The sequence below is a fragment of the Micromonospora marincola genome (genome assembly GCF_056150385.1).
The window spans coordinates 1-57,671 of the sequence record NZ_JAXCFT010000023.1; the positions used below are offsets into that span (position 1 = coordinate 1).

Annotated in this window: 26 protein-coding genes and 1 pseudogene (1 of these 27 running past the window's edge); 15 read left to right on the forward strand and 12 right to left on the reverse strand. The window is 74.4% G+C overall.

Going from position 1 to position 57,671, the window contains the following annotated elements:
- The 4 genes and pseudogenes from SM450_RS28365 to SM450_RS28380 all read right to left on the reverse strand — a co-directional run.
- The coding region (locus SM450_RS28365; RefSeq protein ID WP_474622844.1) for an SDR family NAD(P)-dependent oxidoreductase at positions 1-6,456 on the reverse strand (6,456 nt) is incomplete at its 3' end.
- Positions 6,457-6,499: 43 nt separating this feature from the next.
- Positions 6,500-22,057 (reverse strand): annotated as a pseudogene (locus tag SM450_RS28370) (SDR family NAD(P)-dependent oxidoreductase); the annotation flags it as partial.
- 67 nt (positions 22,058-22,124) lie between these two features.
- A complete protein-coding gene (locus SM450_RS28375) occupies positions 22,125-31,523 on the reverse strand; it encodes a type I polyketide synthase (protein ID WP_474622845.1) in 9,399 nt (3,132 codons plus the stop codon).
- A 209-nt stretch (positions 31,524-31,732) separates the two neighbouring features.
- Positions 31,733-34,600 carry a helix-turn-helix transcriptional regulator gene (locus SM450_RS28380; protein ID WP_474622846.1) on the reverse strand — a complete coding sequence of 956 codons (2,868 nt, stop codon included), beginning with the start codon at positions 34,598-34,600 and terminating at the stop codon, positions 31,733-31,735.
- Between the two features lie 516 nt (positions 34,601-35,116).
- On the opposite strand from SM450_RS28380, the gene SM450_RS28385 reads away from it, so the two are divergent.
- Together SM450_RS28385 and SM450_RS28390 are read left to right on the forward strand one after the other, a co-directional pair.
- Complete coding sequence (locus SM450_RS28385) at positions 35,117-35,323, forward strand: DUF5988 family protein (RefSeq protein ID WP_474622847.1); 207 nt, start codon at positions 35,117-35,119, stop codon at positions 35,321-35,323.
- Positions 35,324-35,737: 414 nt separating this feature from the next.
- Positions 35,738-35,887, forward strand: a complete 150-nt coding sequence (locus SM450_RS28390) for a hypothetical protein (RefSeq protein WP_474622848.1) — start codon at positions 35,738-35,740, stop codon at positions 35,885-35,887.
- A 56-nt stretch (positions 35,888-35,943) separates the two neighbouring features.
- On the opposite strand, the gene SM450_RS28395 is transcribed toward SM450_RS28390, so the two are convergent.
- The gene (locus SM450_RS28395; protein ID WP_474622849.1) at positions 35,944-36,384 is read right to left on the reverse strand and encodes an OsmC family protein; all 441 of its coding nucleotides are present in this window, start codon (positions 36,382-36,384) and stop codon (positions 35,944-35,946) included.
- Positions 36,385-36,638: 254 nt separating this feature from the next.
- Here SM450_RS28395 and abc-f point away from each other — a divergent pair, with 254 nt between their 5' ends.
- The gene (gene abc-f, locus SM450_RS28400; RefSeq protein WP_474622850.1) at positions 36,639-38,270 is read left to right on the forward strand and encodes a ribosomal protection-like ABC-F family protein; all 1,632 of its coding nucleotides are present in this window, start codon (positions 36,639-36,641) and stop codon (positions 38,268-38,270) included.
- A gap of 16 nt (positions 38,271-38,286) precedes the next feature.
- On the opposite strand, the gene SM450_RS28405 is transcribed toward abc-f, so the two are convergent.
- Positions 38,287-39,576 carry an alpha/beta hydrolase gene (locus SM450_RS28405; protein WP_474622851.1) on the reverse strand — a complete coding sequence of 430 codons (1,290 nt, stop codon included), beginning with the start codon at positions 39,574-39,576 and terminating at the stop codon, positions 38,287-38,289.
- A gap of 145 nt (positions 39,577-39,721) precedes the next feature.
- On the opposite strand from SM450_RS28405, the gene SM450_RS28410 reads away from it, so the two are divergent.
- Positions 39,722-40,567 (forward strand): hypothetical protein, encoded by an 846-nt coding sequence (locus tag SM450_RS28410; RefSeq protein ID WP_474622852.1) that lies wholly within the window; start codon positions 39,722-39,724, stop codon positions 40,565-40,567.
- Positions 40,568-40,573: 6 nt separating this feature from the next.
- Here the strand turns inward: SM450_RS28410 and SM450_RS28415 are convergent, their stop codons facing one another.
- Both SM450_RS28415 and SM450_RS28420 read right to left on the reverse strand, forming a co-directional pair.
- Positions 40,574-42,571, reverse strand: a complete 1,998-nt coding sequence (locus tag SM450_RS28415; RefSeq protein ID WP_474622853.1) for an acyl-CoA dehydrogenase family protein — start codon at positions 42,569-42,571, stop codon at positions 40,574-40,576.
- 143 nt (positions 42,572-42,714) lie between these two features.
- On the reverse strand, positions 42,715-44,121 hold the full coding sequence (locus SM450_RS28420) for an alpha/beta hydrolase (protein ID WP_474622854.1): 1,407 nt from the start codon (positions 44,119-44,121) through the stop codon (positions 42,715-42,717).
- A gap of 450 nt (positions 44,122-44,571) precedes the next feature.
- Here SM450_RS28420 and SM450_RS28425 point away from each other — a divergent pair, with 450 nt between their 5' ends.
- The 6 genes from SM450_RS28425 to mnhG are packed head-to-tail and all read left to right on the forward strand — an operon-like array spanning position 44,572 to position 50,662.
- Positions 44,572-47,406: a Na+/H+ antiporter subunit A gene (locus SM450_RS28425; RefSeq protein ID WP_474622855.1), complete on the forward strand. Its 2,835-nt coding sequence runs from the start codon at positions 44,572-44,574 to the stop codon at positions 47,404-47,406.
- The gene (locus SM450_RS28430; protein WP_474622856.1) at positions 47,403-47,867 is read left to right on the forward strand and encodes a Na(+)/H(+) antiporter subunit C; all 465 of its coding nucleotides are present in this window, start codon (positions 47,403-47,405) and stop codon (positions 47,865-47,867) included. Before SM450_RS28425 ends, SM450_RS28430 begins: the two co-directional genes overlap by 4 nt.
- Positions 47,864-49,435, forward strand: coding sequence for a Na+/H+ antiporter subunit D (locus tag SM450_RS28435; protein ID WP_474622857.1), 1,572 nt, complete (start codon positions 47,864-47,866; stop codon positions 49,433-49,435). Before SM450_RS28430 ends, SM450_RS28435 begins: the two co-directional genes overlap by 4 nt.
- A complete protein-coding gene (locus SM450_RS28440; RefSeq protein WP_474622858.1) occupies positions 49,432-50,037 on the forward strand; it encodes a Na+/H+ antiporter subunit E in 606 nt (201 codons plus the stop codon). The genes SM450_RS28435 and SM450_RS28440 overlap by 4 nt, the downstream gene beginning before the upstream one ends.
- Positions 50,034-50,297, forward strand: coding sequence for an MrpF/PhaF family protein (locus SM450_RS28445; RefSeq protein WP_474622859.1), 264 nt, complete (start codon positions 50,034-50,036; stop codon positions 50,295-50,297). Before SM450_RS28440 ends, SM450_RS28445 begins: the two co-directional genes overlap by 4 nt.
- Positions 50,294-50,662: a monovalent cation/H(+) antiporter subunit G gene (gene mnhG, locus SM450_RS28450; RefSeq protein ID WP_474622860.1), complete on the forward strand. Its 369-nt coding sequence runs from the start codon at positions 50,294-50,296 to the stop codon at positions 50,660-50,662. The genes SM450_RS28445 and mnhG overlap by 4 nt, the downstream gene beginning before the upstream one ends.
- Positions 50,663-50,720: 58 nt before the next feature.
- Here the strand turns inward: mnhG and SM450_RS28455 are convergent, their stop codons facing one another.
- Positions 50,721-51,035 (reverse strand): TraR/DksA family transcriptional regulator, encoded by a 315-nt coding sequence (locus tag SM450_RS28455; protein ID WP_474622861.1) that lies wholly within the window; start codon positions 51,033-51,035, stop codon positions 50,721-50,723.
- A 323-nt stretch (positions 51,036-51,358) separates the two neighbouring features.
- Between SM450_RS28455 and SM450_RS28460 the strand changes: the two genes are divergently transcribed.
- Positions 51,359-51,589, forward strand: a complete 231-nt coding sequence (locus SM450_RS28460) for a cation:proton antiporter regulatory subunit (protein WP_474622862.1) — start codon at positions 51,359-51,361, stop codon at positions 51,587-51,589.
- A 6-nt stretch (positions 51,590-51,595) separates the two neighbouring features.
- Here the strand turns inward: SM450_RS28460 and SM450_RS28465 are convergent, their stop codons facing one another.
- The 3 genes from SM450_RS28465 to SM450_RS28475 form a co-directional block, all read right to left on the reverse strand.
- On the reverse strand, positions 51,596-52,825 hold the full coding sequence (locus SM450_RS28465) for a PucR family transcriptional regulator (RefSeq protein ID WP_474622863.1): 1,230 nt from the start codon (positions 52,823-52,825) through the stop codon (positions 51,596-51,598).
- Between the two features lie 78 nt (positions 52,826-52,903).
- Positions 52,904-53,947: a polyprenyl synthetase family protein gene (locus SM450_RS28470; RefSeq protein WP_474622864.1), complete on the reverse strand. Its 1,044-nt coding sequence runs from the start codon at positions 53,945-53,947 to the stop codon at positions 52,904-52,906.
- A 7-nt stretch (positions 53,948-53,954) separates the two neighbouring features.
- A complete protein-coding gene (locus SM450_RS28475) occupies positions 53,955-54,371 on the reverse strand; it encodes a hypothetical protein (protein ID WP_474622865.1) in 417 nt (138 codons plus the stop codon).
- A gap of 141 nt (positions 54,372-54,512) precedes the next feature.
- Between SM450_RS28475 and SM450_RS28480 the strand changes: the two genes are divergently transcribed.
- The 4 genes from SM450_RS28480 to SM450_RS28495 all read left to right on the forward strand — a co-directional run.
- Positions 54,513-55,469 (forward strand): DUF3800 domain-containing protein, encoded by a 957-nt coding sequence (locus SM450_RS28480; RefSeq protein WP_474622866.1) that lies wholly within the window; start codon positions 54,513-54,515, stop codon positions 55,467-55,469.
- 192 nt (positions 55,470-55,661) lie between these two features.
- Positions 55,662-57,215: a phenylacetate--CoA ligase family protein gene (locus SM450_RS28485; RefSeq protein ID WP_474622867.1), complete on the forward strand. Its 1,554-nt coding sequence runs from the start codon at positions 55,662-55,664 to the stop codon at positions 57,213-57,215.
- A gap of 2 nt (positions 57,216-57,217) precedes the next feature.
- The gene (locus SM450_RS28490; RefSeq protein ID WP_474622868.1) at positions 57,218-57,658 is read left to right on the forward strand and encodes a DUF4188 domain-containing protein; all 441 of its coding nucleotides are present in this window, start codon (positions 57,218-57,220) and stop codon (positions 57,656-57,658) included.
- A protein-coding gene (locus SM450_RS28495; protein WP_474622869.1) for a hypothetical protein crosses the window boundary here: on the forward strand, positions 57,655-57,671 show its 5' portion. It continues 1,066 nt past the right edge of the window; 17 of the gene's 1,083 nt are visible here — the first part of the coding sequence; it begins with the start codon at positions 57,655-57,657; the stop codon falls past the right edge of the window. Before SM450_RS28490 ends, SM450_RS28495 begins: the two co-directional genes overlap by 4 nt.

The window sequence follows — 57,671 nt, forward strand, 5'->3', positions numbered from 1 at the left end:
CCGTCGCGGGTGACCGTTGCGCTCCCACGGCTCGGCCTCGGTGAGCAGCGCGACGTTCCCGGCGTCCCAGTCGACGTGCGGGGACGCCTCGTCGACGTGAAGCGTCTGCGGCAACAGGTCGTTGCGCAGCGCCTGCACCATCTTGATCACGCCGCCGACGCCGGCGGCGGCCTGGGCGTGGCCGATGTTCGACTTGATCGACCCCAGCCACAGCGGCCGGTCGGCGGGTCGGTCCTGGCCGTAGGTGGCGAGTAGCGCCTGGGCCTCGATGGGGTCGCCGAGGGTGGTGCCGGTGCCGTGGGCTTCGACGGCGTCGACGTCGGCGGGGGACAGCCGGGCGTTGGCGAGGGCCTGCCGGATGACGCGCTGCTGGGACGGGCCGTTGGGGGCGGTGAGGCCGTTGCTGGCGCCGTCCTGGTTGACCGCCGACCCACGGATGACGGCCAGGACCGGGTGCCCGTTGCGCTTGGCGTCGGAGAGCCGTTCGAGCAGCACGATCCCGGCGCCCTCGGCGAATCCGGCGCCGTCGGCGGTCGCGGCGAAGGACTTGCACCGCCCGTCCGGGGCCAGCCCGCGCTGCCGGCTGAACTCGGTGAACAGGCCGGGCGTCGCCATCACCGTCACGCCGCCGGCCAAGGCCAGATCGCACTCGCCGCCGCGCAACGCGTGCGCGGCCAGATGCATGGCGACGAGCGACGACGAGCAGGCCGTGTCGACGGTGACCGCCGGACCCTCCAGGCCGAACGTGTACGCCACCCGGCCGGACGCCACGCTGCCCGCGCTGCCGTTGCCGACGTAGCCCTCGACCTCTTCCGGCACCTGGTTGATCAGCCGTCCGCCGTAGTCGCCGTACATCACGCCGGCGAAGACGCCGGTGGCGGAGCCGCGCAGCCCGGCCGGGTCGATCCCGGCCGCCTCGAACGCCTCCCACGACGCCTCCAGCAGCAGCCGCTGCTGCGGGTCGATGGCAAGCGCCTCGCGTGGCGTGATGCCGAAGAAGTCGGCGTCGAAGCGGTCCGCGTCGTAGAGGAAACCGCCGTGCCGGGCGTAGGACTTGCCTGGTGCGTCCGGGTCCGCGTCGTAGAGGTCGTCGAGGTCCCAGCCGCGCCCGGTCGGGAAGTCACCGATCGCGTCGACGCCGTCGGCGAGCAGCCGCCACAGCTCCCCGGGGGAGCTGACGCCGCCCGGATAGCGGCAGCTCATCGCCACGATCGCGATCGGCTCGCCGGACGAGTGGCCGGCGCCGGCCGCCACACCGGCCGCCGGGCCGGTCCCGAGCAGCTCCGCGCCGAGGTACGCCGCGAGCGCCGCAGGCGTCGGATAGTCGAAGACGAGCGTGGCGGGCAGTCGCAGCCCGGTGGCGATGGTCAGCCGGTTGCGCAGCTCGACCGCGGTAAGCGAGTCGAAGCCGAGTTCGGCGAAGGCCAGGTCGGTGGCGACCGCGTCGGCCGCGCCGTAGGCGAGGACCCCGGCGACGTGCCCGCGTACCAGGTCGAGCAGCAGCCGGTCGCGTGCCTCGGGGGCGAGGCCGGCGAGTCGCCCGGCCAGCCCGTCGGTGTCGGGCGCGGTCTGGGCGGCCTGCCGGGCGGGCGTCCGGACCAGGCCGCGCAGCATCGCGGGCAGGCGTCCGGCGCCGGCCAGGGTCCGCAGGGCCGGCAGGTCCAGCCGGACCGGGGCGACCGCCGGACGGTCGCCGGCGAGCGCGGCGTCGAACAGCGCAAGCGCGTCCGGCGCGTCGAGCGGCAGCACGCCGCCACGGGCCAGCCGGGAACGATCGCCGTCGGCCAGCTCACCTGTCATGCCGCTGGTGTCCGCCCACAGCCCCCAGGCGAGGGAGACGGCGGGCAGGCCGCACGCGTGCCGGTGGGCGGCGAGCGCGTCGAGGTAGGCGTTCCCGGCGGCGTAGTTCGCCTGCCCGGGGCTGCCCAGGGTGCCGGCCGCCGAGGAGTAGAGCACGAAGGCGGCCGGGCCGGCGTCGGCGGTCAGCTCGTGCAGGTGCCAGGCGCCGTCCATCTTCGGCCGCAGGACGGCGTCCAGCCGGTCCTCGGTGAGCGCGGTGACGATCCCGTCGTCGAGCAGCCCGGCGGCGTGCACGACGGCGGTCAGCGGATGCGCGTCCGGGACGGCGTCGAGCAGCGCGGCGACGGCGTCGCGGTCCGCCAGGTCGCAGGCGGCGATGGTGACCTCGGCGCCGCGCGCGGCGAGTTCGTCGCGGAGTTCGGCGCTGCCCGGGGCGTCGGCGCCGCGGCGGCTGGTGAGCAGCAGCCGGGTGACGCCGTAGCGGGCGACGAGGTGACCGGCGAGGAGCCGGCCGAGGGTGCCGGTCCCGCCGGTGATCAGCACGGTGCCGTCCGGGTCGAGGGCGGGCGGCGTCGGATCGTACCCGGTCAGGGCGGTGGCGCGGGGTGCCAGCAGCCGGCCGTCGCGGACCGCGACCTGCGGTTCGTCCCCGGCGGCGATCCGGGCGAGGAGGTCCGGGCCGGGCTCGTCGTGGGCGTCGACCAGGACGATCCGGCCGGGGTGCTCGGCCTGGGCGCTGCGGGCCAGGCCCCAGACCGCCGCCGCCGCGAGGTCGAGAACATCCTCCCCGGTACGGGTGGCGACCGCGCCCCGGCTCAGCAGCACGATCCGTGCCTCGGTGTCGAGCCACCGGCGGAGAACCCGCAGGGCCTGCCGGACCGGCTCGTGGTCGGCCGGGTGGGCGCCCGCGGACAGGCGCACCGCTACCACCTCGGCGTCCGCCGGCTCGTCGCCGTCAAGCACCGTCACCGCCGGTGCGTCCGCCACCTCGCGCGGCTCGCTCGGCACCCAGTCCACCGCGTAGAGCGGCTGCCGGCCCGCCGGCCGCGCGGCGACCAGCTGAGCGGCCGACACCGGCCGGGTGACAAGCGAGTCGATCGTGGCGACCGGCGCGCCGTCGGGGTCGAAGACGGCCACCGTCACGGTGTCGTCCCCGGCCGGGGTGATCCGGACCCGGGCGGTGCGGGCGCCGGTGGCGTGCAGCCGCATGCCGGCGAACGAGAACGGCAGCCGGACGGCCTCCCGGTCGTGACCGAGGGCGATCGGGTGCAGGGCGGCGTCGAGCAGCGCCGGGTGGATGCCGTACCCGTCGGTCTCGGTCTCCGCCGGCAGCGCCACCTCGGCCCAGACCGCGTCGTCGTCGCGCCACACGGCCCGGACGCCCTGGAAGACCGGCCCGTATCCGAGCCCGGTCTCGGCCAGTGACGGATAGAAGTCGGCCAGGTCGACCGGCTCGCCGGCCGGCGGCCACGCCGTCAGCCCGGCCGGCTCCGCGCCGCCCGCGCCGCCCGCGCTGGCGGTGCCGGTGACGTGGCGGATCCAGGTCGGGTCCGCGTCGTCGTCGGCCGGCCGGGAGTGGATCGACAGCGCGCGGCTGCCGTCCGGCCCCGGCGCGTCGACCCGCAGTTGGACGTGGACGGCCCCGGACGCCGGCAGCATCAGCGGCGCGTGCAGGACCAGTTCCTCGATCCGGTCCGCGCCGGCCTGGCCGGCCGCGTGCAGCGCCAGGTCGGCGAGGGCGGCGCCGGGCAGCAGCGGGTCGCCGAGCACCGCGTGGTCGGCCAGCCACGGGTGCGCGTGCAGGGACAATCGGCCGGTGAACAGGTGCCCGTCGGTGTCGGCGAGCGTCACCGTCGCGCCCAGCAGCGGATGCCCCGACGGCCGCAGGCCCAGGTCGGCGACGTTCCCGTCGCCGGGCGGCACGTCCAGCCAGTACCGCTGCCGGACGAACCCGTAGGTGGGCAGGTCCCCGGCGTCGACCGGGGCGGCGCCGTGGAAGACGGACCAGTCCACCTCGGTGCCGGCGGCGTGCGCCTGCCCGAGCGAGGTGTGGAACCGGCGCAGGCCGCCGTCGTCGCGACGCAACGAACCGGTCGCGGTCGCCCCCGCGGTGGCCGCGTCAAGTGTCTCCTGGGTGGCGACGGTAAGCACCGGGTGCGGGCTGGCCTCGATGAAGACCCGGAAACCGGCCGCCTGGAGCGCGTGCACGGTCTCCTCGTAGCGGACGGTCCGGCGCAGGTTGGTGTACCAGTAGCGGGCGTCCAGGCCGGTGGTGTCGAACTGCCCGGCGGTGACTGTGGAGTAGAAGGGGATGGCGGACGCCGCCGGACGGATTCCGGCCAGCAGGCCGAGCAGCTCCTCCTCGATCGCCTCCACGTGCGCGCCGTGCGAGGCGTAGTCGACCGGGATGCGGCGGGCCCGGACGCCGTCCGCCTCACAGCGCGCGATCAGCGCGGCCAGCGGCTCGGCGTCGCCGGAGACGACAGTGGACGCGGGACCGTTGACGGCGGCGATGCCGAGCCGGTCGCCCGCGTCGGCGAGCAGCGCGGTGACCTCGGCCGCGGGGAGCGGGATCGAGGCCATGCCACCCCGGCCGCCGATCGCGGCTAGCGCCCGGCTGCGCAACGCCACCACCAGGGCGGCGTCCTCCAGGCTGAGCGCGCCGGCGACGCACGCCGCGGCGATCTCACCCTGCGAGTGACCCACGACCGCGTCCGGGCGTACGCCGGAGGAGCGCCACAGCTCGGCAAGCGACACCATCACCGCGAACAGGGCCGGCTGCACCACGTCGGCCCGTTCCAGCGGCGGCGCGTCGGGGTGCCCGGCGAGTACGTCGAGCACGTCCCAGCCGGTGTGCGGGCGCAGCGCCGCCGCGCACTCCCGGAGGCGGTCCCGGAACACCGGGGCGGTCTCCAGCAGCTCGGTGGCCATCCCGGCCCACTGCGAGCCCTGGCCGGGGAAGACCATGACGGTCCGGGCGGGTCCGGCGGCGGTGCCGGTCACCACGGCGGCGGACGGCTCACCGGCGGCGAGCGCGTCGAGTGCCTGGCGGAACTCGTCCGGGCCGTCCGCCACGATCGCGGCCCGGTGGTGGAACCGGGCCCGGGTGCTCGCCAGCGCGGCGCCGATGGTGGCCGGGTCGGCCCCGGGGTGGGTGTCCAGGTGGTCGCGGAGCCGGGCGGCCTGGACCCGCAGCGCCGGCTCGGTCTTCGCGGACAGGATCCACGGTCCGGGCGTCGGGCGGGCCGGCTCGGTGGCGGGCTCCTCGGCCGGCGGCTCCTCCAGGATCAGGTGCGCGTTGGTGCCGCTGATGCCGAACGACGAGACCGCGGCCCGGCGCGGACGCCCGGTCACCGGCCACGGCTTGGCCTCGGTGAGCAGGTCCACCGCGCCCTCGGTCCAGTCCACGTGCGACGACGGCGCGTCGATGTGCAGGCTCTTCGGCAGGACGCCGTGCGCCATCGCCTGAACGATCTTGATGACGCTCGCCGCGCCGGCCGCCGCCTGGGTGTGCCCGATGTTCGACTTCACCGACCCCAGCAGCAGCGGCCGGTCCGCCGGCCGTTCCCGGCCGTACGTGGCCAGCAGCGCCTGCGCCTCGATCGGGTCGCCGAGGGTCGTGCCGGTCCCGTGCGCCTCCACCACGTCGATCTGGTCGGAGGTCAGCCGCGCGCTCGCCAGCGCCTGCCGGATCACCCGCTGCTGGGAGGGCCCGTTCGGGGCGGTGAGCTGGCTGCTCGTGCCGTCCTGGTTGAGCGCGCTGCCGGTGATCACGGCGAGCACCCGGTGCCCGTTGCGGCGGGCGTCGGAGAGTCGTTCCAGCAGCAGCACGCCCGCGCCCTCCGCCCAGGCCACCCCGTCGGCGGCCTCCGCGAACGACTTGCACCGCCCGTCCGGCGCCAGCCCGCGCTGCCGGCTGAAGTCGATGAACGTGCTCGGCGTCGCCATCACCGCGACGCCGCCGGCAAGCGCCAGCCCGCACTCCTCGTTGCGCAGCGCCTGGCAGGCCACGTGCATGGCGACGAGCGAGGACGAGCAGGCGGTGTCCACGGTGACCGCCGGGCCCTCGAACCCGAACGTGTAGGCGACCCGGCCGGAGGCGATGCTGCCCGCGTTGCCGGTGCCGATGAACCCCTCGAAGCCGGCCGGTGTGCGCTCCTGCAACCGGGAGCCGTAGTCGTTGTACATCACACCGGCGAAGACACCGGTGTCCGAGCCGCGCAGGGTGTCCGGGGTGATGCCGGCCCGCTCCATCGCCTCCCACGACGTCTCCAGCAGCAGCCGGTGCTGCGGGTCGACGGAGAGCGCCTCCCGGGGGCTGATGCCGAAGAAACCGGGGTCGAACAGGTCCGCGTCGTGCAGGAACCCGCCCTCCCGGGCGTAGCTGGTGCCGGTGTGCTCCGGGTCCGGGTGGTAGAGCGCGGTGGTGTCCCAGCCCCGGTTCTCCGGGAACGGCGTGATCGCGTCCACCTCACCGGCGACCAGGTCCCAAAGCTGTTCCGGAGTGCTCACCCCGCCCGGGTACCGGCAGGCCATGCCGATGATCGCGATCGGCTCGCGGCTCGCGGACTCCGCCTCGACCAGACGCTGCCGCGTCTGGTGCAGCTCGGCGGTGACCCGCTTCAGATAATCGCGGAGCCTGTCCTCATTCACCATGAACCTTCATTCCTCCGGATCCGGCGTGCTGAGCGGTGTCACGTCAGGAGATGCCGAGCTCTTTGTCGATCAGGTCGAACATCTCGTCGTCGCTTGCGGTGTCGATGCGGTCGGCCACCGAGGCGCCGTCGCTCCGAGCGGCGTGCACCCGGGCGAGCAGGGTCTGCAGGCGGGTGGCGAGCGGGCCGAGCGCGTCCGGACCCAGGCCGGGCATCCGCGCCTCCAGCCGGTCCAGGTCGGTCAGCACGGAACCGTCCGCCGGCGCTCCGGCCGGACCGGTGGCGGCCGGCGCCGGGACGATCCGGCCCAGCAGGTGCCCGGCCAGCGCGGTGGGCGTCGGGTAGTCGAACAGGATGGTGGCCGGCAGCCGTACCCCCACCGCCCCGGCCAGCCGGTTGCGGAACTGCACCGCGGTAAGCGAGTCGAAGCCCATGTCGAGGAAGCCGCGCTCCGCCTCGATGCTCTCCGGCCGGTCGTGCCCGAGCGCGGCGGCCATCGTGCCGCGGACCAGGTCCAGCAGGACCCGGCGCCGGTCGTCGTCGGCGAGCGTCGCCAGCCGCCGGGCCAGCGCCTCGGCGTCCGCCGCGGCCGTCTGCGCGGTCCGCCGTGCCGGCGCCCGGACCAGGCCCCGCAGCAGCGGCGGCACCGTTCCCGCCGAGGCCCGGGCGCGCAGCCGGGCCAGGTCGAGCCGGACCGGGACCAGGGCGGGCCGTTCCGGCAGCCGCATCGCGGCGTCGAAGAACGCCAGCCCCTGCGCGGCGGTCAGCGGCACCACGCCGGACGCCGCGATCCGGGCCGCTCCGGCCGGGTCGAGCGTCTCGCCCATACCCGCCGCCCACAGGCCCCACGCCAGCGAGCTGGCGGGCAGCCCACGGGCGTGCCGGTGCGCGGCGAGGCCGTCCAGCCAGGCGTTGGCAGCCGCGTAGTTCGCCTGCCCCGGACCGCCGAGCGTGCCCGAGACCGACGAGTACATGACGAACGCCGCCAGGTCGTGCCCCTGGGACAGCTCGTGCAGGTGCCACGCCGCGTCCACCTTGGGTCGCATCGTGGTGGCCAGCCGGCGCGGGCTCAGGCCGGTCACCATGCCGTCGTCGAGCACCCCGGCCGCGTGCACCACCGCGGTCAGCCGGCGTCCGGCCAGCAGCGCCGCCAGCTCGTCCCGGTCCGCGGCGTCGCAGGCGGCGATGGTGACCTCGGCCCCGAGCGCGGACAGCTCGGCACGCAGCTCCGCGGCGCCGAGCGCGGCCGGTCCACGCCGGCCGGTGAGCAGCAGCCGCCGGGCGCCGTGCGCGGTGATCAGGTGCCGGGCCAGGAGCGCGCCGAGCGCACCCGTGCCGCCGGTGATGAGCACGGTGCCGTCCGGATCGAACGCCGGCGAGTCGCCGTCGGCCGGCGGCACGGCGGTCAGCCGGGGCACCACGATCTCCCCGGCCCGGATCGCGAGTTGCGGCTCCGCGCCGGCCAGGGCACGCCGGAGCAGGTCCGCCGGCAGCGCCGCCGCCGGAACGTCCGAGTCGAGCAGCCAGAACCGGTCCGGGTGCTCGCTCTGCGCGGTCCGGACCAGGCCCCAGACGGCGGCGGCCGAAAGATCAAGGACATCTTCCCCGGTACGGGTGGAGACCGCCCCGCTCGTGACGATCGCCAGCCGGGTGTCGTCAAGCCGGTCGTCGGCGAGCCAGCCCTGCACCAGCCGCAGGACGTCCTCGGTGGGCCGGTGGTCGGCGGCGGTCCGACCGGGCGGCACCACGGCCACCACCACCGGCGGCCGGCCGGTGTCCCCGGCCACCTCGTCCGGATCCCGGTAGACGGTCGCGCCCGGCAGCTCCCGCAGCGCGCCGATCCGGTCCGGTCCGGCGTCACCCGCTCCGGCGGTGGTCCAGGTCGTCGCGTACAGCGGGTCGGCGACGGCGACCCGGGCGCCGGCGATCTGCGCCCGGGTGACCGGCCGGGCGGTGAGCGACTCGACCCGCACCACCGGGGCGCCGGCGCCGTCGACCGCGGTCAGGCTCACCGTGTCCGGGCCGATCGGGGTGACCCGCAGCCGGAACCGGGTGGCGCCTGTCGCGTGCAGGGTCACCCCGCTCCACGCGAACGGCAGCAGGATCTCCCCGTCCGTGCCGTTGTCGCGTGCGGCGACGGCAAGCAGCATCGGGTGCAGGGCCGCGTCCAGCAGAGCCGGGTGTACGCCGAACCCGGCCGGATCCGTCCCGGCCGGCAGGGCGACGTCGGCGTAGAGCGTCTCGCCGTCCCGCCACACCGCTTCCAGGCCGCGGAAGCGGGTCCCGTAGCCGTAACCGCGGACCGCGAGCGCGTCGTACAGGCCATCGAGCCGCACGCTCTCCGCGGCGGGTGGCGTGGTGGTGTCCTCGGGAGCGGCCGGTGTGGCGGCGCCCGCGGTTCCGGTGGCGTGGGTCGTCCACTCGGTGCCGGCCGGCGCCTTCTCCGGCCGGGAGTGGATGGTGAGCGTCCGGTCGCCGTCGTCGCCGGCCGGGCCGACCTGCACCCGCAGGTGGACCGCTCCCTGCTCGGGCAGGATCAGCGGGGCCTCAAGCGTCAGCTCCCCGAGGCCGTCCGTCCCGGCCTGGTCGGCGGCGTACAGCGCCAGCTCGACGAAGCCGGTCGCGGGGAGCAGGACCGCGTCGTGGATGGCGTGGTCGGCCAGCCAGGCGTGGGTGGCGAGGCCGATCCGACCGGTGAAGAGGTGGCCGCCGTCGGGCAGCTCGGTCGCGGCCGACAACAGCGGGTGGTCGGCGGTGGCCAGGCCGAGGCTCGCGGCGGTGCCGGTGGCGGCCGGGCGCAGCCAGTAGGGCCGGCGTTGGAAGGGGTACGTGGGTAGGTCGGTGAGCCGGCCGGCGGGTGTGGTGGTGGTCCAGGTGGTGTCGTGGCCCGCCGCGTGCAGCACTGCTTGGGCGTGGTGGCCGAGGTGGGCGGCGGTGATGGTGGCGGTGGTGTCCTCGGGGAGGCAGGCGTGGGTGAGTGTGCTGAGGGTGTTGTCGGGTCCGAGTTCGATGTATGCGGTGACGCCGGCGTTGTCGAGGGTGGTGATCATGTCGTGGTAGCGGACGGCGTCGCGGATGTGTCGGGTCCAGTAGGCGGCGTCGAAGGGCGGGGCGATGTCTCCGGTGCGGTTGGAGATGACCGGGATGGTGGCGGGGTGGTAGGTGACGGTCTGAGCGACGGTCTGGAATTCGTCGAGGACGCTGTCCATGTGGGGGGAGTGGAAGGCGTGTGAGGTGGTCAGCTTCTTGGTGCGGCGTCCTTGCCCGGCCCAGTGGGCGGCGATGGCGGCCGTTGCGGAGGGGTCGCCGGAGATGACGGTGCTGGTGGGTGAGTTGAGTCCGGCGATGGAGACCGTGTCCGGGTCGAGCATGGGGGTCAGCTCGTCCTCGGTGGCTTCGATGGCGATCATGGCGCCGCCGGGTGTGGCCGCCTGCATGAGCCGTCCTCGGGCGGTGACGAGGAGTGCGGCGTCGGGGAGGCTCAGCACGCCGGCGAGGTGGGCGGCGGAGAGTTCGCCGATGGAGTGGCCGGTGAGGTAGTCGGGGGTGATGCCCCAACTGGTGACGAGGGCGTGCATGGCCACGTGTGTGGCGAAGAGGGCGGGTTGGGTGTAGCGGGTTTCGTGGACGGCGTCGACCATGGCTTCACGCAGGGGCCGGTCGAGGTGCTTGTCCAACTCGGCGCAGACGGCGTCGAACGCGTCGAGGAAGACCGGTTCGTCGCGGTGGGCCATCTCGGGGTGTTGGCTGCCCTGCCCCGTGCAGAGGAACGCGGTCTTCCCGGCCGGGCGGGCGATGCCGCGCACCAGGGACGCATGCGGTTCATCGGCGGCCAGGGCGGCCAGTGCCTCGTGGTGGTGGTCGAGGATGACGGCGCGGTGGGTGTGGTGGGCGCGGCGGGCCAGGGTGTGGGCGACGTCGTCCTGCGCCTTGCCGTCGACGTGGTCGCGCAACCGCACGGCGGACTCGCGCAGCGCATCCGTCGTACGGCCGGAGAGCAGCCACGGCACCGGCGTGCCCACCGGCTCCCGCCCGTCCACGTCCGGCGCTTCCTCGATGATGAGGTGGGCGTTGGTGCCGCTGATCCCGAACGACGACACCCCGGCCCGGCGCGGACGGCCGTTGCGCTTCCACGGCTGGGCCTCGGTGAGCAGCGCGACGTCGCCCGAATCCCAGTCGACGTGCGGGGACGGCTCGTCGACGTGCAGCGTCTGCGGGAGCAGGTCGTTGCGCAGCGCCTGCACCATCTTGATCACCCCGCCGATGCCGGCGGCGGCCTGCGCGTGCCCGATGTTGGACTTGATGGAGCCGAGCCAGAGGGGCCGGTCGGCGGGTCGGTCCTGGCCGTACGTGGCGAGCAGCGCCTGCGCCTCGATCGGGTCGCCGAGGGTGGTGCCGGTGCCGTGCGCCTCGACCGCGTCCACCTCGGACGGCTTCAGCCGGGCATTGGCGAGGGCCTGGCGGATGACGCGCTGCTGGGACGGCCCGTTGGGTGCGGTGAGGCCGTTGCTCGCCCCGTCCTGGTTGACCGCCGACCCCCGGATGACCGCCAGGACCGGGTGCCCGTTGCGCTTGGCGTCGGAGAGCCGTTCGAGCAGGAGCATGGCGGCGCCCTCGGCCCAGGCGGTGCCGTTCGCGCCCGCCGCGAAGGACTTCGCCCGGCCGTCCGGGGCGAGCCCGCGCTGCCGGCTGAACTCGATGAACATGCCAGGCGTCGACATCACCGCCGCCCCACCGGCCAAGGCCAGATCGCACTCGCCGCCGCGCAGCGCCTGACCGGCCAGGTGCATGGCGACGAGCGACGACGAACAGGCCGTGTCGACGGTGACCGCCGGGCCCTCCAGGCCGAACGTGTAGGCGATCCGGCCCGACGCCACGCTCGTCGTCGTCCCGGTCAGCAGGTGACCCTCGACGCCCTCGCCGCCGGTGTGCAGCAGCGACAGGTACTCGTGGGCGGACACCCCGGCGAAGACGCCGGTGGCGGTGCCGCGCAGCGTGGCCGGGTCGATGCCGGCGCGTTCCAGTGCCTCCCACGAGGTTTCCAGCAGCAGTCGCTGCTGCGGGTCGATGGCGAGCGCCTCCCGCGGGCTGATCCCGAAGAACTCCGGGTCGAAGCGGTCCGCGTCACGCAGGAAACCACCGTGCCGCACGTACGTCTTGCCGCTGGCGTCCGGGTCGGGGTCGTAGAGGTCGTCGACGTCCCAGCCCCGGCCGTCCGGGAAGGCGCCGACCGCGTCGACCCCGCCGGCGAGCAGCTCCCACAGCGTCTCCGGGGTGTCCGCGCCGCCCGGGAACCGGCAGGCCATGCCGACGATGGCGATCGCCTCGTCGTCGAGACCCGTGGCGCGGGCGGGCGCCACGGCGACGGCCCGGTCCGCCGGCACGTCGGCGAGGCGTCCGTGCACGAACTCGGCGATCGCCGCCGGCGTCGGGTAGTCGAAGACCAGGGTGGCCGGCAAGCGTAGCCCGGTCGCCGCGCTCAACGCGTTGCGGAACTCCACCGCGGTAAGCGAGTCCAGGCCCATCTCCAGCAGCGCGCGGGAGGCGTCGATCCGGTCCACGTCGGTGTGGCCGAGCACCTCGGCGACCCGGGAGCGGACCAGGTGCAGGACGGTACGCAGTTGCTCGCCCGCGGGCCGCCCGGCCAACTGCCCGCGCAACGCCGCGCCGCCGGTCCCGGCGTCGGTGGCGGCCCGCCGCTGCGGGACCCGCACCAGAGCCCGGAAGACCGCGGGCAGACCGCCGGCGGCGGCCCGGGACTGCATCGCGCCGTGGTCGAACAGGGCGGGCACCAGGGTCGGCGCGCCGGTGGCGAGCGCGGCGTCGAAGAGCGCGAGCGCCTCCGCGGCGGGCAGCGGCAGCACGCCGGTCCGCCCGATCCGGGAGGAGTCGGCGTCCGGAAGCGCCGCGCCCATGCCGCCGCCGTCGGTCGACTCCCACAGCCCCCACGCGAGTGATGCCGCCGGCAACCCCTGCGCGTGCCGGTGGGCGGCGAGCCCGTCCAGGTACGCGTTCGCGGCGGCGTAGTTGGCCTGCCCGGCGCTGCCGATCGTGGCGGCGACCGAGGAGTAGAGCACGAACGCCGCCAACGGCCGGTCCGCGGTCAGCCGGTGCAGGTGCCAGGCGCCGTCGGCCTTCGGCCCCAGCACCGCCGCCAGGCCGTCGTCGTCGAGCGCGCCGACTGTGGCGTCCCGGAGCACGCCGGCGGCGTGGATCACCCCGGTCAGCGGGTGGGCGTCCGGGATCGCGGCGAGCAGGGCGGCGAGTCGGTCCCCGTCGCCGGAGTCGCAGGCGGCGACCTCGGCGTGCGCGCCCAGCTCGGCCAACTCCTCGACGAGCCGGTCGGCGCCGGGTGAGTCCGGCCCGCGGCGGCTGGTCAGCAGCAGCCGGCGGACGCCGTACCGGACGACGAGGTGGCGGGCCAGCAGCGCACCCAGCGCCCCGGTGCCACCGGTGATCAGGACGGTCCCGGCCGGGTCGAACCGGCCCTCGGTGACCGGCTCGGCCGGCCGGTCGGTGGTGACCAGGCGGGGGACGAAGGCCCGGCCGGCGCGGAACGCGATCTGCGGCTCGTCGGCGGCCAACGCCTCGGCCAGCGGCTCCGGCGCCAGATCCGTGAGGGCGGCGTCGGCGTCGGCGAGCCCGAACCGGCCGGGGTGCTCGGTCTGCGCGCTGCGCACCAGACCCCACACCGCCGCCGCGGGCAGATCGGTGACGTCCTCGGCGTCCTCGGTGGCGGTCGCGCCCCGGGTCAGTAGCACCAGCCGGCTGCCGTCCAGCCGGTCGTCGGCCAGCCAGCCCCGGATCAGGTCGAGCGCCGCCCGGATCGGCGCGCGGTCGTCCGGGCCGGTGGCGGATTGCACCCGGGCCAGCACGATCGGCGGCACGGCGCCCGCGTCGGCGAGCGCGGCCGGATCCGGGTGGACCGGCACGCCGGCCGGACCGTCACCCGGCGCGCCGAGAACGGCAAGCGCCGGTGCCCCGGTCCCGGCCGCCGGCGCGGCGGTCCAGGCGAGGCGGTAGAGCGGGGGCCGGGCGTCCGGACGGGACGCGGTCAGTTGCTCCGGCGAGACCGGGCGCATGGTGAGGGCGTCGACGGCGAGCACGGGCGCGCCGGTCGGGTCGGCCATCAGCAGCGACACCGTGTCCGGCCCGGCCGGGGTGACCCGGATCCGCAGTGCGGTGGCGCCGACGGCGTGCCGGCTGACGCCGGTCCAGGAGAACGGCAGCCGCACCGTCCCGCCGTCGTAGCGGAAGTTCAGCGGGTGCAGCGAGGAGTCGAAGAGGGCGGGGTGCACGCCGTACGCGTCCGGCCCGGTCCCGTCGGGCAGTCCGGTCTCCGCGTAGATCGTCTCGCCGTCGCGCCAGGCCGCCCGCATGCCCTGGAACAGCGGCCCGTAGTGGTAGCCGCGTTCGGCGAACTCCCGGTAGAAGGTCTCGGTGTCAAGCGGGGACGCGCCGGCCGGCGGCCACGCGGCGAGCGCCTCGGCGGACCGGGGCGCCTCGGCGGTGAGCGTGCCGCTGGCGTGCCGGGTCCAGGTGGCGCCCGGCGCGGCGTCCTCCGGTCGGGAGTGGACGGTGAAGGTCCACCGCCCGCCCTCCGCGGCGCCGGTGCTGACCCGCAGGTGCAGCGCGCCCTGCTCGGGCACGGCGAGGAAGACGTGGTGGGTCAGCTCCTCGACGGCCGCCGCGCCGATCCGGTCGGCGACCTCCAGGAGCAGGTCGATGAACGCCACGCCGGGCAGGACCACGGTGCCGTGCACGGCGTGCTCGACGAGCCACGGGTGGGAGCGCCGCGAGATCCGCCCGGTGTAGAGCCGGCCGTTCCCGTCGGGGAGTTCCACCTCGGCCTGGAGCAACGGGTGGGTGGCGTCGTGCTGGCCGAGGCTGCTCGGGGCGCGCGGGGTTGCCGGCGCGGCGAGCCAGAACGGCTGGTGCTGGAAGGCGTAGGTGGGCAGGTCGAGGTGCCGGCCGGTCGGGGGCGTGGTGGTCCAGACCGTCTCGCGGCCGGCCGCGTGCAGCGCCGCTTGGGCGTGGTGGCCGAGGTGGGCGGCGGTGATGGTGGCGGTGGTGTCCTCGGGCAGGCAGGCCCGGGTGAGGGCGCTGAGGGTGTTGTCGGGTCCGAGTTCGATGTATGCGGTGACGCCGGCGTTGTCGAGGGTGGTGACCGTGTCGTGGTAGCGGACGGCGTCGCGGATGTGTCGGGTCCAGTAGGCGGCGTCGAAGGGTGGGGCCACGTCTCCGGTGCGGTTGGAGATGACGGGGATCGTCGCGGGGTGGTAGGTGAGCGTGGCGGCGATGGCCTGGAACTCGTCCAGGATCGGGTCCATGTGCGGGGAGTGGAAGGCGTGCGACGTGGTGAGTTTCTTGGTGCGCCGTCCGAGACTCGCCCAGTGCACGGCGATGTCGGTGACGGCGTCGGTGTCGCCGGAGATGACGGTGCTGGTGGGCGAGTTGAGTCCGGCGATGGAAACCGTGGCGGGGTCGAGCATCGGGGCCAACTCGTCCTCGGTGGCCTCGATCGCGATCATGGTGCCGCCTGCGGTGGCGGCCTGCATGAGTCGTCCTCGGGCGGTGACGAGGAGTGCGGCGTCGGGCAGGGTCAGGACGCCGGCGAGGTGGGCGGCGGAGAGTTCGCCGATGGAGTGGCCGGTGAGGTAGTCGGGGGTGATGCCCCAACTGGTGACGAGGGCGTGCATGGCCACGTGTGTGGCGAAGAGGGCGGGTTGGGTGTAGCGGGTTTCGTGGACCGCGTCGACCATGGCTTCCCGCAGGGGCCGGTCGAGGTGCTTGTCCAACTCGGCGCAGACGGCGGTGAAGGCGTCGAGGAAGACGGGTTCGTCGCGGTGGGCCATCTCCGGGTGCTGGCTGCCCTGACCCGTGCACAGGAACGCGACCTTCCCGGCCGGACGGGCGGTGCCGCGTACCAGCGCGGGGTGTGGGTTGTCGGCGGCCAGAGCGTCGAGCGCTTCGCGGTGGTCGGCGAGGATCACCGCGCGGTGGGTGTGCTGGGCGCGGCGGGCCAGGGTGTGGGCGATGTCGGCGTCCGCGTGGCCGTCGAGGTGGTCGCGCAGCCGGCCGGCGTTGTCCCGCAACGCCTCCGGCGTGTGCCCGGAGAGCAGCCACGGCGACCCCACCGGAGAGCCGGCCGCACCCTCGCCGGACGGCGCCGCCGGAGCCGTGCCCTGCTCCAGGACGAGGTGCGCGTTGGTGCCGCTGATGCCGAACGACGACACCGCGGACCGGCGCGGCCGGCCGGTGTCCGGCCAGGCCCGCGACTCGGTGAGCAGGGCGACGCTCCCGGCGTCCCAGTCGATGTGCGGGGACGGCTCGTCGACGTGAAGCGTCTGCGGCAGCACCCCGTGGTGCATGGCCTGCACCATCTTCACCACCCCGCCGATGCCGGCGGCGGCCTGCGCGTGCCCGATGTTCGACTTCAGCGAGCCGAGCCACAGTGGCCGGTCGTCGGGCCGGTCCTGGCCGTAGGTGGCAAGCAGCGCCTGCGCCTCGATCGGGTCGCCGAGGGTGGTGCCGGTGCCGTGCGCCTCGACCGCGTCCACGTCGGCCGGTTCCAAACGCGCGTTGGCGAGGGCCTGCCGGATGACCCGCTGCTGGGCGGGACCGTTGGGAGCGGTGAGGCCGTTGCTCGCCCCGTCCTGGTTGACCGCCGACCCCCGGATGACCGCCAGGATCGGATGCCCGTTGCGGCGGGCGTCGGAGAGCCGTTCGAGCAGGAGCATGGCGGCGCCCTCGGCCCAGGCGGTGCCGTTCGCGCCCGCCGCGAAGGACTTCGCCCGGCCGTCCGGCGCGAGCCCGCGCTGCCGGCTGAACTCGATGAACATGCCCGGCCCGGCCATGATGGTCGCGCCGCCGGCCAGGGCCAGATCGCACTCGCCGCCGCGCAACGCCTGACCGGCCAGGTGCATGGCGACGAGCGACGACGAGCAGGCCGTGTCGACCGTGACCGCCGGACCCTCCAGGCCGAACGTGTAGGCGATCCGGCCCGACGCCACGCTCGTCGTGGTCCCGGTCAGCAGGTAGCCCTCCACCCCCTCCGAACCGGTGTGGCAGAGCGAGACGTACTCCTGGGCGGACACCCCGGCGAAGACGCCGGTGGCGGTGCCGCGCAGCGTGGCCGGGTCGATGCCTGCTCGTTCCAGTGCCTCCCACGAGGTTTCCAGCAGCAGCCGCTGCTGCGGGTCGATGGCGAGCGCCTCCCGCGGGCTGATCCCGAAGAACTCCGGGTCGAACTGCTCGGCGTCGTAGACGAAACCGCCCTCACGCACGTACGTCTTGCCCCCGGCGTCCGGGTCGGGGTCGTAGAGGTCGTCGGCGTCCCAGCCCCGGCTCGCCGGGAAGCCACCCACCGCGTCGACCCCACCCGCGACCAGGTCCCACAGCGTCTCCGGGGTGTCCGCGCCGCCCGGGAACCGGCAGGCCATGCCGACGATCGCGATCGCCTCGTCGTCGCCCGCCCGGGTCCGCCGGACGGTCCGGGCGGGGAGATCGGCAGCCGTCTCCGACAGCTCGGCGGTCAGGTGGGCGCCGAGCGCCGCAGGCGTCGGGTAGTCGAAGATCAGCGTCGCGGGCAGGGCCAGCCCGGTGGCCTTCCCCAGCCTGGTCCGGAACTCGATCGCGCTGAGCGAGTCGAAGCCGAGTTCCTGGAACTGCCGGTCGGCGTCCACGGTCGCCGCCGACGCGTGCCCGAGCGCGCCCGCGACCTGTGCGCACACCAGGTCGGTCAGGATCCGTCGCCGGTCCACGTCCGGCCGCCCGGCCAACTGCCGGCGTAGCTCGTCACCGCCGGCCTGGCCGCCGCGGGCCGCCCGCCGGGCCGGCGCGCGCACCAGGCCGCGGAGGATGGCCGGCAGGTCGCCGCCGTCGGCCAGCCGGCGCAGCGCCGCCAGATCCAGCCGGGCCGGCACCAGCGCGGGCCGGTCCCCGGCCAGCGCCGCGTCGAACAGTCCGAGTCCTTCCGCCGCGGTGAGCGGGACGATCCCGCCACGGGCGACCCGGGCCGCCGCCGCCTCGTCCAGGGTCGCGCCCATGCCGTCGTCCCCGGTCGGCGCCCACAGTCCCCAGGCGAGGGAGACCGCTGGCAGCCCGTGCGCGCGCCGGTGCGCGGCCAGTCCGTCGAGCGCGGCGTTCGCGGCGGCGTAGTTGCCCTGCCCGGCCGTCCCGAGCGTCCCGGCGATCGACGAGTAGAGCACGAACGCCGCAAGCCCGGAGCCGGCGGTCAGCTCGTGCAGGTGCCACGCCGAGTCCACCTTGGCCGACAGCGTCGCGTCCATGTGCTCCGGGGTGAGCGAGGTGAGCGCGGCGTCCCGCAGGACCCCGGCGGCGTGCACCACGGCGGTCAGCGGGTGCGCGGCGGGCACGGTGGCGAGCAGCTCGGCGACCCGGTCACGGTCGGTGAGGTCGGCGGCGACGATGTCCACGTGCGCGCCAAGCCCGGTGAGGGCGGCCCGAAGCGCGGTGGCGCCCGGGGCGTCGGGTCCGCGACGGCTGGTCAGCAACAGCCGGGTGACGCCGTGGCGGGTGACCAGGTGGGTGGCCAGGAGCGCGCCGAGGGCGCCGGTGCCGCCGGTGATCAGGACGGTGCCGCCCGCGTCGAGCGAGGTCGCGGCGCCGCCGGTCACGGCCGTCACCCGGGGCGCCAGGATCCGGCCGTCGCGCAGGGCGACCTGCGGTTCGTCGCCGTCGGCGAGCCGGGCGAGCAGGTCACCGTCCGGGTCCTCGTCGGCGTCGATCAGGACGATGCGCCCGGGGTGCTCGGCCTGGGCGCTGCGGGCCAGGCCCCAGACGGCCGCGCCCACAAGATCAGAAACATCCTCGCCGGTACGCGTCGCGACCGCGCCCCGGGTCAGCAGAAGCAACCGGGCCTCGGCCGGCCGGGGCGCGTCGAGCCAGCGCTGGAGGAGCCCCAGGACGTCCGCGACCGGCCCTTGGTCGGGCCGGGCGCCGGCCGGCACCCGCACGGCGATCCGGTCCGCCGGCTCCGCCGGCCATCCGTCCTCCGCAAGCAGCTCCAGCGGCTCGCCCACGGCGGCGCCCGGACCCGGCCGGGGCACCCAGTCCACCCCGTACAGCGGCAGGCCGGTGTCCGGCCGGGCGGCGGCCAGTTGCGCGGCCGACACCGGGCGGGTGATGAGCGAGTCCACCGTCGCCACCGGCGCGCCGGTGCCGTCGGCGATGGTAAGCGCCAGCCGGTCCAGGCCGGACACCACGATCCGGACCCGCAGCGTGTCGGCGCCGACCGCGTGCAGCGCGATCCCGCCCCAGGTGAAGGGCACCCGCACCTGGCCGGCGTCCGGGTCCTCCTCGGGACGCAGCGCGGAGCCGACCGCGATCGGGTGCAGGGCCGAGTCGAGCAGGCCGGGGTGCAGCCCGAAGTCGCCCGGGTCGGCGCCCTCCGGCAGCGACACCTCGCCGTAGATGGTGTCGCCGTCCCGCCACGCCGCCCGCAGGCCCAGGAAGAGCGGGCCGTAGCCGAAACCGGCGCCGGCCAGTCGCCGGTAGAGGTCCGCGACGTCGATCGCCGCGCCCGGGGGCGGCCACTCGGTCAGCCCGGCCGGCGTCGCGTCCGGGGCGACGGCCAGGACTCCGGTGGCGTGCCGGGTCCAGTCCGCGCCGGGCGGCGCGTCCTCGGACCGGGAGTGGACGCTGAACGTACGCCGGCCGGCGTCGTCGGCCGCGTCCACGGAGACCCGCAGGTGCAGCGCGCCCTGCTCGGGGACGGCCAGGAAGACGTGGTGGGTCAGCTCTTCGATCAGGTCGCAGCCGACCCGGCTTCCGGCGTGCAGCAGCATGCCCACGAACGCGGCGCCCGGCACGACGAGCGCCCCGTGCACGGCATGCTCGGCGATCCACGAGTCGGTACGCGCCGAGATCCGGCTGGTGAAGAGGTGGCCGTTTCCGTCCGGCAGCTCCACCTCGGCGTGGAGCAGGGGGTGCGCGGCGGTGGCCTGGCCCAGGCTGGCGGCGTTGTGCGGGGTGTTGGATGCGTCGAGCCAGAACGTCTGCTGCTGGAACGGGTACGTGGGCAGGTCGGTGAGTCGTCCGGCGGATGTGGTGGTGGTCCAGACCGTCTCGCGGCCGGCCGCGTGCAGTGCGGCGTGTGCGTGGTGGCCGAGGTGGGCGGCGGTGATGGTGGCGGTGGTGTCCTCGGGGAGGCAGGCGTGGGTGAGTGTGCTGAGGGTGTTGTCGGGTCCGAGTTCGACGTAGGTGGTGACGCCGGACGCGTCGAGGGTGGACACCGTGTCGTGGTAGCGGACGGCGTCGCGGATGTGTCGGGTCCAGTAGGCGGCGTCGAAGGGTGGGGCGATCTCGCCGGTCCGGTTGGAGATGACGGGGATCGTCGCGGGGTGGTAGGTGACGGTCTGAGCGATGGTCTGGAATTCGTCGAGGATCGGGTCCATGTGGGGGGAGTGGAAGGCGTGTGAGGTGGTGAGCTTCTTGGTGCGCCGTCCGAGTCCGGCCCAGTGTGCGGCGATCTCGGCGACCGCTTGAGGATCGCCGGAGATGACGGTGCTGGTGGGCGAGTTCAGCCCGGCGATGCTGACCGTGGCGGGGTCGAGCATGGGGGTCAGTTCGTCCTCGGTGGCTTCGATGGCGATCATGGCGCCGCCGGGTGTGGCCGCCTGCATCAGTCGTCCTCGGGCGGCGACGAGGAGCGCGGCGTCGGGCAGGCTCAACACTCCGGCGAGGTGGGCGGCGGACAACTCGCCGATGGAGTGGCCGGTGAGGTAGTCCGGGGTGACGCCCCAACTGGTGACCAGGGCGTGCATTGCCACGTGCATCGCGAAGAGGGCGGGTTGGGTGTAGCGGGTTTCGTGGACCGCGTCGACCATGGCTTCACGCAGGGGCCGGTCGAGGTGCTTGTCCAACTCGGCGCAGACGGCGTCGAACGCGTCGAGGAAGACCGGCTCGTCGCGGTGGGCCATCTCCGGGTGCTGGCTGCCCTGACCCGTGCACAGGAACGCGACCTTCCCGGCGGGTCGGGTGACGCCGCGCACCAGGGACGCATGCGGTTCATCGGCGGCCAGGGCGGCCAGTGCGTCGTGGTGGTGGTCGAGGATGACGGCGCGGTGGGTGTGGTGGGCGCGGCGGGCCAGAGTGTGGGCGACGTCGTCCTGCGCCTTGCCGTCGACGTGATCGCGCAACCGTGCGGCGGACTCGCGTAGCGCCTCGGGGGTGCGGCCGGAGAGCAGCCACGGCACCGGCGTACCGGTCGGCGGCTCCGGCTCCTCCACGTCCGGCGCTTCCTCGATGATGACGTGGGCGTTGGTGCCGCTGATCCCGAACGACGACACCCCGGCCCGCCGCGGGGACCCGTCCGGCGCCCACGGCTGGGCCTCGGTGAGCAGGGCGACGTTCCCGGCGTCCCAGTCGACGTGCGGGGACGGGGTGTCCACGTGCAGCGTCTGCGGCAACACACCGTTGCGCAGCGCCTGGACCATCTTGATCACCCCGCCGACGCCGGCGGCGGCCTGCGCGTGCCCGATGTTCGACTTCAGCGAGCCGAGCCACAGCGGCCGGTCGTCGGGCCGGTCCTGGCCGTAGGTGGCCAGGAGCGCCTGCGCCTCGATCGGGTCACCCAACGTGGTGCCGGTGCCGTGCGCCTCGACCGCGTCCACCTCGGACGGCTTCAGCCGGGCGTTGGCCAGGGCCTGGCGGATGACCCGCTGCTGGGACGGCCCGTTGGGGGCGGTGAGGCCGTTGCTCGCGCCGTCCTGGTTGACCGCCGACCCCCGGATGACCGCCAGGACCGGGTGCCCGTTGCGCTTGGCGTCGGAGAGCCGCTCCAGGAGCAGGATGCCGGCGCCCTCGGCCCAGGCGGTCCCGTCGGCGGTGGCGGAGAACGACTTGCACCGCCCGTCCGGGGCCAGGCCGCGTTGCCGGCTGAACTCGATGAACATGCCCGGCCCGGCCATGATTGTCGCGCCGCCGGCCAAGGCCAGATCGCACTCGCCGCCGCGCAGCGCCTGACCGGCCAGGTGCATGGCGACGAGCGACGACGAGCAGGCCGTGTCGACGGTGACCGCCGGGCCCTCCAGGCCGAGCGAGAACGCGATCCGGCCCGACGCGACGCTCGTCGTCGTCCCGGTCAGGACGTACCCGTCGACGTCCGCCCCGCCGGTGTAGCACAGCGACGCGTACTCCTGGCTTATCGCCCCGACGTAGACCCCGGTCCGGCTGCCGTGCAGCGTCGCCGGGTCGATGCCGGCCCGTTCCAGCGCCTCCCACGAGGTTTCCAGCAGCAGTCGCTGCTGCGGGTCGATGGCAAGCGCCTCCCGGGGGCTGATCCCGAAGAACTCCGCGTCGAAGCGTTCGGCGTCGTAGAGGAAACCGCCGTGCCGGGCGTACGACCTACCGGCCGCCCCCGGGTCCGGGTCGTAGAGGCCGTCCAGGTCCCAGCCCCGGGTGACCGGGAAGCCGCCGATCGCGTCCACGCCGCCCTCGACGAGCGACCACAGCGCCTCCGGGGTGTTCGCCCCGCCCGGGAACCGGCAGGCCATGCCCACGACGGCGATCGGCTCCTGCCGGTCCGCCTCCGCCTTGCGCAGTTGCCGCCGGGCCTGGGCCAGGTCCGCCGTCACGCGCTTCAGATAATCGCGAAGCTTTCCCTCGTTCACGAACAACCTCGATATCTTCCAGGCGGGCGGCGGCTCAGATCGCGTCGAGCTCGTTGTCGATGAAGTCGAAGATCTCGTCGTCGGTGGCCGAATCGATCCGCTCGTGCACGGCCGTGGCCAGGTCGCGGTCCGGGTCCCCGTCCCCGCGCAGCGCGAACAGCAGGTCCTCGACGCGGCTGACGAGCACCTCCCGCAGGCGCTCGTCCGGCGGTGACTGGCGGACGGCGGCCTCCAACCGGTCCAGGTCGGCCAGGGCCGGCGGTGGCACGTCCTCCCCGGCCAGCTCGGTCAGCAGCAGCTCGGCGACGGCGGCCGGGGTGGGCCGGTCGAAGGTGAGGGTCGAGGGCAACCGCAGCCCGACCGCGGTGCCGAGCCGGTTGCGCAGCTCCACGGCGGAGAGCGAGTCGAACCCGGCCTCCTTGAACGACCGGTCGCCGTCGACCGCGCCCGCGCCCGCGTGCCCGAGGACCGTCGCGGCCTCGGTGCGGACCAGGTCGAGCAGGACGCTGTGCCGTTGGGCGAGGGACAGCCCGGCCAGCCGGCGCGCCCAGGCGGACGCCGGTGGCTCGTCGGCCGTGGTGGGCTCGGCCGCCCGCCGGGCCGCCGGGCGGACGATGCCCCGCAGGATCGGCGGCACCGAGTCGGGGCGGACCCGCAACGCGGACACGTCCAACCGGGTGGGCACCACCATCGGCAGGCTCGTCTCCCGGGCCGCGTCGAACAGCGCCAGCCCCTCCTCCTCGGTGAGCGCGGTGATGCCGTTGCGGGCCATCCGCAGCAGGTCGGCCTCGTCCAGCCGGTCAGCCATGCCCCGGCCCGCCCAGAGGCCCCAGGCCAGCGACGTGGCCGGGAGCCCGGCCGCCTGCCGGTGGGTGGCGAGCGCGTCCAGGAAGGCGTTCGCGGCGGCGTAGTTGGCCTGCCCGGCGTTGCCGAACGTGCCGACCACCGAGGAGAAGAGCACGAATTCTGCCAGGTCGGCGTCGCGGGTCAGCTCGTGCAGCAGCCAGGCCGCGTCCGCCTTGGGGCGCAGCGTGGCCGTGACGGCGTCGGCGTCCAGCCGTTCGACGGTGCCGTCCGCGACCACGCCGGCGGCGTGGATCACGGCGGTCAGCGGGTGCGCCGCCGGCACGGCGGCCAGCAGCGCCCGGACGGCGGCCGGCTCGGCGAGGTCGACGGCGGTCACCGACACCTCCGCGCCGAGCGCGGTCAGCTCGGTGACCAGGTCGCCGGCGCCGTCCGCGGCGCCGCCGCGCCGGCTGGCGAGCATCAGCCGCCGGATCCCGTGCCGGGCCACCAGGTGCCGGGCCACAAGCGCGCCCACACCCCCGGTCCCACCCGTGACGAGCACGGTGCCGTCCGGGTCGAGCGGCCGGGGCACGGTCAACACCAGCTTGCCGACGTGCCGGGCCTGGGCCAGGAAACGGAACGCCTCGGGCGCCTGCCGGACGTCCCAGCCGGTCGCCGGCAGCGGTCGAAGGGTGTCGTCGGCGAACAACGGCATCAGCCGGTCCAGCATCGCCCCGATCCGCTCCGGGGGCAGCGCCAGCAGGTCGAAGGCGCGGTAGGCGACGCCGGGATGCGCGGCGGCGACCACTTCCGGATCGCGGATGTCGGTCTTGCCCAACTCGATGAACCGGCCGCCGCGCGGCAGCAGGCGCAGCGAGGCGTCGACGAACTCGTGGGCCAGGCAGTCGAGGACCACGTCGACCCCGGCGCTGTCGGTGGCGGCGAGGATCCGGTCGGCGAAGTCGAGGCTGCGTGAGGAGGCGATCGCGGACTCCGGGATCCCCAGCTCGTGCAGCGTCTCCCACTTGCCGGGGCTGGCGGTGCCGTACACGTCCGCGCCGAGGTGTCGGGCCAACTGCACTGCGGCCATGCCGACGCCGCCGGCCGCCGCGTGCACAAGCACCCGCTCGCCCCGGCGCAGCCCGGCCAGCTCGACGAGCCCGTACCAGGCGGTCAGGAACACCACGGGCACGGTGGCCGCCCGCGCGTACGTCCAGCCGGCCGGCATCGGCGCGAGGGTGTGCTCGTCGGTGACCGCGATCGGTGCGAACGCGCCGGTGAGCAGCCCCAGCACCCGGTCGCCGGGCACGAACCGGGTGACGCCCGGCCCGGTGTCGAGCACCACGCCGGCGCCTTCCAGCCCCAGCACCGTGTGCTCGGGAATCATGCCCAGGGCGAGCGCCACGTCCCGGAAGTTCAGCCCGGCCGCGCGGACCGCGATCCGCACCTCGCCGGCACGGAGCGGCCGGTCCGCGTCCGGGTTGGGGACCAGGGCCAGGCCCTCAAGCGAGCCGCGCTCGTGCACGTCCACCCGCCAGCCGCGGTCGCCGGTGGCGGCGGCGAGCGCGGTCTGCGGCGTCACCCGGGCCAGCCGGGGGACCAGCACCGCTCCCTCCCGGACCGCCACCTGCGGTTCGTCGCTGCTCACCGCCGGGACCAGCATGCGGTACGACTCCGGCCGCCCGTCGACGTCCAGGAGCGTGAACCGGCCGGGGTGCTCGACCTGGGCGGCGCGGATCAGCCCCCAGATCGGCGCGGTCCCGAGGTCCGGCGACGTGTCGGCGCCCTCCACGGACACCGCGTTGCGGGTGAGGACGACAAGCCGTGACCCACCGAAGGCGTGGTTGTCCAGCCAGCCCTGCAACAGGGCCAGGGTCTCGGCGGTGTGCCGGTGCGCGCCCTCGACCGGGTCCTCGCCCGGCACGTCCGGCGGGCTGGCGCACAGCACCACCGTGGACAGCGGGCTCCCGGTGCGTACCGCCGCGGCGAGCGTGCCCAGGTCCCGGTAGTCGCGGACGGCCACGCCGCTGTCGGCGAGCGCGCCGAACAGTTCGGCGTCGTCGCCGAGGACGGCCCACGGCGCGTCGGGGGCGCCGGGCGAGGCCGGGCCGGCGGGCAGCCAGCCGAGCCGGTAGAGGCCGTCCCGGTCCTCCGCCGCCTCGGTGAGCCGGTGCCGGGGGACCGGGCGCAGCGCGAGGGACTCGACGTCGAAGACCGGCTGGCCGCTGTGGTCGGTGGCGGTCAGCGCGTACGCGTGCGTCCCGGCCGGCCTCAGCCCGACCCGCAGGGCGGTCGCGCCGCCGGCGTGCCAGTGCAGTCCGGTCACGGCGAACGGCAGCAGCAGTTCCCCGCCACCGTCCGGGTCGGCGTCCGCGTCGGGGGTGGCCAGGACGGCGTGCAGCGCCGCGTCGAACAGCGCCGGGTGCACCGGGAACCGTCCGGCGGCGGCCCGTTCCGACTCCGGCAGCCGCACCTCGGCGAAGAGGTCGTCGCCGCGCCGCCACATCGCGGTCAGCCCACGGAAGGCGGGACCGTAGTGGTAGCCGCGGGCGGCCAACGCGGGATAGAGGTCGTCCAGGCTGACCGGGGTGGCGCCGGCGGGCGGCCACGGGGCCCCGGTCGCGTCGGCGGGCGCGGCGACGCCGGCAGCGGTCAGCAGGGTGCCGGTGACGTGCCGCACCCACGGCCCGTCCCCGATCCGCGCCCGGACGGTGAATGCCATGCGTCCGTCGCTGTCCGCCGGCGCCACGTGCACCTGGAGGCCGGCGGCGCCCGGCGTCGGCAGCCGCAGCGGCGCGTGCAGCGTGAGTTCGTCGACGTGGCCGCCGCCGGCCTGGTCGGCGGCGTGCAGAGCGAGGTCGGCGAACGCGGTCGCGGGCAGCAGGACGGCGTCGTGGATGGCGTGGTCGGCAAGCCACGGGTGGGTTCCCAGGGACACCCGTCCGGTGAGCAGTTGACCCCCGTCGGGCAGGTCGGTGGAGGCGACCAGGATCGGGTGCTCGCTGACGGTGAGGCCGAGCCCGGCCGGGTCGGTGGTCTCCGGCTGGTTCAGCCAGTAGCCCCGGTGCTCGAACGGGTAGGTCGGCAGGTCGATGAGCCGGCCGGCGGGTGTGGTGGTGGTCCAGGTGGTGTCGCGGCCCGCCGCGTGCAGCACCGCTTGGGCGTGCTGGCCGAGGTGGGTGCTGGTGATGGTGTGGGTGTGGTCGTGGGGGAGGCAGGCGTGGGTGAGGGCGCTGAGGGTGTTGTCGGGTCCGAGCTCGACGTAGGTCGTGGTGCCTGCGGCATCCAGGGTGGACACCGTGTCGTGGTAGCGGACGGCGTCGCGGATGTGTCGGGTCCAGTAGGCGGCGTCGAAGGGTAGGGCAATGTCTCCGGTCCGGTTGGAGATGACGGGGATCGTCGCGGGGTGGTAGGTGACGGTCTGAGCGATGGTCTGGAATTCGTCGAGGATCGGGTCCATGTGGGGGGAGTGGAAGGCGTGTGAGGTGGTGAGCTTCTTGGTGCGCCGTCCGAGTCCGGCCCAGTGCACGGCGATGTCGGTGACGGCTTGGGTGTCGCCGGAGATGACGGTGCTGGTGGGTGAGTTGAGTCCGGCGATGGAGACCTTCTCCGGGTCGAGCATGGGGGTCAGCTCGTCCTCGGTGGCTTCGATGGCGATCATGGCGCCGCCGGGTGTCGCCGCCTGCATCAGTCGTCCTCGGGCGGTGACGAGGAGCGCGGCGTCGGGGAGGCTCAGCACGCCGGCGAGGTGGGCGGCGGAGAGTTCGCCGATGGAGTGGCCGGTGAGGTAGTCGGGGGTGATGCCCCAACTGGTGACGAGGGCGTGCATTGCCACGTGTGTGGCGAAGAGGGCGGGTTGGGTGTAGCGGGTTTCGTGGACCGCGTCGACCATGGCTTCACGCAGGGGCCGGTCGAGGTGCTTGTCCAACTCGGCGCAGACGGCGTCGAACGCGTCGAGGAAGATCGGTTCGTCGCGGTGGGCCATCTCGGGGTGTTGGCTGCCCTGCCCGGTGCACAGGAACGCGATCTTCCCCGTCGGGCGGGTGACGCCGCGCACGAGGGACGGGTGCGGGGTGTCGGCGGCCAGGGCGGCCAGTGCCTCGTGGTGGTTGTCGAGGATGACGGCGCGGTGGCCGTGCTGGGCGCGGCGGGCCAGAGTGTGGGCGACGTCCGCGTCCGCCCTGCCGTCGACGTGGTCGCGCAACCGTGCGGCGTACTCGCGTAGCGCCTCGGGGGTGCGGCCGGACAGCAGCCACGGCACCGGCGTGCCCACCGGCTCGGGCTCCTCCTCGGCCGGCGGCTCTTCGATGATGACGTGGGCGTTGGTGCCGCTGATGCCGAATGAGGACACGCCGGCGCGGCGGGGGTGGCCGTTGGGGGTCCAGGGTTGGGGGTGGGTGAGGAGGGTGACGTTTCCGGCGTTCCAGTCGATGTGCGGGGATGGTTCGTTGACGTGCAGGGTCTGCGGCAGTTCGTCGTGCCGCATGGCGAGGATCATTTTGATGATTCCGGCGGTGCCGGCGGCGGCCTGGGTGTGGCCGATGTTGGACTTGATGGAGCCGAGCCACAGTGGCTGGTCGGCGGGTCGGTCCTGGCCGTAGGTGGCGAGCAGCGCCTGGGCCTCGATCGGGTCGCCGAGGGTGGTGCCGGTGCCGTGGGCTTCGACGGCGTCCACCTCGGCGGGGGATAGGCGGGCGTTGGCGAGGGCCTGGCGGATGACCCGCTGCTGGGACGGCCCGTTCGGTGCGGTGAGGCCGTTGCTCGCCCCGTCCTGGTTGACCGCCGACCCACGGATGACGGCGAGGATCGGGTGGTTGTTGCGGCGGGCGTCGGAGAGCCGTTCGAGCAGGAGCATGGCTGCGCCCTCGGCCCAGGCGGTCCCGTCGGCCGCCGCGGCGAAGGACTTGCACCGCCCGTCCGGGGCCAGGCCGCGTTGCCGGCTGAACTCGATGAACATGCCCGGCCCGGCCATGACCGTCGCGCCGCCGGCCAAGGCCAGATCGCACTCGCCGGAGCGCAACGCCTGACCGGCCAGATGCATGGCGACGAGCGACGACGAGCAGGCCGTGTCGACCGTGACCGCCGGGCCCTCCAGGCCGAACGTGTAGGCGATCCGGCCCGACGCGACGCTGCCCGAGCTGCCGGTCAGCAGGTAGCCGCCGAGCTGCTCCGGCGCCTCGTGCAGCTGTGGCCCGTAACCGGAGGCCATGCAGCCGGCGAACACACCCGTGCGGCTGCCGTGCACCGACGCCGGATCGATGCCTGCTCGTTCCAGCGCCTCCCACGAGGTCTCCAGCAGCAGCCGCTGCTGCGGGTCGATGGCAAGCGCCTCCCGCGGGCTGATCCCGAAGAACTCCGCGTCGAACCGGTCCGCGTCGTAGAGGAAACCGCCCTCCCGGACGTACGTCTTGCCGTGCGCCCCCGGGTCCGGGTCGTGGATGTCGCCCCAGCCGCGCCCGGTGGGGAAGTCGCCGATCGCCTCCGCGCCGGTCGAGACGAGGCGCCAGAGTGCCTCAGGTGACGCCGCGCCGCCCGGGAACCGGCAGGCCATGCCCACGATGACGATCGGGTCGGCGTCGTCGGCGGCGCGTGTCGCGAGGTCGCCGGCCGGGGCGTCGCTCTCGCCGAGCGCGCGCGCCCGCAGGTGGCGGACCACCGCCGCCGGGGTCGGATGGTCGAAGAGCAGGCTGCTGGGCAGCCGCAGCCCGGTGATCCGGGCCAGCCGGTCGCGCAGCTCCACCGCGGCGGCCGACTCGAACCCGAGGTCCTTGAACGCCCGACCGAGGTCGACCTCCTCCGGCGCGCTGTGCCCGAGCACGAGGGCCACGGTGCGCCGGACCAGCTCGCGCAGCCGGCGGTCCCGGTCGGCCGGCGGCAGCGCCCGGATCCGGTCCGCCCACCCGTCGGCCACCGGTTCCGGCGAGCCGGCCGGGGGCACCGGCTCGGGCGAGCCGGCCGGGGGCACCGGACCGGGCGCGGCCGACACCGAGGGCCAGTAGTCGCGACGCTGGAACGCGTACGTCGGCAGCGGCACCGGAATCCCCTGGCGGTCGGCGAAGAACGCCCGCCAGTCGACGTCGGCCCCGCGGGTGTACGCCTGCGCCAGCGCGTCCAGGAGCCGCTGCCAGGCGCCGTGGTCGCGGCGCAGCGAGCCCACCACAAGCGGCTCGGCGTCGTCCCCGTCCTCGCCGGCCAGGCCGGCGACGGTCTCCTGCACGCCGGCGAGCAGGACCGGGTGCGGGCTGCACTCCACGAACACCCGGTGCCCGGCGGCGGCGAGCGCGCGGACCGCCGGTTCCAGCCGGACCGGCCGGCGTAGGTTCTCGTACCAGTAGTCGGCGTCGAGGCCGGCGGTGTCGAGGACCCCGCCGGTCACCGTCGAGTAGAACGCGATCGGCGACGACACAGGTGTCACCCCGGCGAGGTCGCGCAGCAGTTGCTCGCGGACCGGCTCGACGTGCGGCGAGTGCGAGGCGTAGTCGACAGGCACCCGGCGGGCCCGGATCTCCTCGGCCTGGGCGCTCTCCACCAGGGCGTCCACCGCCGCGCTGTCGCCGGCGACGACGGTGGCCGACGGACCGTTCTCGGCGGCGATGGTGAGACGGTCGCCCCACGGCGCGATCCGGGACGTGACCTCGGCCGGGGACAGCGGGATCGACGCCATGCCGCCGGTGCCGGCGATCGTGGCCAGGGCGCGGGCGCGCAGCGCCACCACCTTCGCCGCGTCGGCGAGCGAGAGCGCCCCGGCGATGTGCGCGGCGGCGATCTCGCCCTGCGAGTGGCCGACGACGGCGGCGGGGCGTACCCCGAACGACTCCCAGAGCCGGGCCAGCGAGACCATCATCGCGAACAGCGTGGGCTGGACCACGTCGACCCGGGTCAGCGGCGGCGCGTCCGGGTGGCCGCGCAGCACGTCCACAAGTCGCCAGTCCACGTACGGTGCCAGGGCGGCGGCGCACGCGGCGATCTGCTCGCGGAACACCGTGGAGGTGTCGAGCAGTTCCCGGGCCATCAGCGGCCACTGCGAGCCCTGCCCGGGGAAGACGAAGGCGACCTCGCCCGGGGCGGCGGCTCCCTGCACCAGGCCCTCGGCGTCCTCGCCGGCGGCAAGCGCGTCCAGCCGTGCGGTGAGGCCCGGCAGATCCTCGGCGATCAGGACCGCGCGGTGGGTGAACGCGCTGCGCGAGGTGACGAGCGCCCGGCCGACGTCGCCGGGGGCGAGATCCGGGTGTCGGTCGGCCCAGGCGCGCAGCCTGCCGGCCTGGGCCCGCAGGGCGGCGCCGGACTGCCCGGAGACGACCCACGGCGTCAGGGCGGTGGCGATGCGGGGCTCGGCGGTCTCGGCGGCGGGTGGCGCGGCGCGGGGCGGTTCGGCGACCACCAGGTGGCAGTTGGTGCCGCCCATGCCGAAGGCGCTCACGCCGGCGACCAGCCGCCGCTCCGGGTGCGGCCACGGACCGTGCGTGGTCCGGACGGCCAGGCCGGCCTCGTCGAGCCGGACATCCGGGTTGGCGGTGCGGAAGTGCAGGTTCGGGGGCAGTTCCCGGTGGCGGATGCTCAGCGCCACCTTGAGCAGGCCGGTGATGCCGGCGGCGCCCTCCAGGTGGCCGACGTTCGTCTTCGCCGAGCCGACCACGAGCGGGTCGCCCGCCGGCCGGGCGGCGCCGAGCGCGTCGCCGAGGGCGCCTGCCTCGATCGGGTCGCCGACCCGGGTGCCGGTGCCGTGCAGTTCCACGTACTGCACGTCGGTGGCGGCGAGCCCGGAGCGGGCGACGGCGTCGGCGATGACGTCGGCCTGGGCGTGCCGGCTGGGCACGGTCAGCCCGTCGGTGCCGCCGTCGTTGTTCGTCGCCCCGCCGAGCAGCACGCAGACGATGTGGTCGCCGTCGGCCACCGCGGCGGCGAGCGGCTTCAGCACGACGACGGCGCCGCCCTCGCCGCGGACGAACCCGTTGGCCCGGGCGTCGAAGGTGTGGCACCGCCCGTCGGGGGAGAGCCCGCCGAACGCCGCGGCCCGCAGCGTGCTCTCCGGCGTCAGGATCAGGTTGACGCCGCCGGCCAGCGCCGTCGTCGACTCGCCGCGCCGCAGGCTGGCCGCGGCCAACTGCACGGCGACGAGCGACGAGGCCTGGGCGGCGTCGACAGTCAGGCTGGGACCGAGCAGGCCGAGCGTGTAGGAGACCCGGTTGGCGATGATCGCCCGGTTCACGCCGGTCATGGTGTAGGGGGAGGCGTCCGGCGCGGCGGTGAGCGTCGCGTAGTCGTCCCAGGTGGCGCCCACGAACACTCCGGTGGCGCTGTTCCGCAGGTCGCCGGGGACGATCCCGGCGTCCTCCAGGGCCTCCCAGGCCAGCTCCAGCGTCAGCCGCTGCTGCGGGTCCATCGCCAGCGCCTCGCGCGGCCCGACGCCGAAGAAGCCCGCGTCGAAGCCGCCGACGCCGCTGAGGTAGCCGCCGCGGCGCGCGCCGGGCTCCGCGGTGGCGAGCCGTTCGGCGGGCCAGCGGTCCGTGGGCGCGTCGGTCACGGCGTCGCCGCCGGTGGCCAGCAGGCGCCAGAACGCGTCCGGGTCGGGGGCCTGCGGCAGGCGGCAGGCCATGCCGATCACCGCGATCGGTTCGTCGGTCGGCTGCCTGTCCGCATCGGTCATCGTGTCGGCCCCTCCCGTTGCACGCCGGCCGACGCGACGTCTCGCGCCGGCTTCTCAGCCTCGGCTCCGGGGCTTGACCGGCCCTTGCCGCCGCCTAAAGCGGTGCCCGGACCACGATCAAAAGCCACGGCTCGGGGTACGCGGAGACGCGCGCGACGGCACCCGCCGGGTGCCGCCCCGCGCGCGGTGTCGGGGTCCGGCCGGCCGGTTCAGGCCACGCTGACCTGGCTGCCGTCGGGGGAGCGCGCACCGTCTTCGGCGGGCTCGTCGATGAGCCCGGTCGGCAGGTCGGTGCGCCGGCTCACCTGGAGCTTCCGGTAGACCCGGGTCAGGTGCTGCTCGACGGTGCTGACCGTGACGTAGAGCTTGGTGGCGATCGCCCGGTTCGTGTGCCCGACGGCGGCGAGCGCGGCCACCCGTCGCTCGGCGTCGGTCAGCCCGTCGACCGCGACCGCCGCGGCGAGGTCCGGGCAGGTGCCGCCGAGCGCGTCCGGCTCGGCGGGCTCGTCCGGATCGTCCGGGCCGAGGACCGCCCGGAGCCGGTCCAGCAACGGTTCGGCGCCGCTGCGCCGGGCCAGCCGGCGGGCCGCCTGCCAGGTCGCCCGCGCCGCGTCGGCGTCGCCGGCCCGGTGCAGGGCGTCACCCAGATCGGCGGTGGCGCACGCGGTGGACAACTCGTCGTCGCTGGCCCGCAGCAGACCGGCCGCCTCCTGGAGCAGGGTGAGCCGGTCGGCCGGATCGCTGGCCATGGCCAGCACCCAGAGCGCGGACCCGCGTTCCCGGACGTTGTGCTGCGGCAGCCGGCTGAGCTGGTCACGGGCCAGTTCGCGGCCCTGCTGGATGCGGCCGAGGGCGAGGTGCGCCCGGGCCAGCTCGGTGCGCCACGGCACGAGCTCCGGCAGGTCGAGCTCCCAGGCGATCATCATCCGGCCGCAGGCCTGGAAGTCGATGAGCGCGGCCCGCACGCAGTTGGTCCGCAGGTAGTAGGTGCCTCGCGCGTGCAGGTACTTGAGGCCGAACGGGGTGTCGAACATGGCCGCCGGGACCGGGATGGACAGCCACTCCTCGGCCTCGTCGTAGGCGCCGGAGATGGTGGTGGCCAGCACCATGTTGGACAGCAGCGCGCCGACGGCCACCCCCCAGCCCTTCGCCGGGATCAGGTCGAGGCCGCGCCGGGCGTGCTCCTCGGTCGCCGCCAGGTCGCCGCGGCCCAGGGTGCCCTCGGCGAGGATCGCGGAGACAAGCGCCTGCGTGGTCGGCGTCCGGCGGTCGGCGGCACGGTGCAGCACCGGGTAGTGCGAGGAACCGGTGGCGCCGATCCGGTCGGTGAAGATCGTCGCCAGCAGCGCGATCGAGATCGGGCCGAGCGCCTCGTGGTCGACCCGGGTGTTCTGCACGACCTGCTCGGCGGCGGCCACCGCGTCGCCGTGCGGGCTGCGGGCGGCAAGCGCGGTCAGCTCCGCCGCCGCCTGCAACGGCCGGCACGGCGGTGGCACCAGGCCACGGGCGGCGAGATTCTCCCAGGGCCCGCGGACCCGGTCCAGGTGGTCGGGGAAGAGGTAGGCGAGCAGCAGCAGGGGCACGCTCAGGCTGGCGGCGAACTCCGGTTCCATCTGGTCGGTCGCGGTGAGCACGGTGATCACCTCCACCGCGTCGTCGATGTGGGCGTGCCAGAGCAGGTACGCCACCAGGGCGACCGCCTGCCGGCGTACGAGCACGCCGGCCCGCACGGCCGCGACCAGTTCGGGCAGCCGGCGGGCGGCGTCGGCGGGGTTGGTCTGCCACTCGATCCGGGTCAGCGCCGAGGTGGCCTCGGCCCGCTGGCGTTCGTCGACGCCGGCCGTGCAGGCCGAGTCCAGGAAGCTGATCGCGTCCTCGACCCGCCCGTCGGCCAGGGCCTGGTCGGCGGCCTCGTGCAGGGTCGGCGCCACCCAGGCCCCGTCGACCCGGTCGGCGTCGACGAGATGGCGGGCCACGACGGTGGCGGGCTCGCCGGCCGCGTGGCTGACGCTTGCCAGCCGCCGGTGCAGGTCCATCCGCTCGTCGGGCAGCATGCCGGCGAGCACGGCGGTGCGGATCCGCGGATCCCGGAAGGCGCCGTCGGAGAGCAGGCCGACCCGGCGCAGCGTCAACAGCGCGCACCTGACCATCTCCTCGTTGACGCTCAGCAGCCGGGCCAGCACCGCGGGCTCGGTCGGCACGCCGGCCACGGCCAGCGCGCGGGCGACCGGCAGGGCCGGCGGCTCGCTGCGGTAGAGGCAGGTGCGTACGGCCTCGAGGAACGTCTCCCCGACGACCGTGCGGGTGCCGTCCGCGCCGTGGTCGACGCGCCGCAGCGAGTCGCCCACGAGCGCGGTGGCCAACCTCGGGTTGCCGCCGGTGATGGCGTGGTACTGCGCGGTCAGGGCGCGGTCGGCCGGCTGCGGGAGCCGGGCCAGCACCTGACCGATGCCCTGCCGGGTCAGCGGGCGCAGGGACAGCGGGACCGGGGAGGAGCTGTGCAGCAGTTCCGCGTACTGCATCGGATGGGCCGGCGCCAACTGCGGGATCACCGCCAGGACCACGAGCATCCGGGCGTTGCGGACCCGGCGCATCAGGTAGGACAGGCACTCCAGGGACGACGGGTCGGCATGGTGCACGTCGTCGACGTAGACCACGAGCGGCTGGTCGGCGGCCCGGCGCAGCAGGGCCATGCACAGCGAGTGCAGGATCCGGGCCGACGGCTGCTCGCGGATCTGCTCCGTCGAGGAGCTGTCCCAACGACCGGACATGGCCTCGTCGAGGAGCCCCGCGATCGCCGAGTCCGGCCCGGTCACCAGCCCGGCGCCGTGCGCCAACTGCCCGATCACGCCCAGCGGCAGTGACTGCTCGGTGCGCGAGGCCACCGCGGCGACCACCTCGGCGCCGGCCTCGACGGCGAGGTGGGCGAGCCGGTTCAGCAGGACGGTCTTGCCGCTGCCGGAGGCGCCGCTGAGCACGATCGCCTGGCCACGCCCCTGGAGGGCGGCGGACAGCAGGTCCTGCAGTACGTCTAAGTGCTCATCCCTTTCGATCAGCTCCCCCGTCGACTGGTTCATGGCTGCCTCCCCGTAGCCATAACGCCCACGCCTGCGTCAATATATGCATCGGCTCATATTGATGGCAATGGGCCGGCGACATTCCCGGTGTCGGGAGCGCCCTTTTCCCGCAGATGCCGCATGTCATTTTGGCGACAGCGTCTTGGTTACTGGGCGGTCATCTTTTCGGACCGGGCGGCGCAGGGTAGACCGTGCCGCATCGGCCCAGAGCGGAGCAAACCGATGGAGTCGGTTGCATCACCCCAGACATGATAAGAGCGCTAAATGGCTACATAGTGACTCTTGGTCGGGGCGCGATTGAGAATGAGGAGGGGCTATTCCAAAATGGTTGCGGCGCGGACGTTCTCCGATGGCCGGCGGTCGAATTTCCGCGAAATCACTTCGAGCCCCTACGCACCCCTACCGGTCCGGTCGCCTAGGGGGATCTCAGGGGCTGAGGAGTCCGCCCGCCCCACCTACCGTCGGAGACGGCGGCGACCGGTCCCGGTCGTCGCCGTCTCCGACGGAGGTGTGATCGTGTCCGACAGCGTTCAGATCCTGCTCACGGGCGGTCCGCGGGACCTCGGGTCCGATCGGCGCACGCTCCGGCTCGACGCCAGCCCGGAAAAGGTCAAGATCGAACACCTCGGCGGGTACGAGCACTTCGAGCCCACCGGCGAACACACCACCGACGGTCACGCCGTCGTCTTCCGCTGGACCACCCGCACCCGGATCGCCGAGTAGCCGCCGCGCGGGGCGCGCCCGCCCGCGAATCCGGGACGCCACGGCGACCGCCGGCACCTCTCCGTCCTTTTCCGGGCACGTTCCATTCCTCCCGCCAGAAATGGAAAGCGTGGGTCGGCCGTTTTCGGTGACAAAAGGGGTGCGTCGATGCGACACGTTCGCCTCGGCCGCGAAACCGCAGTTCAGGGCCCTGATTCCGGGGGCGGGCGGACGGACCGTCCGCGTCGGGGCGTTATTCTCGGCCGATGGCGTCGGCGCGAGCCGCATCGTGAACCGGGTTGCCATCACGATTGCGTCACTGATCCTTCTCCCACCCGTTCTTACGGCTCCGTTACGGGAGGCCGCAGGGGCCCGCACGCAGCGTCGACGGCCACGATGCTGATGGTCATCTACCAACCCCGGGGGAGGGCGATGATGGACCCATCGACGCGGCGCCGGACAGCGGCGGCGACGCTCGCCACGGTGGCGGCGGGCGTGGCCGCGACCACGTCGGCGTGGAAGGCGACGCTCACCGTCACGACCGGTGGCGTGAACCTCACCGGCGTGATCGAGCGGACCGGATAACGGACGGGGCGTGAGCCTCGGCACGGCTCACGCCCCACCCCGCGTGCCGGGTGACCTCAGTCCACCGCAGCGGCGGTGTCGACGATCGTGACGGGCGTGCCGAGCTGGACCGTGCGGGAGACGGTGCAGAGCCGGTCGTGCGACTGCCGCAGCGACCGGGGGAGCGCCTCACGTGCCCGGTCACCGTCCGGTCCGGCCGGGAAGGTCACGGTGAACTCCACCCGGAGGTTCCGCATCCGGTTGCCGCCCGCCTCGTCCCGGATCTTGTCGCCGGTGACCTCGACGGCGAAGTGGGTCGGCTCGGCGCGCCGGCTGGTGACGTGGTCGACGTCGACGGCGGTGCACCCGCCGAGGGCGGCCAGCAGCAGTTCCACGGGCGTGAAGCTGTCGTCCTGTCCCGAGCCCATGGAGATCGTTCCGCCGCGGGCGTTCCGTGCCGTGTAGGTGGCCAGGCCGGTGCGCTCGATCCGCACCGAGCGGAAGCTGTCGTCACTCATGACCGCGAACCTACCGAGGCCGGCCGACCGTCACCCACCGGAACGGGCCGGTCCGCCCGGTCGATCGGCTATCCTGGCCCGAGTCGCCCAGGACAGGAGCAGACGGTGGCAGGTGACGACGACATCTCCGGGTGAGAGCCCCGGAGCGGTGACCGACGGAGCACGACCCGCGCCGTCGCGTCGCCCGTGTCGTCATGCCCTGCCCACGCCGGGCCGCGCGTCCGCGCCCGGATCACCTGTCTTCCGAGGTTCCCATGTCCGACAGTCATGTCGTCAGCTCCGCCCTGTCCTTCTCCTGGCCGGATGACACCCCGGTCTTCGAGGGCCTCTCGTTCTCCGTGCCCGACGGGCGCACCGGCCTGGTCGCGGCGAACGGCGCCGGCAAGTCCACGCTGCTGCGGCTCATCGCCGGCGAACTCCGCCCCACCGGCGGCAGCGTCACCGTCGACGGGGTGCTGGGCTACCTGCCGCAGCACCTGCCCTACGCCCGGCGGCAGACCGTCGCCGAGGTGCTCGGGGTCGACCGCGTCGTCGCCGCGCTGCACGCCATCGAGGCCGGCGACGCCGCCGAGGAGCACTTCGCCACCATCGGCGACGACTGGGACGTGGAGGAACGCACCCGCGCCGAACTCGACCGCCTCGGGCTTGCCGACGTGGCGCTGGACCGGCGGCTCGGCACCCTCAGCGGCGGTCAGGTGGTCAGTCTCGGGCTCGCCGCCCAACTGCTCAAGCGGCCCGACGTGCTGCTGCTGGACGAGCCGACGAACAACCTCGACCGGGAGGCGCGGGGACGGCTGACCGCCGTGCTCCGCTCCTGGGCCGGGTGCCTGCTCGTGGTCAGTCACGACCGGGCCCTGTTGGACGAGATGGACCGCATCGCCGTCCTGGAGCACGGCGAGATCCGCTGGTACGGCGGCAACCACACCGAGTACGAGCAGGCGGCGCAGGCCGAACGGGAGGTCGCCGAGCGGCAGGTGCGGCAGGCCGAGCAGGACGTGAAGCGGCAGAAACGCGAGCTTCAGCAGGCCCGTGAGCGGGCGGCCCGGCGCGCCTCCACGGCCTCGCGCAACCTGGCCGACGCGGGGCTGGCCCGGATCGTCGCCGGCGGCCTCAAGCGCGACGCGCAGGTGTCGGCGGCCCGGACCGCCGACGTGCACGGCTCCCGCGTCCGCGACGCCCAGGCCCGGCTGGACCAGGCGAGCGGCGCCGCCCGGCGGGACGACCACATCGCCCTGGACCTGCCCGACACGACGGTGCCCGCCGGCCGCACCGTCTTCCACGGCGAGGGCATGCGGGCCGCGTACGACGGGCGGCCGGTCTTCCATGACGACGGCGTCGACCTGGACATCCGTGGACCCGAGCGGATCGCCCTCGTCGGCGGGAACGGCGCGGGGAAGTCCACGCTGCTGCGGCTGATCGCCGGCGACCAGGAACCGGTCGCCGGCACCGTCACGCGGGCGCGGGGGCGGGTGGCGTACCTGTCGCAGCGCCTCGACCTGCTCGACCCGGACCGCACGGTCGCCGAGAACCTCGCCGCCTTCGCGTCGTCGCGGACCGAGGCGGAGCGGTCGAACCTGCTGGCCCGCTTCCTGTTCCGGGGCGCCCGCGTCCACCTGCCGGTCGGCGTGCTCTCCGGCGGCGAACTGCTGCGCGCCACGCTCGCGTGTGTCCTGTTCGCCTCGCCGGCGCCGCAGTTGCTGCTGCTCGACGAGCCCACGAACAACCTGGACCTGGTGAGCGTGGCCCAGTTGGAGAGCGCGCTCCTGTCGTACCGGGGGGCGTTCGTCGTGGTCAGCCACGACGAACGTTTCCTGGCCGAGATCACGGTGAGTCGCTGGCTCCGGCTGGCCGGCGGCCGGCTCACCGAGACCGGAGGGCCTCGGTGAGCCGGCCGCCCGCGCGTCAGGGGACGAAGGTGACGTCGGGCAGGCAGGGGGAGGGGCCGTCGAGCACCTGACCGTCGCGGCCCCGCAGCCACCTGTCGAAGAAGGCGGTGACGACGGTCCGCTCGGTGCCGACCGCGCGGGTGAGGTCGATGTCGCCGAGGGCATCGGTGACGAAGCTGTCGGGGAGGCCGAGCTGCCGGGCGATCTGCGGGAGCAACGGCACGGTGTCCTTGTAGGAGTCCTCGCCGATGGCGCCGGTGAGATGCAGGTCGACGCGCCAGCCCCGACTGTGGTCCCACAGCATCGCCCAGGACGGCGTCTGCCTGTGGTCGGTGCCGGCGTCGCCGACGAGCAGGTACGGCCGGTCCAGGCCGTGCCGGGCCACCGGCCACAGCGCCAGCGGATCCGGGATGATCGGCGACTCGACGCTGCCGCCGATGTCGGCCGCGGCCCGGATCCGCCGGTCGGAGTCCATGGCCTGGAGGGCGGTCATGCCGCCGGCGGATACGCCGAACATGCCGGTGCGGCGCAGATCCAGGGCCCCGGCGACGCCCGCCGGGAGCGTCCGGCCCGCCGCGTCCGGGTTCGCGCCGCCGTTCAGCGCCGCCACCTGGTCGAGCACGAAGCGGGTGTCGGCGAGCCGTACGTCGAACACCGTGGCCGCCAGTTTCTGGACGTCCTCCGGCCCCTGCGCCTCCTGGAACTTCTGCTCCAACACGCCCTCGACGACCCGGCCGTCCGGGAACTCCACAGCGGTCGCCTCGTACGTGTGGTCGACGGTCACCACCACGTACCCGCGGCTGGCCAGATCCTGCACCACGGTGGTCTCCCAGGTCCGCGGGTCACCGGCGCCCGGTGAGTACAGCACCACCGGAAACGGCCGCCGGTGCCGCGCCACCGGCGCGCCGAGGTGACCCTCGGTCCGGGTGGCGGCGAAGTCCACCGCTCCGGCCGGTATGTCGTACAGGCGGGTGCCGGCGCCGGCGGCGCTGCCGAAGTGCGCCGCCGCCCCCGGCGACATGTGGGGCGCCCGCGGGAAGCGGGCGGTCTCCCGGGCCGGGTACCAGAGGCTGACCATCAGCTCGCGGCGGGTCGGGCCGGCCGTCCAGGGATCGGCCCGGGACCTGTCGACCAGGTGCAGGTCGGCCGTCCCCACCGGGTACGGGCCGGTCGGCGCCGGCAGCGTCAGCCGAGCCGGACCGTCGGCCGGTGGTCGGGCCGGTGGCGCGGCGGACGACGGCGTCGCGCCGGCGACCGCGAGGCCGCCGACGAGCAGTGCGGCGCACAGGGCGGTACGAGCTTTCACGGACGGCTCCTCGGGAAACCAGGGCCGCGCCGACCGCCGCCCTGCGTTGGTCTCACGCTAGGAGCGCCAGGAATCCGGGATAAGGGCGTTATCGCCCATCTTCGGGGCGGGGGACAACCCCCACCCCGATGCCTACCCTGACCCGGTGGCCTTCCTGACGGTCGTCCTCGTGATCCTGGCGTTCCTCGGATTCGCGCTCGTGGTGCTCGCGCCGGTCCTGCTGGCCCTAGCCGTGTCGGAGGGCCGGCAGCGCCGGTGGGTGCGCCGGCACCCGGTCTCCCCGTGCGCCGCGCTGCGCCCCGGCGTGAGACTGCCCGCGCGGCTCGCCGTGTACGGCCGGACCGGGCCGGGGCGGGACGGTTTGGTCGTCGCGCCGTTGTCCGGCGTCGAGGCGGTGTGGTTCCACACCATGGTGTACTCGACCGTCAGCGTCGGTGACCCGGGCCTCACCCAGACGTCCGTCCTCTGGGAACAGTCCGGCGGGGATCCCTTCGGGGTCGCCGACGACACCGGTACGGCCGCCGTGTCGGCGGGTCTGCTCCAGGCGACCAGCCCCGACCCTCGACTGTCGCTGTGGGCGAGCACCCGGCTGCCGGTGGCACACGCCGGTCCCACGCCGGTGCGGACCGTCGTCGACGAGGAGACCACGAGCCATCGCCACCACGGCCGGTGGCTCCAGCAGTTCATCGACCGTGGCCTGGTCCCGGCGGACGCGGCGCGACGGGTAGACCGGGTGCGCGTGGTCGAACAGGTCATCCGCCCCGGAGAGCCGCTACACGTGATCGGCAAGCCGGCGATCCTGGACGGTGGCGTCGCCGCGCTCACGCTACCCCGCACCGGCCGTTACCTCCTGCTCAGCCGGGAGCCCGCGGAGACCGAGAGCACACTGGCCGGCGATCGCAGGTACGGCATGGGGTGCGCGTTCTGGGCCGCGCTTGTCGGTGTGGCCGCCCTCGCCGTGGTGTGGGCCGTCAGCCGGGCGGTGTGGTAGCGGCGGCTACCGGCGGTCGGCGGTGTCGTGGGCGGCCATCGTCTCCTGCCGGCCGGGTTCCTCGCGCAGGACGGCGCAGTGCAGCCAGGAGTCCGGGATGGCGAAACCGTCCACGAGCGTGCGCATGTGCGGGCGCAGCTCCTTGAGCAGGCCGTTCACCACACCGGTGATCGCCTTGGCGCGGGCCGGGGTGAGCCGGCCGTGCTCCAGCAGCCAACCCTTGTGGGTCTCGATGACGCTCAGCGCGTAGAGGTCGCAGACCCGGGAGAGCAGCGCCCGCACGGCCGGGTCGGTGGCGGTTTCGATGCCGGCGACGAACGCCTCCAGGGTCACCCGGTCGACGTGCGCGGCGGCGACGGCGAGGACATGGTCCTGGACGTCGTTGAAGATGTCGAAGGGGCGGTCCTTCTTCGTGGCCGCGCCGTTGCGGAGGCGGCGGACCGCGCCGTCGAGGAGGTGCCGCTCGCGGTCCTCGAAGACCTTGAGGTGCCAGCCGCGGTCGGTCACCGCGACCTCCTCGTCGCGGCCGGGCACGGCGCCTACCAGCCGCTCGATGAGCGACCGCGCGGCGGTGCGTTCGAGCACCATCTCGCGGACCTGCTCGGCGACGAACGAGGCGCGCCCCCAGCCGTCGAGCGAACCGAACTCGTCCCGGTAGCCGGTGAGCAGGCCCTTGGCCACCAACTGGAGCAGCACCGTGTTGTCGCCCTCGAACGTGGTGAAGACGTCGGTGTCGGCCTTCAGGCTTGGCAGCCGGTTCTCCGCCAGGTAGCCGGCGCCGCCGCACGCCTCCCGGCACATCTGGATGGTGCGGGTCGCGTGCCAGGTCTGCGCGGCCTTCAGACCGGCGGCCCGCGACTCCAACTGCCGTTGCCGGTGCTCGTCGGCCGTCCCGTCGTCGCCCTGCACCTCGGCGAGCGCGGTGACCAGCTCGGACTGGGCGAACGTCAACGCGTACGTGGTGGCCAGCGCGGGCAGCAGCTTGCGCTGGTGGGCCAGGTAGTCGTTGAGCAGCACCTCCCGGTCGGCGTCGGGGGTGCCGAACTGGCGGCGGATGTCGCCGTAACGCACCGCGATGGTGAGCGCCGACTTGGTGGCCGCCGAGGCGGCGCCGCCGACGCTCACCCGGCCGCGGACCAGGGTGCCGAGCATGGTGAAGAAGCGCCGGGAGTCGTTCTCGATCGGGCTGGAGTAGGTCCCGTCGGCGGCGACCTCGGCGTACCGGTCCAGCAGCATGTCCCGCGGCACCCGCACGTGGTCGAAGCTGAGCCGCCCGTTGTCCACGCCGAGCAGGCCGGCCTTGGGTCCGGCGTCGCCGATGGTCACGCCGGGCAGCGGGTCGCCCAGCTCGTCGCGGATCGGGACCAGCCACGCGTGTACGCCGTGCCGCCGCCCGCCGGTGACCAGTTGGGCGAAGACCACCGCCATCCGCCCGTCCCGGGCCGCGTTGCCGATGTAGTCCTTGCGCGCCGCCTCGTGCGGGGTGTGCAGGTCGAACGTCTCGGTCCGCGGGTCGTACACGCATGTGGTGCGCAGTTGCTGGACGTCGGAGCCGTGGCCGGTCTCGGTCATCGCGAAACAGCCGAAGATCCGGCCCGCGATGATGTCCCGCAGGTAGGCGTCGTGGTGCCGCCGGGTGCCGAGGGCCGCGACCGCGCCGCCGAACAGGCCCCACTGCACGCCGGCCTTGACCATCAGCGACAGGTCGACCTGGGCCAGCATCTCGATGGCGACGATCGAGCCGCCGACGTCGGCCCCGCCGCCGTACTCGGTGGGGAAGCCCGCGCCGATGCCCAGCTCGACCGGGAGTTCGCCGAGGAGCCGGCTGATCCGCTCGCGGGCCTGGTCACCAGTCTCGCCGTAGACCGGAAGGAAGCGTTCGTCGAGGCGTTCGCGGTGCGCGTCCCGGACCGGCGCCCACCTCCCGTCGAGCACGGCTCGCAGGCGGGCCGGGTCGACCGGGCCGGGCATGTTGCTCATGGCTACCTCGGATGCCGACGTCATGGCTACCGTTCGTACCCGGTAAACGCCGCTGACCGGCCGCGGTGACGCGGTGAGAACCGTCACGGCGGGGCCGCCGGCCCGGTGGCGGGTGCGCCCAGACCGGGCGAGCCGCCCGGTCGGACTGAGGCAGCGCCGCCACCGGTTCAGCCCGCGGGGCAGCGGGCGCCGGGGGCGGGCAGCGTCAGGTCGACGAGGTACCGGTCCACCACCGCGGTCGTGCAGTCGGTGCGCTGGTACGCGCCGTGCCCCCATCCCTCGTACGTGACCAGGCGCCCGCGCCGGCCCAGTTGGCGGGCCACGTCGGTGGCCCAGGCGTAGCCGGTGCGGGGGTCGTGCCGGGCGTTGATCAGCAGCAGCGGCGTGCCGGTACGCACGTGCAGGCGGTGCGGCGGGTTCCGGACCGGGGACGGCCAGCCGAGGCAGGTCTGCACCGCCAGCAGCCCGGCCCCGTACCGGGCGTCCGGCGCGGCGGCCGTCGCCGCCCGGACCAGGGTGGCGTACTCGTCGTAGTCGCGGACCGGGGCCGGCCAGTCCGCGCAGAAGGCCGCCACCGCGATCGGCAGCTTCACCTCGTCGGGCGGGGTGCCGGCCTCCATCTTCCGGATCTCGGTGGCCAGTTGCGGCCAGCGCGGGCCGGCGAGCGTGCCGAGGGCCACGGCGGTCACGTCGAAGGCGGTACGCGGGGCGTACCCGCCGCGGTCGGCGCGGGCCAGCACCCCGGCCCACACCGATCGCACGTCCCGGCCGTGCAGCACACAGTCGGTCGACCTGTCGCACCAGGACACGAACTCGTCGAACGAGTCCTGGAGCGCCGCCCCCTGGGTCCGCACGAACGGCCGCAGGCCGAGGCCGTGGTCGAACACGCCCTCCAGCACGACGGCCCGCACCCGGCCGGGGTACCGCTCGGCGTACTGCTGGCCCAGCAGCGTGCCGTACGAGCTGCCGTGGAACGTCAGCCGCCGTTCCCCGAGCGCCCGCCGCAACGCCTCCAGATCGCGTACCGTGCTCAGCGTGTCCGCGTGGTCGAACACGGGGCTGGTCGGGCGGCACCGGTCCCACAGCGCCCGGTTCCAGGCCACCGCGGCGTCGAAGTCGGCCTGGTCGACGAGCGGGATCGGCGGCCGGCGCAGGCTCGGATCCGGCGCGCAGACCGGCGCGGCGGAGCGGGCCACCGTACGCGGGTCGAAGCTGACCAGGTCGAACCGGTCGAGCAACTCGGGGCTGAACCGGTCGCCCTTGCGGATGCGTTCCACCCCGGAGTCGCCCGGCCCGCCCGGCCCGAACACAAGCGCGCCCACCCGCCGTTCCGGCACCCGCGCGGCCCGGCGCGCCACGGCCAGCTCGAACGTCGGGCCGTGCGGCCGGGCCCAGTCCACCGGCAGGCGGAGCCGGGCGCACCGCACGGCCGGGTCGAGCGGGACGTCCGGCAGGTCGTCGGCGCATTCGCCCCAGACGAGACCCGGTGGTCCGGGATCGGCGCGTGCCGGTGCGGGCGATCCGGCGAGAAGAGCCAGCACGGCGACGGCTAGGGCCAACGGACGACGGGACACGATGCCTCCTGAGGTGGGGACGTCCGTCCATCCTCGACCCGCGCCGCGCCCGATTCCCATGGGCGATCCCCCGGAGGCGACCCTGAGGTTCCACCCCGACACCGCCGCTGAGGTGCCGGGCCGCGCGGATGTGGTCCGGCGGTGCGTCTGCGGCACCGGAGACACCCACAGCGTTCCACGCACGGACTGAACGGCACACGGGTGGAACGTGAGGGGTGTCTCCGCGCCCGGCAGACACCCATGGCGTTCCACTCGCGGGCAGGCAGCCTACGGCCCTGGCTCCGCCGGCCGGGTCCGAACGAGGGCCGGGTGCGGCGGCGTCCGCAGCCAGTTTCCGTACCCCGGCGGAGCGGCCCTGACTCCTGGCGCGGGAGTGACTCTCTCGACATGGTCGATCGCACCGTCGCCGGTTAGGGTTGACTTACCGCGTGTCGATCTTGGGGAGGGTGTGTGCTGGTTCTGGTGGCGGTTCATGCGCTCGCAGCCGTGGCCGCCCCGGGCTTGGTACGCATCTTCCGGCGGCGGGCGCTCTACCTGCTGGCGGCCGTTCCCGCCGCGGCGGGAGTCTGGGCCCTGACCCACACCGGAGGGGTCCGCTCGGGCACGCCTGTCGTCGAGACGGTCACCTGGGTGCCGCAGCTCGGGTTGGACCTCGCCCTGCGGATGGGCACGCTCTCCTGGCTGATGGTGCTGCTCGTCGGCGGCGTCGGCGCGCTCGTGCTCGCCTACAGCGCCCGCTACTTCCGCTCCGACGATCCCGGCCTCGGCCGGTTCGCCGCGGTCTTCGTCGCGTTCGCCGGCGCGATGCTGGGCCTGGTGGTCTCCGACGACCTGCTGCTGCTCTACGTCTTCTGGGAACTGACGACCGTCTTCTCCTACCTGCTGATCGGCAGCGACCCCGCCCGCCGGGCGAGCCGGCACGCCGCCATGCAGGCGCTGCTGGTGACCACGCTCGGTGGCCTGGCGATGCTCGCCGGCTTCGTGATGCTCGGCCAGCACGCCGGCACGTACCGGTGGTCGGAGATCTCGCAGAACCTGCCGGACGGCGGCTATCTGACCGTCGCCCTGGTGCTTGTGCTGCTCGGGGTGACGAGCAAGTCGGCGATCTTCCCGTTCAGCTTCTGGCTGCCGCGAGCGATGGCCGCGCCCACGCCGGTGAGCGCCTACCTGCACGCCGCCGCCATGGTCAAGGCCGGCGTGTTCCTGGTCGCGCTGATGGGGCCCGCGGTGGGCCAGGTCACGGCCTGGCGGGCGGTGCTGGTGGCCGGTGGGCTGGTCACGATGTTCCTCGGCGGCTGGGCGGCGCTTCGACAGGTCGACCTCAAGCTCCTGCTTGCCTACGGCACGGTCAGCCAGCTCGGCCTGCTGATGGTGATCCTGGGCGCGGGCACCCGGGACACCGCGCTCGCCGGCGTCGCGATGGTGCTGGCACATGCCCTGTTCAAGGCCACTCTGTTCCTGATCGTCGGGATTGTCGACCACGTCGCCGGAACCCGGGACCTGCGCGAGCTGAGTGGGCTGGGCCGGCGGACGCCGTCGCTGGCGGTGGTGGCCGGGCTGGCGGCGGCCTCGATGGCCGGCCTGCCGCCACTTGTCGGGTTCGTCGCCAAGGAGGCCGCGCTTGAGGCGTTCCTGCACGGCGGCGCCGCCGATCTGGTGGTGCTCGCCGGGCTGGTGACCGGCTCGGCGCTTACCGTCGCCTACTCGTTGCGTTTCCTCTGGGGCGCGTTCGCGGGCAAGCCGGGCGTGCCCGCCACCCGACCCGAGCCGGTCGACCGGGCGTTCGTCGCTCCGGCGGCGGTGCTCGCCGCCGCCGGCCTCGCGCTCGGCGTCCTCGCCCCGGCCGTGGACCGGGTGCTGGCCCCGTACGCGGACCAGTTCCCGACCGCCGACACCGACTACCACCTCGCGCTCTGGCACGGACCGACCCCCGCCCTCGGCCTGTCCGGGCTGGCCGTCGCCGGCGGTGTCGGGCTGTTCCTGCTGCTGCACCGGCGCCGGCCGCACCTGCTGCGGCTGCCGTTCGACGGCGCCACCGGCTACGACCGGCTGGTCGGCGGCGTCGACCGGGCCGCGGTGGAACTCACCGGCGCCACCCAGCGCGGTTCCCTCCCGTTCTACCTGGGCGTCATCCTGCTTGTGCTTGTCGTCCTGCCGGGCGGCGCGCTGCTGGCCGGCGTGCCGTGGCCGCAGCGCTACCAGCTGTGGGACACCCCGCTTCAGGCCGCCGCCGGCGCCGCCATCGTGGTCGCGGCCGTGGCCGCCGCACGGGCCCGGCGCCGGCTGACCGCGATGATCCTCGTCGGGGTGACTGGCTACGGCACGGCGCTGCTGTTCGTCCTGCACGGCGCGCCCGATCTGGCGCTGACCCAGTTCCTGGTGGAGACCGTCACGATCGTGATGTTCGTGCTCGTGCTGCGCCGGCTGCCGATCAAGTTCTCCGCCCGGCCGATCAAGTCCACCCGGCGGGTGCGGGTGGCGCTCGGCGTGGCCGTCGGCGTGGTCACGGCCGGCATGGCGTACGTGTCGGCGGGCGCCCGGGTGGCGACGCCGATCTCGGTCGGCTTCCCGGACGAGGCCGTGTCCTACGGCGGCGGCAAGAACGTGGTGAACGTGACGCTGGTCGACATCCGGGCCTGGGACACGATGGGGGAGATCGCCGTGCTTGTGGTGGCCGCCACCGGCGTGGCCAGCCTGATCTTCCGCCGTTCCCGCGCCCTGGACCAGCGCAGCGGCATCCCCGGTGTCGGCCGGCAGGGCTCGGCGCGCCCGCGCTGGCTCACCACCGGCGCCACCACCCGCGCGCAGTCGGTGATCCTCCAGGTCGTCACCCGGGTGCTGTTCCACGCCATCCTGCTCTTCTCGATCTACCTGCTCTTCTCCGGCCACAACCAGCCCGGTGGCGGGTTCGCCGCCGGGCTGGTCGCCGGCCTCGGACTGGCGGTGCGCTACCTGGCGGGTGGGCGCACCGAACTCAACGGCGCGGCGCCCGTGGACGCCGGCCGGGTGCTCGGCGCGGGGCTCTTCGTCGCGGTCGGCACCGGGGTCGCCGCGATGCTGCTGGGCGGGGACTTCCTGCAGAGCGCGGCGCTCGACTTCCACCTGCCGCTGCTGGGCCACGTCCACTTCGTCACGTCTGTCTTCTTCGACGTCGGCGTCTATCTCATCGTGGTCGGCCTGGTGTTGGACATCCTGCGCAGCCTCGGCGCGGAGATGGACCGCCAGCAGGAGGCCGACCAGGGGGAGACCGCGCCCGCCGACATGCCGGAAGAGGAGTTGGTGTGAGCCCCAACCTGGTCTACGTGCTCGTCGTCGGCGTCCTCTTCGCCACCGGGGTAACCCTGCTGCTGGAACGCAGCCTCACCCGGGTGCTGATGGGCGTCATCCTGCTCGGCAACGGCGCGAACCTGCTACTGCTCACCGGCGGCCGGGCCGGCGGCCCGCCGATCGTCGGCACCACCGCCGAGGGGGAGATGGCCGACCCGCTCCCGCAGGCGATGGTGCTGACCGCCATCGTCATCACGCTCGGCATGACCGCGTTCCTGCTCGCCCTGGCCTACCGGAGCTGGCACCTCAACGGGCACGACGAGGTGCAGGACGACGTCGAGGACCGCCGCATCATGGTGCTGGCGGACCGGGACGAGGGCCCCGGCACCGCCGATCCGGAGACCACCGACCGCCCCTCGGACCAGGCACCGGACGACCGGCCGGTTCCCGCCGGAAGCGACCGGGGGAGGACCCGATGACGTGGCTCGTCCCGCTGCCGGTGGTGATGCCGCTGTTCGGCGCGGCCCTCACCCTGCTCCTGGTCGGCCGGGCCCGGGCCCAGCGCTGGGTCAGCATCACCGTCCTCGCCGCCACCGTGGCGGTGGCGGGGCTGCTCCTGCTCCGCTCGTCGGTGGACGGCCCGCTCGTGGTCGAGGTGGGTGGCTGGGTCGCGCCGCTGGGCATCGTGCTCGTCGCCGACCAGCTCGCCGCGCTGATGCTCGTGGTCTCCGCCGCGGTCACCCTGTGCGTGCTCGTCTACTCCATCGGGCAGGGCCTGGCCGACGGCAACGAGGAGACGCCGCTGTCGGTCTACCACCCGACCTACCTGGTGCTGACCGCGGGCGTCTGCAACGCGTTCCTCTCCGGCGACCTGTTCAACCTCTACGTCGGGTTCGAGATCCTGCTGGTGGCCAGCTACGTGCTGCTGACGCTCGGCAGCACGGAGAACCGGATCCGGGCCGGCACCACGTACGTGGTGGTCAGCCTGCTCTCGTCGTTGATCTTCCTGGTGGCGATCGGGCTGATCTACGCCGCCACCGGAACGCTGAACCTGGCCCAGCTCGTCGACCGGCTAGACGCGCTGCCGGACGACCTGCGGCTGGTGCTCCAGGGCATGCTGCTGCTGGCGTTCGGCATCAAGGCCGCGGTGTTCCCGCTGTCGGCCTGGCTGCCGGACAGCTATCCGACCGCGCCCGCACCGGTCACCGCCGTCTTCGCCGGCCTGCTCACCAAGGTCGGCGTGTACGCGATCATCCGGACCGAGACGCTGCTGTTCCCCGGTGGCCGCACCGCCGACCTGCTGCTGGTGATCGCGGCGCTGACCATGGTGGTGGGCATCCTCGGCGCGGTGGCGCAGTCGGACATCAAACGGCTGCTGTCGTTCACCCTCGTCAGCCACATCGGCTACATGCTGTTCGGGGTCGGCCTGACCACCGCGCTCGGCCTGTCCGCGGCGATCTTCTACGTGGTGCACCACATCACCATCCAGACCACCCTGTTCCTCGCCGCCGGCCTGATCGAACGGCGGGGCGGCAGCACCGCGCTGGACCGGCTCGGCGGGCTGGCCCGGCTGTCGCCGGTGCTGGCGGTGCTCTTCTTCGTGCCCGCCCTCAACCTGGCCGGCATCCCGCCGTTCTCCGGGTTCCTCGGCAAGGTCGGCCTCGTCCAGGCCGGCGTGTCCGACGGCGGGGTGCTGGCCTGGGCACTCGTCGGCGGCGGGCTGCTCACCAGCCTGCTCACCCTCTACGCCATCGCCCGGGTGTGGAACCTCGCGTTCTGGCGGGCGCCGCACCCGGACATGCCGGAGCCCGACGACGTCGCCCGGGCGGCCCGCACCGACGGCGCCGAGCAGCCGCACGACGACCCGGCGCCCGCCGGGGCGGTGCTGCCCCGGCTGATGACGGTGTCCACCGCCGCCCTCGTGGTGCTCGGCCTGGGGCTGACGGTGGTGGCCGGGCCGCTCTTCGACATCAGCGGCGACGCCGCCGCCGACCTGCTGCGCCGCGCCCCGTACGTCGAGGCCGTGTTCCCGGACGGTGCACCGTGACAAGTCATCCGCGTGCCCCGCTGACCCGCCGCGTCCGGTGGCGCAACCGGGCCGTCGCCATGGTCGGCCTGGCCGGCGTCTGGGTGCTGCTGTGGGGCACCTTCACCTGGGCGAACGTGCTCAGCGGCCTGGCCGTCGCGGCCGTGCTGCTCGTGGTCTTCCCGCTGCCGCCGGTGACGTTCGGCGGGCGGATCCGGCCGGTGCCGCTGGCCCGGTTCCTGGCCCGCTTCCTGCGGGACCTGGTGGTGGCGTCGGCGCAGGTGGCCTGGCTGGCGGTCCGGTTCGGGCACACCCCGCGCGCGGCCATCATCGCGGTGCCGCTGCGGGTGAACACCGACCTCAACCTCACCCTCACCGCCGAGGCGCTGTCCCTGGTGCCCGGCAGTCTCATCCTGGAGGCCGACCGGCGGACCGGCACGCTCTACGTGCACGTCATCGGCGTCCGCACGCTCGACGAGGTGGAACGGTTCCGGCGCGACGTGCTGGAGCTGGAGACGCGCATCGTCGCCGCGGTCGGCTCGGCCGAGGAGCTGAGCCGGCTCCACCAGCCCGAACCCACCGGCCCGCCCGAGCCGGTCGACCTGGAAGGGGCACCGACATGACAGTCGTCGCCGTGATCGTCACCGCGCTGCTCACCGTGGCCGGTGGACTGACCCTCGTCCGGGTCATCCGTGGGCCGTCGATCCTCGACCGGGCCGTCGCCACCGACGTGCTGCTCGCCGTCGCGGTCGCGGCCATCGCCACCGAGGCCGCCTACAGCCGGGACGCGACCTCGCTGCCGGTGTTCGTGGTCCTCGCCATTGTCGGGTTCGTCGGCTCGGTGAGCGTCGCGCGGTTCGCGGCGCGGAGAGACCCGAAGTGACGCTCGACGCCGCCCTCGACACCGCCGCGGGCGTCTGCCTGATCGCGGGCGCCCTGCTCAGCCTCGCCGCCGGCGTGGCCCTGGTCCGCTTCCCGGACGTGCTGTCCCGCATGCACGCCGCCGCCAAACCCCAGGTCCTCGGGCTGTTGCTGGTCCTGCTCGGGTGCGCGCTGCGGCTGCGGAGCGGGGTGGACGTCACCACACTTGTGCTTGTGGGCATGTTCCAGCTCGCCACCGCCCCGGTCGCGGCGCACATGGTCGGGCGGGCCGCCTATCCGCACGAGGACATCCGGCGGGACCTGCTGCTCACCGACGAGCTCGCCGGTCACCTCGACCGGGTCCGCGCCGGTCGCGCGGACACCTGACCGGCGGCCCGCGCCGCGTACCGGCCGCGCGACGGCGCGCGGCGCGCGGCCGGGGCGGTCAGCGGGACTGCTGGCAGGGCACGCAGAACCGGGCGGCGGGGCGGATCTCCAGGCGGTCGGTGGGGATGGCGTGACCGCAGCGCTCGCACACGCCGTACGTGCCCTCGGACATCCGCGTCAACGCCTGTGCGGTGTCCGCGGCACCGTGCCGGGCCGCCTCGATCAGCCGGCGCAGGGTGTCCGGGTCGTGACCGTCGAAGCCCGGCTGCCGTGCGGCCGGCGTCAGCTCGGTGAGCTGGTCGGTGTAGTCGGCGAGCTGCCGTTCCAGCAGTTCGCGCAGCGTCCCGGTGCGGTCGTCGAGGCTGTGCGTCATCGTCGGTGGTCCTTTCGAGGGGAAGCGCCGTGCCGGCCGTGGCGGGGCAGGCATCCGGACCGGCCGGATAGGCGTCGGCCGGGAGCGTCCACGCTGCTCGGGGACGTCTTCGGAGTTCCAGCGTCGCCGGGAAAGCGACGAGCGGCATTGCCCGCGACCGGCCAACAAGCGCCCGCCAGATTGCCGGCGACTGGAGAGGATGCTGCCCCACCCGCTGGCTATGGTTGGCACATGCGGCACCAGCAGCATCTCCCGCCCACGCTGCCATAGCGCCGGCCCGCTCCCGGCCGGCTCCGCGCAGCCGCCACCGAAGGAGCAGTTCTGTGATCATCGAACGCACGCACCTGCCGGGCGTCGGAATGCGACACGCCTTCACCACCGAACAGGGCCGCCGGATCGCGGTCGTCGAGCACTCGGCGGGTGGCCGCCGGGACGTCGTCCACGACGATCCGGACGACCCCGACGGCATGGTCGGACTCGCCCTCACCCCGGCCGAGGCGTCCGCCCTGGCCACCCTGCTCGGCTTCCCGGAGCTGGTTGCCGTCCCCGCGTGACGGGAGTCAGGCCGGCAGTGGTCGGCGCGGCCAGTCCAGGGCCCGCGCGCCGAGCACGGCGGCGTGCAGGGTGAACCTGTCCCGCGCTTCGGCGGGATCATGACCGGTCAGCGTCCGGATCCGGTCGAGCCGGTAGGTGACGGTGCGGACGGACACGTGCAGGCGGCGGGCCGCCTCGGTGGCGACCTCGCCGCACGCGAAGTATTCGGCCAGGGTGTCCACAAGCGGCTCGGCGCCGCCCCGGGCCTCACCCAGCGGGGTCAGCACCGCCCGCACGAGGTCCACCATCGCCGGCTGGTCCCGCAACAGCACGCGGTAGATGAGCAGGTCGTGGGCGTCGATCACCGGCGCGTCGGTGTGCAGCCGGCGAGCCGTGGCGAGCGCCTCCCGGGCCTCCTCGTAGGAGCGGGCGATGCCGTACAGGCCCGGGTGCGGGCGGCCGACCACCACCTGCCACGGCCGGCCCCGCGCCAGGCGGTCCAACTCGCCGTGCATCAGCCTGCCGAGGTCGTCCGCCGGTCCGCCGGCGCCGCGACCCCCGCCGGGCCGCACCGGCTCGGCCGGCGCCACCACCACGAGCAGCCCTTCCTTCGTCGCCACCAGCACGTCCCGGTCGCCCAGCCGGTCGAAGATGACCCGTTCCAGGGCGCTGATCGCCGGCTCGGTGTCCGGCAACCGGCGGCCCGGCGCGGCGAGCGCCACCTGATGGACGCGGGCGAGATCCAACCCGAACGGCTCGGCCCGCTCGACCAACCCGCCGAGGTCGGAGTCGCCGCGCAGCAGGTCGTCGACGAGTTCGCGGCGCAGCGACTCCTCGTGGCGCACCAGTTCCCGGCGGGCCACCGCGTAGCCCTCGGCGAGGGTGGCGACGGCCGCGTCGACCACGTGGAGGACGGCGTCCGCCGCGGCCCGGACCGTCTCGCTGTCGGTGGAGCGGTCCAGGTGCGGCAGGTGCCGCCACAGCCGCCGCGCCGCGGACAGGTAGAGGCGTACCGCCCGGCCGGCCGACACGCCCTGCTCGGCCGCCTGCCGGCCGAGGACCCCGACCGCGTCCAGCTCACCGCGGCGCGGCCGGCGACCGGTCACCGCCGCGTCCCGGAGCAGCCGGAGATAGTCGCCGAGCAGCTCCACAGGTACGCCGTCGGCGTCGGCGCTCGCCTCGCGGGCCACCTCCGCCAGCCACTTGTCGTCGCCGCGCGCTCCGGCCGGATCCGGCCGGCGGACGCTGTCGGTCATCGCGGTCCCCCCGTGCGGGGCCGGCACGGACACCGACCCGATTCGCCCAGGTTAATCCGCAGGTCGCGCGGACCGGCGCTAGCGGTTGCGCTCCACGACGTACTCGGTCAGGTCCAGCAGGAAGCGGCCGTCCTCGGTGTCGGCCGCGGCGCCCAGCGCCCGCTGCCCCTCGCGCCGGGCGGCCTCGGCGAGTTCCCGGGCGCTGCGGCGCGCGGACTCCACGCAGTCGTACGCGAGGAGGCGGCCGTGCAGCCAGCGCACCTCGGCCTCGGTGCGCTGGGCTCGGGTCCGGCTGAGAAACTCCAGGAGCCGTTCGCGTTCGTCGGCGGTGCACCGCCGCATGAAGTCGATGAGGATGAGCGTCCGCTTGCCCTCCCACAGGTCGCCGGCGATCTCCTTGCCGTAGCGGGCGTAGTCGCCGGTGAGGTTGAGCGCGTCGTCCTGGATCTGGAACGCGGCCCCCAGATACCAGCCGTAGCGGTCGAGGACGTCCACCGCGTTCTCCCGGCCGGTGGCCACGAGGATCCCGCTGCGGCACGGGTAGATGCAGGTGTACCAGGAGGTCTTCTTCAGACACATCCGGTAGTAGTCGTCGGCGTCCAGGTCGCACACGTTGTCGCGGATCCAGCCGATCTCGATCGCCTGCCCCTCAAGCGAGTGGCGCAGCATGAGTTCGGTCTCGGTGAACAGCCGCCAGGCGATCCCGGAGCCGAGCGCCGTCCGGTTCGCGGCGAGTCGTTGCAACGCCAGCAGGTTCGTCATGTTGCCGACGTTGAGCGCCACGCCGACCCCGTACTCGGCGTGCAGGGTCTGCCCGCCGCGCCGTTGCTCGCTTTCGTCCTGGATGTCGTCGTGGATGAGGAAGGCGTTGTGGAACAACTCCACGGTCACCGCGGCGTTGAGGCCCACCGCCTCCCCGCCGCCGAACGCCCGGCACGTGGCCAGGCAGAGCGCGGCGCGCAGCCCCTTGCCCCACCGCCGGGGATATTCGGCGACCAGGTCGTAGAGGTAGCGCGGCCCGCCCGCGGGCACGTCGTCGAGCAGCGCGCCGAGGGCGAGGCCGCGATAGCGCTCCAGCATGCGTTCCACGTGCCCGCCGGCCACCCCGGTGGTCGGCGCCATCGCGCCGCTACCGGTCCGTCCGGGCCGGGCCGTCCGGGGTCGGCGTCGTCAGCCGGTCCGCGAGCCCGTTGGCCACGTCGGGCGCCAGCCGGGCGAGATTGAGTACGGTGTCGAGCGCGTCGTGCGCGTCCGAGGTGTACCTGCGGATGACCTCACCGCGCTTGTCGTCCGCCATCTTCAACTGCCCGACCACGGTGTCGATCAGGGCGTGCCCGTCGGTGCGGAACCGTGCGACGAGTTCGTCGAACACCTCCGGGTCCACCCGGCGGCTCTCGGTCAGCTTCTCCTCCAGCCGCCGCGCGCCGGCCAGCCCCGCCGAGAGTTCCTCCTCCAGCACCGTGGCCGCGTGGGTCACCGTCTCGGAGGTTTCCTCGGCCACCTTCTCGAAGCGCTCGTTCGTGCGCGCACGCTCGCCGTCTGTCATGGCCGAATTGTCACCGGACCACCGCCGACCAGCCAGGCAAGTGTCGAGATGGTGACTCACCGTGTCGAGCTGGCGCGACCAAACCGGTGGTCGGACCACGCCGGTTCGGCGACCATGGTCGGCATGGTGGGGGGATCGGGCATGAGGCTGCCGTTGCAGGGCGGGCTGCCGCCGGTCCAGACGCCGTCCGGGGCCGTGGTGGAGATAGCCTGTGACGAGTCGGGGTTCTCCGGCACCAACCTGCTAGATCCCGCCACGCCGGTGATCAGTCACGCGAGCGTCGACCTGGGCGTCGAGGAGGCCGCCGGGCTGATCGCGACGCTGCGCTCCGGCTTCCGGTTCACGCCGCACGAGTTCAAGTCCCGGCAGTTCCTGCGCCGACCGGAGGCGGCCGAGGCGTTGGAGTGGTTCCTGGCGGCGTTGCGCGGGCGGGCCCACGTGCACCTGGTCGACAAACAGCTCTTCCTGGTCACCCGCGTCGTCGACCTGCTGCTGGTCGAGCCGTCCTACCTGGCCGGCACCGGGCTGGCCGGGGAGCACCGTGCGGACGCCGTCGCGCTGCACCGGTCCGGGCGCGCGGCCGGCCCGGACTGGGACGCCTTCCTCGCGGCCCTCGTCGAGATGTTGCGGACCAAGCGGCGGGACCGGGCCGGCGACGGGAGCGTCGACCGGTTCTTCGCGGCCCGGGACGCGCTGCTGCGGCACGCGCCGGACGACGCCGTCCTGCACGCCCTCGACCGGGGCCGGGTGGCCGCCGTCCAGGCCCGGCTCTACGCCGAGGACCGGTCGATCCCGCCGCCGCTGGAGCCGATGCTGCCGGCGCTGGCCGAGACGGTCCTGTTCTGGAGCGCCGGCCGGCGGCGGGTGCTCGTGATCCACGACGAGCAGAGCGCGTTGACGGCCGACCGCCTGCGCCGCCTCCAGCGCGCCCTGGCCGACCGCGTCGGGTTGCCGGCGGGGGAGTCGCCGCTGGCCGGGCTGGTGATGACCGACTCCCGGGACGACCCGCGGGTGCAGGTCGCCGACCTGCTCGCCGGGATAGCCCGACGGATGGAGGAGAGACCGCTCCCTGGCCTCACCGGTCGGCCGGCCGTCTGAATCTTGGAGGCTAAGGGCCCCTATAGGGGCCCTTAGCCTCCAAGATCTCCAGCCGTTCCGGGATGCAGAAGACCGATCCCACTTGGCGAGAACGGTTTCTTGATCTACTTCGCCCGCTGGGTATGCGTACTCAGCTCGAATGCCGTCTCGTGGCTCAGGCGTCGGCGCGGCGGCGTCGGCAGGATCCTTGTCATGGCCGAGACGCTGCACCGACCCGCCGCCCTGCGTACCGTCGAGATGCCGTTGCCGGGCGGGGAGACCGCCGGCCGCGCGGTGGCCGCGTTGGTCCGGCTGGTCGGCCGCCACCCGGCCGGGTGGCGGTGGCTGGCCCGGCGGCACCATCCGGTACTGGACCGGCTGGCCGCGGCGAACGCGCGGGCGGCCTGCGTCCGGGCGGCCCGGCGGGTGCCGGCCTACCGGGAGTTCCTGCGGGCCCGCCCGGCGGGCGTCCGCCGCCGGCTGCGGGACTTCCCGGAGACCGACAAGCTCGGGTACGTGGTGGGCCACGACGCCGCCGCGCGGTGCTGGCGGGGGCGGCTGCCGGAGCGGGGCGTGGTGGTCGACGAGTCGGCCGGCTCGTCGGGGCGGCCGTTCAACTGGCCGCGCGGCGAGCGGGAGTTGCGGGCGGTGCACCGGGACATCGCCGGCTACACCGGGCTGGTCTTCCCGATGCGCCGGCCGTTCGTCATCAACGCGTACTCGATGGGCGCCTGGGCGACCGGCACCACGACCGGCGCGGCGATGGCCCGGATCGCGGTGGTGAAGAACACCGGCCCGGACCTCGGCAAGATCGTCGACACGTTGCGGGAGTTCGGCCCGGAGCACGACTACCTGGTGACCGCGTACCCGCCGTTCCTCAAGCACCTGCGGGACCGGCTGGACGCCGAGGACTTCCCCTGGTCGCGCTACCGGATCTTCGGTAGCTGCGGCGGGGAGGGGATGACCGAGGCGCTGCGGGACTACCTGGAGCAGCGGTTCGTCCGGGTGCGTTCGGCGTACGGGGCATCGGACCTGACCATCGGCATCGGCGCGGAGACCCGGTTCACGGTGTGGCTGCGGCGGCGGCTGCGGACCGACCCGGCGTTGCGGGCGGAGCTGCTCGGCGCCGACGAGCAGCGGCTGCCGATGGTGTTCCAGTACAACCCGTTCGCCTCCTACCTGGAGACCAACGAGCGCCGGGAGCTGGTCTGCACGGCGGGCGGCCGGGACGTGCTCCAGCCCCGGCTGCGCTACAACGTCGGCGACGAGGCGCTGCTGGTGCCGTACCGGCGGATCGCCGATCTGGCCGCGGCCGACCCGGTGCGCGCGGCCGAGTTCCGCGCCGCGACGGCGCAGGAGCGGATGACGCTGCCGGTGCTGCTGCTGTTCGGCAGGCGCGACTCCACGGTGTCCTACCTGGGGGCGAACCTCTACCCGCAGGACGTGGAGTACGGCCTCTACACCGGCAACCCGCACGCCGGCGCGATCAGCCGGTTCTGCCTGGCGCTCGTGGAGGACACGGCGCTGGAGACCCGCCCGGTGATCCACGTGGAGCTGCGCGGCCCGCTTGCCGCCGCGGACCGCGCGGCGCTCGCGGACGCCTGCCGCGACGGGGTACGCCGGCACCTCGCCTCGGTGTCGCGGGACTTCGCCCAGTCCCTGGTGGAGGATCCGACCGCCGCTGACCTGCGGGTGGAGCTGCACGACCCGGGCACCGGCCCGTTCGCCGGCCCGCAGAAGATCAAGAACGCCTACCTGGTGAGGTGACCATGCGTACCCGAGATTTCTCCCGCGCCCCGGCACAGGCCCGCGCCGGCGCGATGTTCATCGGCGGCACCCGTTATGCGAGCCCGCTGGTGCTGCTGCGGCTGGCCCCGGACTGGTTCCGGATGGTCCGGGACATGCGCCGGATGTCCGGCTACCGCTGGCACACCGTCTACTGGCAGTTCCCGCTGACGTTGGGCACGATCGCGTTCTTCACCGACCGGGACGCGATGCTGCGCTTCGCGCGCACCCGGCACCACCGCAAGCTGATGGCGTGGCTTACCGACGGCAACCGCAACGCCACCGCCGGGTTCATCCGGCTCTACACGGCCTCGCCGGACGGCTACTCCAACGGCGCGTGGCGGGCCGAGGACGGCGCGATGGGCCACATCGAGGAGTTCACCCCGCTGGGCGCGGAGACGACCGGGCCGGCGGTACGCCGGTGAGCGGCCACCGGTT

Excerpts from the sequence above, each read along its gene's own strand:
- SM450_RS28375 (WP_474622845.1), bottom strand. The coding sequence starts at position 31,523 with ATGACCGATGCGGACAGGCAGCCGACCGACGAACCGATCGCGGTGATC.
- SM450_RS28380 (WP_474622846.1), bottom strand. The coding sequence starts at position 34,600 with ATGAACCAGTCGACGGGGGAGCTGATCGAAAGGGATGAGCACTTAGAC.
- SM450_RS28390 (WP_474622848.1), top strand. The coding sequence starts at position 35,738 with ATGGACCCATCGACGCGGCGCCGGACAGCGGCGGCGACGCTCGCCACG.
- SM450_RS28395 (WP_474622849.1), bottom strand. The coding sequence starts at position 36,384 with ATGAGTGACGACAGCTTCCGCTCGGTGCGGATCGAGCGCACCGGCCTG.
- abc-f (WP_474622850.1), top strand. The coding sequence starts at position 36,639 with ATGTCCGACAGTCATGTCGTCAGCTCCGCCCTGTCCTTCTCCTGGCCG.
- SM450_RS28415 (WP_474622853.1), bottom strand. The coding sequence starts at position 42,571 with ATGACGTCGGCATCCGAGGTAGCCATGAGCAACATGCCCGGCCCGGTC.
- SM450_RS28435 (WP_474622857.1), top strand. The coding sequence starts at position 47,864 with ATGACGTGGCTCGTCCCGCTGCCGGTGGTGATGCCGCTGTTCGGCGCG.
- SM450_RS28445 (WP_474622859.1), top strand. The coding sequence starts at position 50,034 with ATGACAGTCGTCGCCGTGATCGTCACCGCGCTGCTCACCGTGGCCGGT.
- SM450_RS28455 (WP_474622861.1), bottom strand. The coding sequence starts at position 51,035 with ATGACGCACAGCCTCGACGACCGCACCGGGACGCTGCGCGAACTGCTG.
- SM450_RS28465 (WP_474622863.1), bottom strand. The coding sequence starts at position 52,825 with ATGACCGACAGCGTCCGCCGGCCGGATCCGGCCGGAGCGCGCGGCGAC.
- SM450_RS28470 (WP_474622864.1), bottom strand. The coding sequence starts at position 53,947 with ATGGCGCCGACCACCGGGGTGGCCGGCGGGCACGTGGAACGCATGCTG.
- SM450_RS28475 (WP_474622865.1), bottom strand. The coding sequence starts at position 54,371 with ATGACAGACGGCGAGCGTGCGCGCACGAACGAGCGCTTCGAGAAGGTG.
- SM450_RS28480 (WP_474622866.1), top strand. The coding sequence starts at position 54,513 with ATGAGGCTGCCGTTGCAGGGCGGGCTGCCGCCGGTCCAGACGCCGTCC.
- SM450_RS28485 (WP_474622867.1), top strand. The coding sequence starts at position 55,662 with ATGGCCGAGACGCTGCACCGACCCGCCGCCCTGCGTACCGTCGAGATG.
- SM450_RS28490 (WP_474622868.1), top strand. The coding sequence starts at position 57,218 with ATGCGTACCCGAGATTTCTCCCGCGCCCCGGCACAGGCCCGCGCCGGC.